Source organism: Neobacillus sedimentimangrovi, from assembly GCF_010614825.1.
GTDB lineage: Bacteria > Bacillota > Bacilli > Bacillales > Cytobacillaceae > Neobacillus > Neobacillus thermocopriae.
Genome location: NZ_JAAFZF010000004.1, coordinates 1 through 57,671, shown reverse-complemented (window position 1 = coordinate 57,671; position 57,671 = coordinate 1). Strand labels below are relative to the sequence as shown.

Below are 57,671 nucleotides of genomic sequence, written 5' to 3'. Positions count from 1 at the left end.
ATATTGATATGTACATTATTGTCAGCTATGGAACGAAAATTTCCGAAATTGCCCACAACGTGCAATCGAAAGTAAAATACACCCTTGATAAAACAGTCGGACTTGCCGTTGACTCGGTTAATATTTACGTTCAGGGAGTTCGTGTAACGACCCCGTAGTGAGGAGGAAAGTTTGTGTCAATTACTGCTTTAGATGGAAAACGTTTTGCCGAGATGGTCATCCAAGGTGCCAATCATTTGGCAGCAAATGCAAAGATGGTTGATGCGCTAAACGTTTTTCCAGTGCCGGATGGTGATACTGGAACAAATATGAACTTATCCATGACTTCCGGGGCAAAAGAAGTAAAAAAGAATGTTCAAGAACATATAGGAAAAGTGGGGGTTTCCCTTTCTAAAGGCTTGTTAATGGGAGCGCGCGGAAATTCCGGTGTCATCCTATCACAATTGTTCCGTGGATTTTCAAAATCTATTGAAAGTAAAGGGAAAGTAGATGCCAAAGAATTTGCGGCTGCACTTGAAGCGGGAGTAGAAACAGCTTATAAAGCCGTTATGAAACCTGTAGAGGGAACAATCTTAACAGTTGCAAAAGACGCTGCAAAAAGAGGTGTTCAAGTAGCAAACCAAACAAATGATATTGTTTTGGTTATGGAAGAAGTATTAAAGGAAGCAAAAGCTTCATTAAAAAGGACACCAGATTTACTCCCTGTTTTAAAGGAAGTCGGAGTTGTTGATAGTGGAGGCCAAGGACTTGTTTGTGTTTACGAAGGTTTTCTTGCTGAGCTAAAAGGCGAAAAACTTCCGGATTCACCAGATTCTCTCCCTTTGATGGATGAATTAGTAAGTGCGGAGCATCATAAAAGTGCACAAAGTCATATGAATACAGAGGATATTGTCTTTGGTTATTGCACGGAATTTATGGTGAAGTTCGAAGAAGATAAAATTAAAAAGTATCCGTTTAATGAAAAAGAATTTCGTAATGACTTAAGTCAATTTGGAGACTCTTTATTGGTTATTTCGGATGATGATGTTGTAAAGGTACATATTCATTCAGAACAACCTGGAGAGGTTTTGACCTACGGACAACGCTACGGTAGCTTAATTAATATTAAAATTGAAAATATGCGTCAGCAGCATACCAATATTGTGGGTGAAACCAAAACGCCTTTAGTGACAGATCATCCTAGAACATCAAGTGAGAAACAGGAATATGGGATTGTGACTGTTTCAATGGGTTCAGGGATAGCTGAATTATTTAAAAGTATCGGCGCCCATGAAGTCATTGAAGGTGGACAAACGATGAATCCAAGTACCGAGGACATTGTCAATGCGATAAAAAAAGTAAATGCGAAGAAAGTGTTTATTTTACCAAATAATAAAAATATCATTATGGCTGCTGAGCAGGCTGCAGAAGTGTCCGAAGATGAAGTTTATGTAATACCGTCAAAATCAGTACCACAAGGACTTTCTGCCCTACTTGCATTCAATCCTTCCACTGATGTTCAGTCAAATGAAGAAGCCATGAGGGATGCATTAAGTCATGTAAAAACAGGACAAGTTACCTTTGCAGTTCGTGATACACAAATTGATGGACTTGAAATTGAAAAAGATGATTTCATGGGTATTGCAGAAGGAAAAATTGTTGTAAAAAACAAAGATAAAGGAAAAGCAGCCGAAGAACTTCTTACGAAATTATTGGATGAAGGATCTGAAATCCTGACAATTCTATATGGCGAGGATGTTTCTTGGGAAGAAGTTACCAAATTAACTGAATTTGTTGAAGAAAACTATGCCGGTGTTGAAATTGAAGTCCATAATGGAAATCAACCAATATATTCTTATATCTTTTCAATTGAATAGGGAACGGCTAAAATAGAAGGGGAGTCTTCGGACGTCCCTTCTTTTTTCGTGTTCCTTTTTCACCTATGAAGGCGCAACACAATGGAGCCTATCAAGACGTGTTCGACTTGGTAGGAAGGCGTATGCTGATGAGCTGGGTGTATGCGCTTTTATGGGACAATGGAACATACAAAATAGTATACTGTAAGTAAACAATAGAAATCCGGCAAAGGGAGAGATTGCTTTGAAATATAGAAGTGTATTCGATATTATCGGTCCTGTCATGATCGGCCCATCTAGTTCACATACTGCAGGGGCTGCAAGAATTGGCCGTGTAGCAAGAAGTTTATTTGGAAGAGAGCCAAAATGGGCCAATATCTCGTTTTATGGTTCTTTTGCTCAAACTTATAAAGGACATGGGACAGATGTTGCGATTGTAGGGGGACTACTCGATTTTGATACGGATGACGAAAGAATCATCCATGCAATTGATATAGCGAAAGAACGTGGAATTAAGATCCGTTTTATTGAAGAGGATGCGGTTCCAGACCATCCGAATACAGCAAGAATAATTATTGGAGATCATAATGGAGAACTTGAATTAGTAGGTATTTCGATTGGCGGAGGCAAAATTGAAATAACCGAACTTAATGGATTTGAATTAAAGCTATCAGGTAATCATCCTGCTATTCTCGTTGTTCATAATGACCGCTTTGGTGCTATTGCTAGTGTCGCTAATACTCTTGCCAAATATGAAATTAATATCGGTCATATGGAGGTTTCACGTAAGGAGAAAGGGAAAATGGCTCTTATGACCATCGAAGTAGACCAGAATATTGATGATAATATTATTAAGGAACTAGAAGAACTACCGAATATACTAAAGGTAACAAAGATAGTTGATTAAACATCAAAGAAAAAGGAGATTGACAACATGTTTCGCAATGTAGCTGAACTAGTGGAGCTGGCAAACAGCCAAAATAAAAAAATCTCGGAAATCATGATCGAGCAGGAAGTTTCTGTTACAGGCCGGTCAAGGGAAGAAATCATAAATCAGATGGATCGAAACTTAAAAGTGATGGAAGATGCGGTTGAACGGGGGATCAAAGGAGTAACTTCCCATTCAGGTCTTACAGGCGGAGATGCTGTTCTTTTGCAAAAGTATATTGAAAAAGGTAATTTTTTATCGGGTGAAACTATTCTTGATGCAGTAAGTAAAGCGGTTGCAACTAATGAAGTAAATGCAGCCATGGGAACTATCTGTGCAACACCAACTGCAGGGTCCGCTGGTGTCGTGCCTGGGACCTTATTTGCTGTAAAGAATAAGCTTAATCCTACTAGGGATCAAATGATTTCGTTCTTATTTACTGCCGGTGCATTTGGATTTGTAGTGGCCAATAATGCTTCAATCTCAGGGGCTGCTGGAGGTTGTCAAGCAGAGGTAGGATCAGCGGCTGGTATGGCGGCAGCAGCAATTGTTGAAATGGCTGGAGGTACGCCAGAGCAATGTGCTGAAGCGATGGCTATTACGTTAAAAAATATGCTTGGTCTAGTCTGCGACCCTGTTGCAGGGTTGGTTGAAGTGCCTTGTGTAAAAAGGAATGCAATGGGAGCTGCTAATGCCATGGTTGCAGCAGATATGGCCTTGGCAGGAATAAAAAGTCGTATACCATGTGATGAAGTCATTGATGCCATGTTTAAAATAGGACAATCAATGCCAACTGCATTAAAAGAAACAGCGCAAGGAGGACTAGCGGCCACACCGACTGGTCGGGAACTCGAAGCGAAGATCTTTGGGATGCCGCTAAACGAAAAGTGAATTTAGAATTAAGCCAACCAGTAACGATATTGAAAGGTATTGGGAAAGAAACAGCTGAGTTATTATCGGAGATGAAAATCTTTACGATCGGGGATTTATTGGAGTATTTCCCCTATCGTTATGAGGATTACAGTCTACGTGATTTAACCGAGGTTAAACATGAAGAAAAAGTAACAGTGGAGGGGAAGGTTCACAGTGAGCCTTCTCTTGCCTATTATGGAAGAAAAAAATCAAAGCTGACTATTCGTTTATTAGTTGGAAATTATTTGATTAAAGTAGTTTTTTTTAACCAGCCCTATTTAAAAAATAAAATACACATGAATAATACAATTACCGTAACAGGAAAATGGGATGCACATAGGCAAACAATCACGGCAAGTGAATGTCAGATTGGTCCCAACACGAAACAAGATGTTTTTGAGCCGGTATATTCAATAAGAGGTAAATTAACGAGTAGAGGTATGAGGAAATTTATTCAATTAGCGATACAACAATATAGTCAATTTATTGAAGAATCACTGCCCGCCTCTCTACTACAAAAATATCGATTATTGAATAGAGCTGATGCCATAAAATTGATGCATTTTCCAAAAAGTCAAGAAGAGGTAAAACAGGCCAGAAGGCGTTTTGTTTATGAGGAATTTCTTTTGTTCCAATTAAAAATGCAAGCATTAAGGAAGTTTGAAAGGGAACATTCACCTGGTATTGTCCAAAACTATGACTTGAAAAAATTAAAAAACTTTATCAATCAACTTCCCTTCCCATTGACAAATGCACAAAAACGAGTGGTTAATGAAGTGTTAACCGACTTAAAATCCCTATACAGAATGAACCGTTTACTTCAAGGAGATGTTGGATCAGGGAAGACGGTTGTTGCAGCCATCGCATTATATGCAAGTGTAACAGCTGGATACCAAGGTGCATTAATGGTACCTACTGAAATTTTGGCTGAACAGCATGCTAAATCACTAAAATCTCTCTTAGAACCATTTGGAGTCAGATGTGAGTTGCTCACAAGCTCTGTTAAAGGCAAGCGACGAAAAGAAATCCTTCATGAATTGGAAGAAGGATTTATTCAAATCATTATTGGTACCCATGCATTAATTCAAGAAGAGGTTTCTTTCAAAAAGTTAGGTCTATGTATTACTGATGAACAGCATCGCTTCGGAGTAGAGCAACGGAGAATATTACGGGAAAAAGGAGAAAATCCTGACGTATTATTTATGACTGCTACACCGATACCGCGCACATTGGCGATTACCGTTTTTGGAGAAATGGATGTTTCAATTATCGACGAAATGCCTGCTGGTAGAAAAAGGGTTGAAACATACTGGGCCAAGCCGGAAATGTTGGAAAGGGTTTTGGCATTTGTTGAAAAAGAATTGCAAAAGGGTCATCAAGCTTATATCATCTGTCCGCTGATTGAGGAATCAGAAAAACTGGATGTTCAAAATGCTATTGATGTACATACATCTTTAACCCATTATTTTGCTAACCGATTTCAAGTTGGTCTATTACATGGAAGATTAAACCCAGAGGAAAAAGAGTCAGTAATGAAGGCATTTAGTGAAAACAAAATTCAAGTGCTCGTATCAACTACTGTGGTTGAAGTGGGAGTAAACGTTCCAAATGCAACAGTCATGGTTATTTATGATGCAGAGAGATTTGGTTTATCTCAGCTTCACCAACTGCGTGGACGTGTAGGCCGGGGAAGTGAACAGTCATATTGTATTTTGCTCGCCAGTCCTAAATCAGAAACAGGTCAAGAAAGAATGAGAATTATGACAGAAACCAATGATGGTTTTGTTTTAAGTGAAAAGGATTTGGAATTAAGAGGACCTGGTGACTTTTTTGGTAAAAAACAAAGCGGAATTCCAGAATTTAAGGTTGCCGACATGGTGCATGATTATCGTGCCTTAGAAACGGCAAGAAGTGATGCGGCCAAACTGATCCAATCTGAAGCATTCTGGACATCTCCTGAGTATGCCAATTTAAGAAAACAACTTGAACAATCTGGTGTTCTTGAAGGCGAGAAACTAGATTAATGAAAAAAGCAGATTTGCAAGATAAAAACTTATCCTTGCAATCTGCTTTTTTAAATTATATACTACTACTAGTACCTAGTCATAAGTTTCGGATGGTGTGTGAGAAAAATGAGAAGAAGCAAAAAGGAACGCCAGCAATTATTGACTGCAACTATAAATGATAACCCCTTTATAACGGATGAAGAGCTGGCTGAAAAATTTCAGGTGAGTGTTCAAACCATTCGATTAGACCGATTAGAATTATCGATACCTGAATTGCGGGAACGGATAAAAAACGTTGCGGAAAAAAGATTTGAAGATGAAGTCCGCTCTTTACCTCTTGAAGAGGTTATTGGAGAAATCATTGATATGGAATTAGATAAAAGTGCGATTTCTATTTTTGAGGTAAAGAAAGAGCATGTTTTTAAACGGAATGGCATCGCTCGTGGACATTATGTTTTTGCACAAGCCAATTCCTTGGCTGTTGCTGTTATAAATGATGAGCTAGCATTAACGACAAAAGCAAATATTCAATTTAAACGATCTGTTAAATTGAATGAACGAGTTATTGCAAAAGCTAAGGTTATGAAAATTGATGAAAGTACCGGTAGAACATTAGTGCAGGTTTCGAGTTTTGTAAATAATGAACTTGTATTTACCGGAGAATTTGATATGTACCGTTCGAAATTTCGGTTAAAGGATGAGACTAATGAAGCTTGCGATTGATGCAATGGGCGGAGATCATGCTCCAAAGGAAATTGTTTTAGGCGCGTTGAAAGCGGTAGAGGAATTTCCTGATTTATATATAACCCTTGTTGGTGACGAAACGAAAATCAAAGAAACATTTGCAGGTCACGACAGAATTTCAATCATACATACAACAGAAGTAATTTTAGGAACGGATGAACCAGTGAGGGCTGTCCGTCGTAAAAAAAATGCTTCAATGGTACTTGCAGCACAGCAGGTTACAGATGGTCTGGCAGATGCATGTCTATCTGCAGGAAATACAGGTGCTCTAATGGCGGCTGGACTTTTTGTAGTAGGTAGAATTGAGGGAATCGACCGGCCAGCACTCGCCCCAACATTACCTACTATTGGTGGGGAAGGTTTTATACTGATGGATGTTGGTGCCAATGCTGATGCCAAGCCAGAGCATTTGTTGCAATATGCGATCATGGGCTCCATATATAGTGAAAAAGTTAGAGGCATTAAGGAACCACGTGTTGGTCTTTTAAATATTGGTACTGAAGAAAAGAAAGGAAATGAGTTGACAAAACAAGCATTTGACCTTTTAAAAAATGCTCCAATAAATTTTGTTGGCAATGTGGAAGCACGTGATTTACTTGATGGTGTAGCAGATGTTGTGGTAACCGATGGATTTACTGGCAATATGGTATTAAAATCGATTGAAGGTACTGCAATATCTATGTTTAAAATGCTTAAGTCAACATTAATGAGTAATTTTACAAGTAAGCTTGCAACTGCAGTGCTTAAGCCAAATTTAATGCGATTAAAAAATAAGCTGGATTATTCAGAGTATGGGGGAGCAGGATTGTTTGGGTTAAAAGCTCCGGTTATTAAAGCACACGGATCATCAAATGCCCAGGCCATTTATAGTGCAATCCGGCAAACCAGGGATATGGTTGCGAATGACGTGATAAGTCTGATTAAAGAAACCATTGAAAAATCCACTTCTGAACGATTAATCCAATAAGGAGGAAATCACAATGGGTAAATTAGCTTTTGTATTTCCCGGACAAGGATCACAATCTGTTGGTATGGGCAAAGACCTTGCAGATCAGTATCCGGAAGTAATGAGCTATTTTCAAAAGGCAGATGAAAAGTTAGAATATCCGTTAAGTAATTTGATTTTTAACGGTCCGAAGGAAGAGCTAACACAAACATTTAACACACAACCTGCATTATTAACAACTAGCATTGCCATTTTGAGCTATTTTCAAAAGTCAGGTATTCAACCCGATTATGTTGCTGGTCATAGCCTAGGAGAATATACAGCACTAGTTGCAGCAGGTGTTCTTTCCTTTGAGGATGGGGTCTATGCTGTTCGAAAAAGAGGAGAATTTATGGAAAATGCAGTTCCTAATGGTCAAGGGTCAATGGCAGCCGTACTAGGACTTGACAGAGAGCCTCTTTTCCGCATAACGAATGAGGTTACAGAATCTGGGTTTCCGGTTTCTCTTGCCAATTTAAATTGTCCTGGACAGATTGTTATTTCTGGATCAAAAAAGGGTGTTGAATTAGCAGGATTGAAAGCGAAAGAGGCTGGTGCGAAAAGAGTGTTGCCATTGGAGGTAAGTGGACCATTCCATTCCCCTTTAATGAAGCCGGCAGCTGATAAGCTTCTTCAAGTGTTGGACGGAATAGAACTGAAGGATGCAAAGGTTCCAGTAGTGATAAATGTTACTGCTGAGCCAGTTTCTTCTGCTACAGAAATAAAAGAAAAACTAATCGAGCAGTTATATTCTCCTGTATTATGGGAAGACTCTGTCAAAACAATGATTTCTCTTGGTGTAGATACATTTATTGAAATTGGTCCTGGAAAAGTCCTTTCTGGCCTAATTAAAAAGATTGATAAAACGGTAAAAGTATTTTCCGTATCAGACCAGGAAAGCTCTCTTGCAGTAATGGAAGCACTTAAGGAGGATAAACAATGAATTTAGCAGGGAAAATTGCCCTTGTTACGGGGGCATCTCGTGGAATCGGAAGAGAAATTGCCCTTGAATTGGCTAGACAAGGTGCAAATGTAGCTGTCAATTTTTCAGGTAGTGAGGCTAAAGCAGGCGAAGTTGTTGATGAAATAAAATCTCTTGGACAAGATGCTTTTGCCATCAAATGTAATGTTGCAAATTCTGAAGAAGTTGCTGAAATGGTAAAAGCTGTAATAGATCGTTTTGGCCGTTTGGATATTCTTGTTAATAATGCTGGGATTACTAGGGATAATTTATTAATGAGAATGAAAGAGGAAGAATGGAACGATGTTATTAATATTAACTTAAAAGGAGTCTTCCTCGTAACTAAGGCTGTTACACGTCAAATGATGAAGCAGCGTTCCGGTAGGATTATTAATATTTCCTCTATTGTAGGAGTAAGTGGTAATGTGGGACAGGCTAACTATGTGGCAGCTAAAGCTGGGGTAATTGGCTTGACAAAAACAACGGCAAAAGAATTGGCATCACGAAACATTACAGTAAATGCCATTGCACCTGGTTTTATTACTACCGATATGACAGATAAATTGCCTGAAGATGTAAGAAGTGAAATGTTAAAGCAAATTCCATTGGCCCGCCTTGGAGAGCCGAAAGATATTGCCAAAGCTGCTGCATTTCTAGCTTCTGATGATGCAGCTTATATCACAGGGCAAACCATTCATATTGATGGCGGAATGGTTATGTAACAGGACATGTAGGAAAATTTTTAGTATGTAGGTGTAATTTTCGACAAAATCCTCTATAATAGCTTGAGGGGAGGTGAGCAAGCATGGCAGCAGATACTTTAGCACGTGTTACTAAAATTATTGTTGATCGCTTAGGTGTAGATGAGTCTCAAGTTACACTTGAAGCTTCATTTAAAGAGGATCTTGGTGCTGATTCCCTAGACGTAGTAGAGCTAGTTATGGAATTAGAAGATGAATTTGAAATGGAAATTTCCGACGAGGATGCAGAGAAAATCACTACTGTTGGTGATGCTGTGAATTACATAGAAAGCCAGAAGTAATCTTGTTGGAATTCTAAAAAAGCTCCGTTTTCAAACGGAGCTTTATTTTGTATGATAGAACTTGGCAAGTTTTTGGCCAGGTTTCTTTGCGTTTTAATATCAATAAACGTAAACTAGCATTATGAGTTGTATAATTTAGTTACAAGGTGGAGAATACAATGCGCAGAAATGGAAAGGAAAAGGATTTTTATAATAGCGCAAACGAAAAATTTAAAGAATTTCAAAATTCCATTGGAATTAAGTTTAATAATGAAAAATTATTAAGACAAGCATTTACCCATTCATCCTATGTGAATGAGCATCGTAGAAAGCCTTTTGAAGACAATGAAAGGCTCGAATTTTTGGGAGACGCTGTTCTCGAATTGACTATTTCACAATTTCTTTTTAAAAAATATCCTACTATGACAGAAGGAGAGTTAACCAAGTTAAGAGCTGCTGTTGTTTGTGAGCCTTCACTTGTCACATTTGCTGGTGAGCTCGGCTTTGGAAAACTAATCTTGCTCGGTAAAGGAGAAGAGATGACAGGTGGAAGGGAACGCCCAGCCCTCTTGGCTGATGTGTTTGAAGCGTTCATCGGGGCTCTTTATTTAGACAAAGGAATTGAAATAGTCATCCAATTTTTAGAAAAATATGTTTTTCCAAAAATAGATGCCGGTGCTTTTTCTCATGTGATGGATTTTAAAAGCCAATTGCAGGAACTCATTCAACGGGATGGAACTGGAGTCATCGAATATCGGATTCTTCAAGAAAGGGGTCCGGCACATAATAAAGAGTTTGTTTCTAGGGTTACTTTGAATGGGGAAGAACTTGGTATTGGAACTGGTAAATCGAAGAAAGAAGCAGAGCAACATGCTGCTCAAATGGCGTTGGAAGTGCTGAAATCAAAAACATCTTAGTATAACAAATGTTTAGGAGGAGAAATCCCGGGCATTAACAGGGAGGATAAAGGAATGTATTTAAAACGGTTGGACATCATTGGATTTAAATCTTTTGCAGACCGTATTGGAGTAGACTTTGTTCCTGGTATTACCGCTGTTGTTGGTCCAAATGGCAGTGGGAAGAGTAATATTACCGATGCCATCCGCTGGGTTTTAGGGGAGCAATCTGCTAAATCTCTTCGTGGCAGTAAAATGGAGGATATTATTTTTGCCGGTAGTGATACGAGGAAGGCCCTAAATTTCGCTGAAGTAACCTTAACACTTGATAACCAGGATCAAGGGCTGGGGATTGATTATAATGAAGTGAGTGTAACAAGGAGAGTATCCCGTTCAGGAGAAAGTGAGTTTTATATTAATAATCAACCATGCAGGCTAAAAGATATTATTGATTTATTTATGGATTCTGGCCTTGGACGGGAAGCCTTTTCTATTATCAGCCAAGGAAAAGTGGAAGAAATATTAAACAGCAAAGCGGATGAACGCCGTACGATCTTTGAAGAAGCAGCCGGGGTATTAAAATATAAAAATCGTAAGAAAAAAGCAGAATTTAAACTTGTAGAAACGCAAGACAACTTAAATCGTGTAAATGATATTCTGCATGAATTAGAGAGTCAGGTTGAACCGTTAAAAATTCAAGCATCTATTGCAAGGGAATATATTGAGAAGAAAGAAGAACTAGAAAAGTATGAAGTTGCATTAACTGTCCATGAAATAGAAGAACTGCATAAACAATGGGAAACTCTCTCAAAACAGGTTGAGGAGCGTCAACAAGAGGAATTAAAGCTTTCCTCAGAAGTACAGCTGAAGGAAGCAAAAATAGTAGAGACGAGAGATCAAATTGCTGCGTTAGATGAATCCATAACTGATCTTCAAAATGTTCTTCTTAATGTAAGTGAGGAGTTAGAAAAACTGGAAGGACGAAGAGAAGTTTTAAAAGAACGGAAGAAAAACGCGGCTCAAAATAATGATCAATTGAAACTATCCATTAATGAAATGAACGAAAGATTAATACAGCTCCATAAAAATCATGATCAGCATGAGGAAGCTGTTAAACAACTTGAAGGACAAGTAAAAACCCTTCAAGCAAAGCTGGCGGAAAAGCAGGAAAAATTGCAGCTGTACGCAGAAAATTTAGATGAGACCATTGAAAGATTAAAAAGTGAATATATTGATTTGTTGAATGAACAAGCGGGAGCAAAGAATGAATTAAAAAATATTGATGAACAGCTTATGCATTTGGAAAGAAAAAGTGCTCGGCTTGATTCGGAAAATGAAAAGTTTATTCAGGAACGTGAAGCAATACAAAAAAACAAGCTAAACGTAATCAATGACTTAAAAGAAATTCAGCAAAAGCTAGAGGAACAGGTTGTCACATACCGCGAACAGCAAAGAAAATTAGAAGTGATTAAAGCCAAATATCAAAAGCAGGAGAAAACGCTATATCAAGCTTATCAACTATTACAGCAAGCAAAGTCTAAAAAAGAAATGCTTGAGGAAATGGAAGAAGATTATTCAGGATTTTTTCAAGGGGTTAAAGAAGTACTGAAAGTTCGTGGGAAAAAGCTTCAAGGAATTGAAGGAGCTGTTGCTGAACTTGTCACTGTTCCAAAAGAATATGAAGTTGCTCTTGAAACTGCTTTTGGCGGTGCCTTGCAACATATTGTTGTCGATACAGAACAAAATGCCCGAACGGCAATCCAATACTTAAAACAAAACGGTTATGGACGAGCCACATTCTTACCGTTAAGTGTTATTAAGGGCAGGTCCCTTTCTTCAGCTCAAATTGCTTTAATCCAAAACCACCCTTCTTTTATTGGAACAGCTGTAAGTCTTATTCAATTTGATAAGAAATATTCAGAGGTAATGAATAACCTATTAGGTAGTGTCGTTATTGCTAAAGATCTTAAAGGAGCTAATGAACTTGCAAAAATTCTCCAATACAGAGTTCGCTTAGTAACATTAGATGGAGATATCGTTAATCCTGGAGGATCCATGACGGGTGGTTCTGTAAAACAGAAAACTTCTTCCCTTTTAACAAGAAAGGGAGAGTTGGAGGACTTAAAAGCTAAGCTTGTTATTATGGAAGAAAAAACAAAAGGTTTAGAAGAAACAGTTAAGTCTTTAAAGGAAGAAGTTCGGAAAACAGAGGCACAGCTCGAGGAAATACGTGAACATGGAAATGAGCTAAGATTAACCGAACAGTCTATTAAAGGAAATCTTCGTGAAGCTGAGCTTGAAGAGAAAAGTATTAATGACCGCCTGGCCATTTACGATATGGAAAAATCACAAATGGCAGAGGAACAACGTTCTCTTGTGAAAAGAAAATCACAAATAGAAGAAATGATGGAAGCTTTTCAAGAAAAAATTACTGAACTTGACAGTCAAATATTGTCGTTGACGGAGCAAAAGAACAAGGATGCGACCTCCAAGGAGGCTCTCGCTTCAGAAATCAATGATTTAAAGGTAGAGTTTGCCTCTAAAAATGAACAGTATCTAAATGCAAAAGAACGTTTTACACAAACCGTTAATGATATACGTGAACATAAAGAAAAGCTTAAGATTCTTGAAGAGGATCTAAAACTACTCCAATTAGAAATGACAACAAGCTCTACCGGCGAAGAGCAGCTAGAAGCAGCAGCCAGGGAAAAGCAAAAGGATAAAGAATCTACTTTACAATTAATTGCCTCTAGAAGACAGGAGCGTATGGAACTTCAACATTCGCTTGAGGATCTCGAGCTGGAGACAAAGGAACTAAAAAGACTTCATAAAGGATTAACGGTTGTTTTAAAAGACGAGGAAGTGAAATTGAATCGTTTAGATGTGGATCTTGAAAATAGGCTCACTCACTTAAGAGAAGAGTACTTATTATCTTTTGAAGGAGCAAAAGAACAGTATCCGTTAACGGTCTCACCAGAGGAAGCCAGAAAAAAAGTTAAACTGATTAAACTCGCCATAGATGAGCTTGGACATGTAAATCTTGGGGCAATTGAAGAATATGACCGGGTCTCTGAACGTTATGAATTCTTAAAGGAACAGAGACAGGATTTGCAAGAAGCAAAGGACACTCTTTTTCAAGTCATTGAAGAGATGGATGAAGAAATGAAAAAACGCTTCAAGCATACGTTTAATGGAATTAAGGAACATTTTGAACCCGTATTTCAAGCTCTTTTTGGGGGCGGAAGAGCAGATTTAATTTTGACAGAGCCGGATGATTTATTAAATACCGGTGTAGAAATTGTGGCACAACCTCCTGGTAAAAAACTTCAAAATCTAGGTTTGTTATCAGGTGGAGAAAGAGCATTAACAGCAATTGCTTTATTATTTTCTATTCTAAAAGTTAGACCAGTACCATTTTGTATTCTTGATGAAGTAGAAGCAGCCTTGGATGAAGCCAATGTTCATCGCTTTAGCCAGTATTTAAAGCGATATAGTAAAGAAACCCAATTTATTGTTATTACCCATCGAAAAGGGACGATGGAAGGGGCTGATGTCCTTTATGGTGTTACCATGCAGGAATCAGGTGTTTCTAAACTGGTATCAGTTCGTTTAGAAGATACAAAGGAACTAGTTGAATCTTAGAAAAAGGAATGTGAAAAAGATGAGTTTTTTTAAGAAATTAAAAGAAAAAATTACAAAATCCACAGATACGGTGACAGAAAAATTTAAGGAAGGTCTATCAAAAACAAGGAATAGTTTTACTGAGAAAGTGAATGACCTTATTGCTAGATATCGCAAAGTGGACGAAGAGTTTTTTGAAGAATTAGAAGAAGTGTTAATCCAAGCAGATGTTGGCTTTGAAACAGTAATGCAATTAATTGATGAGCTTAAAATGGAGGTAAAGCGCCGAAATATTCAGGACCCAGTGGAAGTTCAAAGTGTTATTTCTGAAAAGCTAGTGGACATTTATAATGCGGGGGAAGAAGTATCCTCTAAATTAAATATACAACAGGATGGGTTGACGGTTATCCTCTTTGTCGGTGTAAACGGAGTTGGTAAAACAACTACTATTGGGAAATTGGCCCATAAGTTTAAATCGGAAGGAAAGAAAGTATTATTAGCAGCTGGTGATACATTCCGGGCAGGAGCCATTGAGCAGCTGGAAGTTTGGGGGAACCGCGTCGGAGTGGAGACTATTAAACAAACGGAAGGATCCGATCCGGCAGCCGTTATGTACGATGCGATCCAGGCCGCTAAATCCCGAAAAGTTGATATTTTATTATGTGACACTGCAGGTAGGTTACAAAATAAAGTTAACTTAATGAAAGAACTTGAAAAGGTAAAGCGAGTAATTGAACGGGAAGTTCCTGGTGCTCCACATGAAGTATTGTTAGTATTAGATGCTACAACTGGGCAAAATGCCCTTGTTCAGGCGAAAACTTTCAAAGAAGCAACGAATGTTAGTGGTATTGTTCTTTCAAAATTAGATGGAACTGCGAAAGGAGGAATTGTTTTAGCAATTCGTAACGAATTAAAGATCCCTGTTAAATTCGTCGGTCTTGGTGAGAAAATGGATGACCTTCAAGAATTTGATGCGGAGAAATATGTATACGGCTTATTTGCTGACCAAGTAGAAAAGACTGAAACAGAATAACGAGTGTAAAGTTTTTTTCTTGACAGTATAAGTGGGACTGTGTAAACTACATTGTAAAGGCTTTTCACTTAACAAGTAGGGAGGGTTCCTTGGCATGCTTGAAAAGACAACAAGAATGAATTATTTATACGATTTTTATCATTCCTTGTTAACCCCAAAGCAGCAAAACTATATGTCTCTCTATTATTTGGATGATTACTCGCTTGGGGAAATTGCCGAAGAGTATGATGTTAGCCGTCAAGCCGTTTATGATAATATTAAACGGACAGAGGCAATGCTTGAGGAATATGAGGCAAAACTACTACTTTTTCAAAAATTCCAAGAACGCTCCATACTTATTCGTCAATTGAAAGAGTTACTAAATGAGGAAAACCCTTCAAAGCAGGCACTCCAAGATGTGGTTGCTGAGCTTGAGAAATTAAACTAGGAGGCGGCATAAATGGCATTTGAAGGATTAGCCGACCGACTGCAGAATACGATCCAGAAAATCCGTGGAAAAGGAAAAGTATCGGAATCAGATGTAAAAGAAATGATGCGTGAAGTGCGCCTGGCTCTCCTTGAGGCTGACGTTAACTTCAAGGTCGTAAAGGATTTTGTAAAAAAAGTTAGTGAACGTGCCGTAGGTCAGGAAGTATTAAAAAGCCTGACGCCCGGGCAACAAATCATAAAAATTGTTAATGAAGAATTAACAGAGCTGATGGGGGGAGAGCAAAGTAAAATTGCGGTTTCTAACCGACCTCCAACCGTCATTATGATGGTCGGCCTTCAAGGGGCAGGTAAAACAACAACTACTGGGAAATTGGCTAACTTGCTTCGAAAGAAGTATAATAGGAAACCATTGCTTGTTGCTGCAGATATTTACCGCCCGGCCGCTATTAAGCAGCTTGAGACTCTAGGAAAACAATTAAATATGCCCGTTTTCTCACTTGGAGACCAGGTAAGTCCTGTAGAAATTGCAAGGCAGGCAATTGCTAAAGCGAAAGAAGATCATCATGATTACGTGCTGATTGATACTGCAGGGCGACTTCATGTCGATGAAGCTTTAATGAATGAATTAAAAGACATTAAAGAATTGACAAAGCCAGATGAAATTTTCTTAGTTGTTGATGCAATGACTGGTCAAGATGCTGTGAATGTGGCACAAAGTTTTAATGAACAGCTGGATATTACCGGAGTTATTCTAACTAAACTTGATGGTGATACAAGAGGCGGGGCCGCATTATCCATTCGTGCTGTAACCCAGACACCAATTAAATTTGTTGGTATGGGAGAGAAAATGGATGCTTTAGAGCCTTTCTATCCAGAACGCATGGCATCAAGAATTTTGGGTATGGGTGATGTGCTCACATTAATTGAAAAGGCCCAAGCGAATATTGATGAGGAGAAAGCGAAAGAGCTGGAACAAAAGATGAGAACAGCATCATTTACGCTTGACGACTTTCTTGAACAGCTTGGCCAAGTTCGCAAACTCGGCCCACTCGATGAATTATTAAAAATGATGCCAGGGGCTAATAAGATTAAAGGTTTAAATAATCTTCAAATTGATGAAAAGCAGATTGCTCACGTAGAAGCTATTATTCGTTCGATGACAAAGGAAGAAAAACTACATCCGGAAATCATGAATTCCAGCCGCAAGCGCCGTATTGCAAAAGGAAGCGGACGTACGGTAGCAGAAGTGAATCGTCTTTTAAAGCAGTTTGAAGATATGAAGAAGATGATGAAGCAGATGACTGGTATGCAGCAAAAAGCTAAGAAAAAAGGCGGATTTAAATTCCCATTTAAACCGTTTTAATTTGTAATAAATGGAAATACTACTATGTAAAGAAAAAACACTTTACAAATAAAAAAACAATTGGTATTATACTATCTTGTGTGAAACTATTCGGAGGTGCTTTTTTAAATGGCAGTTAAAATTCGTTTAAAACGTATGGGAGCAAAGAAATCTCCTTTCTATCGTATTGTAGTAGCAGATTCTCGTTCACCACGTGATGGACGTTTCATTGAAACAGTTGGAACTTACAATCCAGTGGCAGAACCTGCTCAAGTTCAAATCAACGAAGAATTAGCTCTTAAATGGTTACAAAACGGTGCAAAACCATCTGATACTGTTCGTAACCTGTTCTCAAAACAAGGCATTATGGAAAAATTCCACAATGCAAAATTAAACAAATAATCGAAGGTTCCTATGAAAGAACTGATCGAAACAATTGTTAAGCCCCTTGTTGATTTTCCTGATGATGTCCTTGTTCAAACAAAAGAGGACGATTCAAAAATAACGTATCATCTGTCTGTCAATAAAGCAGATATAGGAAAGGTAATCGGCAAGCAAGGGCGTGTTGCAAAGGCCATTAGGACTGTTGTATATGCAGCAGGATCATCACAACAAAAGAAAATTTTCTTAGAAATTGGTGAATAGCTTTTTGCATCTAAAGAAAGGGAGGGTAAACAAACCTCCCTTTTTTGGTATTCAAAGCTTCATGCTTGAAGGAGGCATTAATTATGCAAATAATCCAAACTGTTGTGGTGAAACAAATCCTAACAGAAAAAAGTAAACAACAGCTATTTGAAAAATACAATTCTAAAAAGCTGCAGTTACAAAAAGAGTGTGATCAGTTACAGTTCGAATTAAAGCGTTTGGAAAAAACGAAAAATTTTTCACAGGTTTCCCTCAAAAATCAATTTGAAAAAGAAATTCAATTTCGTAAGGAAAAAATCAAGCTTCTTGAGTTTCAAATCGAACAACTACATATCCTACCTTTAGGAAGTGAATTAAAAGAGCGGGAAGTTCAAGCTCTTGTTGAGATTAATGTAGGTGATACATGGGACTTAAGCTTGGGACAACCCACGATCATCATTAAAGACGGCATAGTAGAAGAAATACGTTAGAGGGTGAGAATTAGTATGGCAAAATGGTTTAATGTCGGTAAAATTGTCAATACACATGGCATAAAGGGAGAAGTAAGAGTAATTTCGAGAACTGACTTTCCCGAAGAGCGTTACAAAGTGGGGAATAAATTATATTTGTTTTTACCAAATGAAGCTCAGCCTAAAGAATTAACCGTCAAAAGCCATCGTACTCATAAAAATTTTGATCTGATTGTTTTCGAGGGTTACGAAAACATTAACTTAGTGGAGAAATTCCGCGATGGGATTTTAAAGGTTCCTGAATCCCAGTTGAAGGATCTCGAAGAAGATGAATTTTATTTTCATGAAATAATCGGCTGTCTCGTTAAAACGACTCAGGGTGAAGTAATTGGAAAAATAACAGAAATTCTTACACCAGGTGCGAACGATGTGTGGGTGGTAAAAGGGGAGAATGGAAAAGAAATATTAATCCCATATATCCACGATGTAGTGAAGGAAGTCGATGTACAAGAAAAAATGGTTCTAATTGAGCCGATGGAAGGGCTTCTATCATGATGCAGATTGATATTCTTACACTATTTCCTGAAATGTTTACTGGTGTACTAGGAACTTCGATATTAAACAAGGCAGCCGAGAAATCAGCCGTTCAGTACAATGTAGTCAATTTTAGAGATTTTGCAGATAATAAGCATGCAACTGTGGATGATTATCCTTATGGGGGCGGAGCAGGGATGGTTTTAAAGCCGCAGCCAATTTTTGATGCGGTTGCCTTTCTTAAAAAAAAGGCAGAAAGTAAAAAGCCAAGGGTGATCCTTCTTTGTCCTCAAGGAGAAAGGTATGATCAGCGAAAAGCAGAAGAATTAGCCAAAGAGGAGCATCTTATTTTTATTTGTGGACATTATGAGGGATATGATGAGCGTATTCGTGAAAATATCATTACCGATGAAATCTCAATTGGCGATTACGTTTTGACTGGCGGTGAATTAGGAGCTATGGTGGTAATAGACAGTGTTGTGCGTCTATTGCCAGAGGTTTTAGGTAATCAAGAATCACACTTGAAGGATTCATTTAGCACAGGGCTTTTAGAGCATCCTCATTATACTAGACCTGCCGATTTTCGAGGTTTAAAGGTTCCTGAAGTTCTTTTATCTGGAAATCATAAATTAATAGAGGAATGGCGCAACAAAGAGGCATTAAGACGGACATTTTTAAGAAGACCGGATTTATTAGAAAAAATCGATCTTACTCCGGAGCAACAAAAATGGCTTGCTGAAATAAAAAAAGAATATGAGTAGTATTGCAGACTATAAACAATTATGCTATTATATTTCTTGTGACTTAAGCCGATGTACGTTGGTTTCAGTCTTAAAACGATGTTCCGCTGCATTGAAGTTTATTGGTATGTAAGAGCATCTGTTGGAAGGAGTTGAAAACGATGCATAAATTAATCGAAGATATCACAAAAGAACAACTTCGTACTGACCTTCCTGAGTTCCGTCCTGGTGACACTGTACGTGTACACGTAAAGGTTATCGAGGGTACTCGCGAGCGTATTCAGCTATTTGAAGGTGTAGTAATTAAGCGTCGTGGTGGTGGAATCAGCGAAACTTTTACAGTTCGTAAAGTTTCTTACGGGGTAGGCGTTGAGCGTACATTCCCATTACACACACCAAAAATTGCGAAGCTAGAAGTAGTTCGTCGCGGTAAAGTTCGCCGTGCTAAGCTTTACTACTTACGTAACCTTCGCGGTAAGAAAGCTCGTATTAAAGAAATCCGATAATAACAAAAAAAGAGCTTGCATTGCAAGCTCTTTTTTCATACATACATAAATGATAACCAAATTTATTGCTAAAACTTAAATAATGTATTAAAGTTTTATTAAAAAATTTTTCCCCTCGTGTTAAATGTAGTTAAGTTTTTGTAAAATAGTCTTTATAATAAGATTTTTAAGGCGAGAATGGTGGGGACTGAGATGGCAAAAAAGAAAAATGAATTATGGGAATGGACAAAAGCACTATTAATCGCTGTGGTACTGGCAGCCGTTATTAGGTATTTTCTATTTGCGCCAATTGTAGTGGACGGCTTATCGATGATGCCGACATTGAAAGATCAAGACCGAATGATTGTGAATAAGCTGAGCTATAAAATAGGTGAACCGAAGCGTTTTGATATTGTTGTTTTCCATGCACCAGAGCAAAAGGATTATATAAAAAGAGTAATTGGTTTGCCGGGTGACACGATTGAGTATAAAAATGATACTTTATATGTAAATGGAAAACCCTATGAAGAACCGTATTTAGATGAATATAAAAAACAGGTAGAGGACGGTCCGCTGACAGAACCTTTTACATTAGAAGAAAAAATTGGCCGGAAAACAGTACCGGAAGGTGAATTATTTGTAATGGGGGATAATCGGCGATTTAGTAAGGACTCTAGACATATTGGAACGATACCGATGAGTAAAGTGATCGGGAAGACAAGCATTATTTACTGGCCGATTCATGATGCCCGAATTATTTCTAATAAATAACACTACTTCAACTTCTGACTAGAACACTAAAGTTTTAAAGGGAGGTTCCTCCTATGACGATACAATGGTTCCCGGGGCATATGGCCAAAGCTCGTAGGGAAGTCACAGAAAAATTAAAATTAGTGGATATTATTTTTGAACTGGTCGATGCCAGAATTCCATATTCATCGAGAAATCCAATGATCGATGAAATCATTCAACATAAACCAAGATTAGTTTTATTGAACAAGGCGGATATGGCAGATCCAGAAGTTACCAAAGAATGGATTGCTTATTTTTCGGAAAAAGGAATTAAAGCTCAGGCGATTAACTCTCAAGCTGGACAAGGAATGAGAGAAATCACTCAGGCTTCTCAAGAAATCCTGAAGGAAAAATTTGATCGTTTAAGAGCTAAAGGAGTAAAACCAAGGGCTATTCGAGCGATGATTGTTGGAATACCAAATGCAGGAAAATCGACACTTATTAATCGTTTAGCCAAAAAAAATATCGCTAAAACTGGTAATACACCTGGTGTTACAAAAGCACAACAGTGGATTAAAGTCGGAAAAGAGATGGAGCTACTAGACACACCAGGTATTTTATGGCCGAAGTTTGAGGATCAAGAGGTCGGTATGAAATTAGCGATCACAGGTGCCATAAAGGATACAATATTAAATCTGCAAGATGTGACAGTATATGCTTTAAGATTTTTAGAGCGAGTTTATCCAGAGCGATTAAAGGAACGATACAAATTTTCTGAAATCCCTGAGGATATTGTAGAAATGTTCGACCATATAGGAAAACTAAGAGGCTGTTTAATGGGCGGAGGTATGGTTGATTATGATAAAGTAGCGGAACTGGTTATTAGGGAAATCCGTTCCGAAAAGTTTGGCCCCCTTTCTTTTGAAAGACCGAGGGACATTCAGTCAGGGAATGTAGATGAAGAATAGTAAAGCTCTCCACTACGGGGAGCTTTATTTTAGTAGAATTTCATCAGGGGGGTAAGATTGTGAGCAATCTTTCAATAGCAGAAATCGAAACAAAAATTCGTACAATAATAGACGATCATGATCCTTTTATTCTCGAACTAGAAAAGGATGAGCGAAAAGGCGTACAAACACTTCTTGCAAAATGGAAAAAAAAGCGGGACAAAGAGAGAGTTCTTAAAGCAAAGTTTTTTGAAATGACTGAATTTGAACGAAAATACCGTGAACAAGGATTTAAATATATTGCAGGGGTGGATGAGGTCGGAAGGGGACCCATTGCCGGTCCTGTTGTGGCTGCGGCGGTCATTTTACCGGATGACTTTTTCTTACCAGGTATTGATGACTCCAAAAAACTTTCCGAAAAAAAACGCTTGGAATTTGATGCAATCATTAGAAAAGAGGCAATTGCTGTTAGTATTTCGATGGTTCATGCACAAGAGATAGATGAAATCAATATTTATGAGGCAGCTAAGAAAGCAATGTTATCATCCATTGCTTCATTAAAGCAAAAACCGGATGTATTGCTGATTGATGCTATGAAGCTTGAAACCCCTTATATTTCTGAATCTATTATAAAAGGGGATGCTAGAAGTATTTCTATTGCAGCTGCTTCCATCATTGCTAAAACAGCTAGAGATCAACTGATGAAAGAATATGGAGCAACAATGCCAAACTATGGTTTTGAAAAACACATGGGTTACGGAACAAAGGAACACCTTCAAGCATTAAAACAGTATGGAATCACGCCTATTCATCGGAAAAGTTTTGCACCTGTAAAGGACTTGGTACAAACATCAGTTTTAAAATAGGTTCATTACATAAAGTGAATTGTAAAAACAGGCAAATTGCCTGTTTTTTGTATCGAAATAAGAATCTAGATTAAGTGCTTTAGCAATTAGATTCTATTGCTTTCCTTCCAGCCAAAATCTACTCTATGGCCTATAGCTTTTGTATTACCGATAACGTGATTGGAACGATCATAGGTAAACTTTTGTTAGAGACCATACATTGAAAGCCATGGCGTATGCGATTTTTAAAAATATTTTAATAAAATTTTTACTTTAAATTCATTAGTAGGAAAGGGTTCATTTTCTACGGTTAGTTGAAAATAATGAATATGAAGATAATTTTTGTTTTAATGGTGGACAAGGTATGCCTCATTATATAAAATGAAAACGGAGTCAATTTTTTGAAGAGTAAGATTTAGGAGGATGGGAAATGAATATCCATGAGTATCAGGGGAAAGAAATCCTCAGAAAATATGGGGTTACTGTTCCAAATGGCAAAGTAGCATTCACGGTTGAAGAGGCGGTTGAAGCTGCTAAAGAACTTGGTACACAAGTATGTGTAGTAAAAGCACAAATTCATGCAGGTGGTAGAGGAAAAGCCGGTGGTGTTAAGGTTGCAAAAAACCTTGATGAAGTACGTACATATGCTAGCGAAATTCTGGGGAAAACGTTGGTTACACACCAAACAGGCCCTGAAGGAAAGGAAGTTAAGCGCCTCCTAATCGAAGAAGGCTGTGATATTAAGAAAGAATACTATATTGGTTTAGTATTAGATCGTGCTACTTCTCGCGTTGTATTAATGGGCTCCGAAGAAGGCGGTACAGAAATTGAAGAGGTTGCCGCAAAGACGCCTGAAAAAATATTCAAAGAAGAAATTGATCCAGTACTTGGTTTAATGCCATATCAAGCACGTCGTTTGGCATTTAATATCAATATTCCAAAAGAACTTGTGAATCAAGCAGTGAAATTCATGATGGGCTTATATAACGCCTACATCGATAAGGATTGTTCCATCGCTGAAATTAACCCATTAGTGGTTACTGGTGATGGTAAGGTAATGGCACTGGATGCGAAATTAAATTTTGATTCCAATGCTCTCTACCGTCAAAAGGATGTTTTGGAATATCGTGATTTAGACGAGGAAGATCCAAAAGAGATTGAAGCTTCAAAATACGATTTAAGCTATATTGCTTTAGATGGCAATATCGGTTGCATGGTTAATGGTGCAGGTCTCGCAATGGCAACAATGGATATTGTTAAGCATTATGGCGGAGAGCCAGCTAACTTCCTAGATGTCGGCGGCGGTGCAACAGCTGAAAAGGTAACTGAAGCATTTAAAATTATCCTTTCTGATCCAAATGTTAAAGGTATTTTTGTTAATATTTTCGGCGGAATCATGAAGTGTGACGTAATTGCAGAAGGTGTTGTAACAGCAGCGAAGCAAGTTGGATTAAATATTCCTCTAGTGGTTCGCTTAGAGGGAACAAATGTTGATTTAGGTAAGAAAATCCTTGCTGAGTCAGGTTTAAATATTATTGCTGCTGAATCAATGGCTGATGGCGCACAAAAAATCGTCGAGCTAGTTAAATAGGATCATAGGATCATATGAAAGGGGAATTATCGTGAGCGTTTTTATTAATAAAGATACAAAGGTTATTGTTCAAGGTATTACAGGCGGTACAGCTCGTTTTCATACTAAGCAAATGCTGGAATATGGAACAAAAATCGTCGGCGGTACTTCACCTGGAAAAGGTGGAATGGAAGTAGAAGGTGTTCCTGTCTTTAATACGGTGAAAGAGGCTGTCGAAGCAACAGGTGCTAATGCATCCGTTATATATGTTCCTGCTCCATTTGCAGCTGATTCCATTATTGAGGCAGTAGATGCGGAGTTAGATCTTGTTATTTGTATTACAGAGCATATACCAGTATTAGATATGGTGAAAGTAAAACGCTATATGGAAGGCAAGAAGACTCGTCTTGTAGGTCCTAACTGCCCAGGTGTTATTACTCCAGATGAATGTAAAATTGGTATTATGCCTGGTTATATTCATACAAAAGGTCATGTTGGCGTGGTTTCCCGCTCTGGAACCCTAACCTATGAAGCAGTACATCAATTATCACAAGCAGGTATCGGCCAATCTACAGCTGTTGGTATTGGTGGCGACCCTGTTAACGGTACAAACTTTATTGATGTATTAAAAGCCTTTAACGAAGACCCTGAAACCTATGCGGTTATTATGATCGGGGAAATCGGTGGTACAGCTGAAGAGGAAGCAGCTCAATGGATTAAAGCTAACATGACAAAACCTGTTGTCGGCTTTATTGGCGGACGTACAGCACCTCCAGGAAAACGTATGGGGCACGCAGGTGCGATTATTTCCGGAGGAAAGGGAACTGCAGATGAAAAAATCCGCGTCATGAACGAATGCGGAATTAAAGTTGCAGAAACTCCGTCTGTTATGGGAGAAACCTTAATTAATGTTCTTAAAGAACATGGTTTATACGAAAAGTGTAAAACACATTAATACGTTCTGCACATCAAGTCTCTTACGGATAGTCCCTCATAAGATGAGGGGCTATTTTGCTTATTACTAAATACAGGAGGAATTATATTTAATGGATGATTTTAGAGAAAAATTTATAACATTACTGCATTATCCTAATATGACATGGAACAATGTTTATAAAATCCTAAAAGAGGACCCAAAACTTGAAGGTTTCTATCGTGAATATATTCATAAGAATCATCAGGAATCATTATTTTCCCCCACACAAAAACTTTCCATTCCACCTTCTTATACAACCTTCTATCCCGAAATCATTTATGATCAAATCCGCCAGTACAAAACAAATGATATAACTGTCATTACCATCTTCGATAAACAATACCCTCCATATTTGAAAGAAATTTATCTGCCACCATGGGCACTATTTGCCAAAGGAGATCTTTCCATTTTGGAACAGGAACCTAAGCTGGCTGTCGTCGGATCGCGTCAGGCTACACAATATGGTAAAAATGCTATTCGTATGATCTTTCCGGAGTTAATTGAAAAGGGGGTTGTCATTGTAAGTGGTTTGGCAAAAGGAATTGACGCATTTGCTCATGAATGTGCGATGAACTATGGAGGAAGGACGATTGCGGTTATTGCTGGAGGATTCTATCATATTTACCCAAAGGATAATATGAATCTTGCATTAAACATGATGAAAACGCAATTAGTTCTTTCTGAATATCCGCCAGATACAAAACCACAAAGGTGGCAATTTCCGGCTAGAAATCGTATAATAAGCGGACTATCACGTGGCACACTAATCATTGAAGCTAAACGGAAAAGCGGATCATTGATCACGGCTAATTACGCAGTGAATGAAGGAAGAGAAGTCTTTTCACTTCCAGGAAGTATTTTTAATCCCTATTCCACCGGTGCAAATGAGTTAATTCAACAAGGTGCGAAATTAATTACAAAAGCTTCAGATATTTTAGAGGAATTAATTTAATGATTACTTTTTATAAAAAATAGAACTTTTGCAGGTTTTTTTGAATAAATGAAGAAAAAAATAGCATAAAAGCTTGAAATTAATTCTAATATGTATTACATTTTCCATCAGATGTTTGAAAAAGGGAAATGGAAATTGAGTAATTAATAATGTTATTAATATATCGAAAATTTGGGGTATGGGAGTTTTGTAAAGTATTATATGAACCAAAGTTGTCATAACTAGTATTTGGAAAACTTCTTAAATAGTAGGCAACTTAGAAACAGGCTTTTGCCGGATTCGAGTCGCTCTCACAGTTTCCCTCTAAGGAGGATTTAAGGAATGTCAGATTTTCTTGTAATCGTAGAATCGCCAGCAAAAGCGAAGACGATTGAAAGATATTTAGGAAGAAAATATAAAGTGAAAGCTTCAATGGGACATGTTATAGACTTACCTCGTAGCCAAACGGGAGTAGATGTTGAAAATGGATTTCAGCCAAAATACATTACGATTCGTGGTAAGGGACCAATTTTAAAAGAGTTAAAAACGGCTGCAAAAAAAGCGAAGAAAGTATTTCTGGCAGCCGACCCTGACCGCGAGGGAGAAGCTATTGCTTGGCATTTGGCACAAAGTTTGGGTGTTGATACAAATTCTGATTGCCGCGTTGTTTTTAATGAAATCACGAAGGATGCAATTAAAGAATCCTTTAAACACCCACGTCCAATTAATATGGATTTAGTAGATGCACAGCAAGCCAGAAGAATATTAGATCGACTTGTAGGCTATAACATAAGTCCAATCCTTTGGAAAAAGGTGAAAAAAGGATTAAGTGCAGGCAGGGTACAATCTGTTGCCGTTCGATTAATCATTGATCGGGAAAATGAAATTAAAGCGTTTACCCCGGAAGAATATTGGACAATCGAGGCAGACTTTATTAAGGGAAAAGAGTCATTTAAAGCTGTTTTTCATACGTTAGCGGGAAAAGAGAAAACGGAGCTGAAGACAGAACAAGATGTTCAAAAAGTATTACAAGAGATAAATGATAATAAGTTTAAGGTTATTTCTGTTACGAAAAAAGAACGGAAAAGAAATCCTGCTCCACCATTTACTACGTCTTCTTTACAGCAGGAGGCAGCCAGAAAATTAAATTTCCGTGCTAAAAAAACAATGATGCTTGCCCAACAATTATATGAAGGGATAGAACTCGGAAAGGAAGGGACAGTTGGTCTCATTACTTACATGAGAACAGATTCAACTAGAATTTCCGAAGTTGCGCAAAACGAAGCGGCAGATTACATTCGTTCAGTATTTGGAGAAAATTATTTAAAAACGGAACAAAGGAAAGAGAAAAAGCAGACTAATGCACAAGATGCTCATGAAGCCATTCGTCCAACTAGGGCATTTAGAGATCCTAATAGTTTAAAGGAATTTTTATCACGAGACCAATTAAGGTTATATAAATTAATTTGGGAACGGTTCCTAGCCAGCCAAATGGCTCAAGCGGTAATGGACACTATGAGCGTAGATTTACAAAATGGAAGTGCCATCTTCCGTGCAACAGGATCAAAGATCAAATTTCATGGCTTTATGAAGTTATATGTGGAAGGAACAGATGATCAAGTTGAGGAAGTAGGCAAAATGCTTCCTGAACTTAATGAAGGTGACGAAGTTTTCAAGAAGGATATTGAGCCTAAGCAGCATTTTACACAGCCGCCTCCAAGATATACAGAAGCAAGGTTGGTAAAAACCCTTGAAGAGCTTGGCATCGGTCGTCCATCCACCTACGCTCCTACTTTGGATACGATTCAAAAGCGTGGATATGTTAGCCTTGAAAATAAACGCTTTGTTCCAACAGAGCTCGGGGAAATCGTCCATGAATTAATGTTGGAGTTCTTCCCGGAAATCGTTGATGTAGAATTTACCGCTAAAATGGAAGAAGGGCTGGATCATATTGAAGAAGGCCAGATCCGATGGGTGGAATTAGTTGATGAGTTTTACAAAGAATTTAAAGTACACTTAGAAAAAGCCGAGAAAGAAATGCAGGAAGTAGAAATTAAAGATGAACCTGCAGGGGAAGATTGTGAAATCTGTGGCAGTCCGATGGTGTTTAAAATGGGCCGGTATGGAAAATTTATGGCCTGCAGTAATTTCCCTGATTGCCGTAATACTAAACCAATTGTCAAAGATATCGGTGTAACTTGTCCTAATTGTAAAGAAGGGACCATTGTTGAAAGGAAAAGTAAGAAAAAAAGAGTATTTTACGGTTGCAGTCGCTTTCCTGAGTGTGAATTTTTATCTTGGGATAAGCCGTTGCCAAGATCATGTCCAAAATGTGACGGTCTTCTTGTAGAAAAGAAATTAAAGAAGGGCGTCCAAGTTCAGTGTGTTGCTTGTGATTATAAAGAAGAACCACAAAGTTAGGGAGTGGGCATTGCCTACTCTTTTTATTTCGTTAATGTATAAAACTTTTTTCTTTTTCAAACGTATAGTACAATGCAAGATGGACTTCATTGAGGGAAAGTTATATGTAAAAATATTTATCATTTGATGTTGGAAGTAATTCAGGAGGTTCAATATGACTGAACGAACAATAACAGTTGTTGGTGCCGGTTTGGCAGGTAGTGAAGCAGCTTGGCAAATAGCTAAACGGGGATTAAAAGTCCATCTATATGAAATGAGACCAGTTAAGCAAACTCCCGCTCATCACACAGATAAATTTGCTGAGTTAGTATGCAGTAATTCCTTACGGGCAAACACATTGACAAATGCAGTTGGTGTGTTAAAAGAGGAAATGAGAAAACTTGATTCAGTAATCATTCATGCAGCGGATTCCTGCTCAGTTCCAGCAGGTGGAGCTCTAGCTGTCGATCGACATGAGTTTGCGGCCAAGGTAACAGATATGGTTAAAAACCATGAAAATGTTACCGTATTTCATGAGGAAATAACTGAAATTCCAGAAGGCCCCACTATTATCGCGACAGGTCCATTAACAAGCCCTGGGCTATCAGCAAAGCTGAAAGAGTTAACGGGTGAAGAGTATTTATATTTTTATGATGCAGCCGCCCCAATTATTGAAAAAGATAGTATTAATATGGACAAGGTTTATTTAAAATCCCGCTATGATAAAGGCGAAGCGGCATATTTAAACTGTCCTATGACGGAAGAGGAATTTAACCGATTTTATGACGCCCTCTTAGCAGCGGAAACGGTCCCTATAAAAGAATTTGAAAAAGAAATCTTCTTTGAGGGATGTATGCCGATTGAAGTCATGGCTGCCAGAGGAAAAAAGACCATGCTTTTTGGTCCTTTGAAACCGGTTGGTTTAGAAGACCCTAAAACGGGAAAACGACCATTTGCAGTTGTGCAGCTGCGTCAGGATGATGCCGCAGGAACGCTTTATAATATTGTTGGGTTCCAAACACACTTGAAATGGGGTTCACAAAAAGAAGTAATTCGTCTAATACCTGGTCTGGAAAATGCGGAAATCGTCCGTTATGGAGTGATGCATCGAAACACCTTTATTAATTCTCCTAAGGTATTAGAGCCTACTTATCAATTCAAGAAGCGTACAGACTTATTTTTCGCGGGGCAAATGACTGGGGTCGAAGGTTATGTTGAGTCAGCTGCAAGCGGATTAATTGCGGGTATTAATGCCTCAAGACTTGTTCAAGGGTTGGAGCCGCTTATATTCCCTGCTGAAACAGCAATTGGAAGTATGGCACGGTATATAACGAGCGCTAATCCTGACAATTTTCAACCAATGAACGCAAACTTCGGGCTGTTTCCTGAACTACCTGTAAAAATAAAAGGGAAACAGGAAAGAAATTTACAACATGCCAATCGAGCATTGGAAACAATTCAGAACTTTGTGAAGGTTTTGTAAAATTTATTGCAAGGGCTACTGAATTATGATAAGATTTAGTAGCCCTTGCGAATGTTATAATGGAAAATGTTAAGTTTTTTTAAAATCTCTTAAATAAGTATTTACAAACAGGATTTATTTGATCAAAATACAATTTGGTGTGCATGAATACTGTTTGTTCATACTTGAACAAATCATGAATGTCTTCAAAATGTTTAGGGACTAACAACTGAGGACATAAATGGTAATAATTATCATATTATTTTGAACGACTGTTTTTTTACATATTCTACTGCATCGTGAAGGAGAAAACTCCAACATTGAAGGAGGATAATCTGATGGAACAATTTCATGCAACAACGATTTTTGCGATCCACCATAATGGGGAATGCGCCATGTCCGGTGATGGTCAAGTTACTTTTGGAAATGCAGTTGTGATGAAACACACTGCAAAAAAAGTAAGAAAGATATTTAATGGGAAGGTATTGGCTGGTTTTGCAGGATCTGTTGCTGATGCTTTTACCCTTTTTGAATTATTTGAAGGGAAACTTGAGGAATTTAACGGAAATCTTCAAAGAGCAGCGGTAGAGCTAGCAAAAGAATGGCGAAGCGATAAAGTTCTTAGAAAATTAGAAGCTATGCTTATAGTGATGAATCGTGAACACTTGCTGTTAGTGTCAGGTACCGGTGAAGTCATTGAGCCTGACGATGGAATTCTTGCGATTGGATCCGGAGGGAATTACGCCTTGGCAGCGGGACGTTCACTTAAGAAATATGCTGGGGAACATTTATCGGCCAAAGAAATTGCAAAGGCATCATTAGAAATAGCAGCAGAGATTTGTGTTTATACCAATCACAATATTATTGTGGAAGAACTTTAAGGGGAAAGGAGATTGTAAGAATAATGAGCAGAACGACCAATTTAACTCCCCGTCAAATTGTTGAAAAGCTTGATCAATATATTATTGGACAAAAGGATGCAAAAAAAGCAGTTGCTGTTGCCCTCAGGAACCGTTATAGAAGAGGCTTGTTAAATGAAAAATTAAGGGATGAAATTAACCCGAAAAATATCTTGATGATTGGTCCGACAGGGGTAGGTAAAACAGAAATTGCGAGAAGGATTGCAAAACTCGTTGGTGCTCCTTTCGTTAAAGTGGAAGCGACAAAATTTACAGAGGTAGGATATGTTGGCCGGGATGTAGAATCGATGGTTCGAGACCTGGCAGAGACAGCGGTTCGCTTAGTAAAAGAAGAGCGTATGCAAAGTGTCAAAGAACGGGCAGAAGAAAATGCGAACAATAGGTTGGTAGAACTTTTAGTACCATCAGCAAAAAAATCAGCAAATTATAAAAACCCTCTGGAAATGTTGTTTGGTGGTGGAAATTCTTCTGCAGAACAGGATACCCAACAAGAGGATTACACCATCCAAGAAAAAAGAAAGATTGTAAAAGAAAAGCTGGCTTTAGGTCAATTAGAAGATGAAATCGTAACTGTGGAAGTAGAAGAACAAACTCCTTCCATGTTTGATTTGCTTCAAGGTTCAGGTATTGAACAAATGGGAATGAATATGCAGGACGCTCTTAGCAGCTTAATGCCTAAAAAGCGGAAAAAAAGAAAACTTACAGTACGGGATGCAAGAAAAGTGTTGACAAATGAAGAAGCAGCCAAGCTAATTGATATGGATGAAGTAACTTCAGAAGCGATTTACCGTGCTGAACAAACTGGAATTATTTTTATTGATGAAATTGATAAAATAGCAAGCCGTAATTCCGGCGGATCTTCCGCAGATGTTTCAAGGGAAGGTGTCCAGAGAGATATTTTACCTGTAGTTGAGGGTTCGACTGTTGTAACAAAGTATGGCCCTATTAAGACAGACCATGTGTTATTTATTGCTGCCGGGGCATTCCATATGGCAAAACCGTCAGATTTAATTCCAGAATTGCAAGGGCGCTTCCCAATCAGAGTTGAGCTTTCAAAGCTTACAGTTGAGGACTTCTTCAGGATACTAATTGAACCGGATAATGCATTAATTAAGCAATATCAAGCATTATTGGAAACAGAAGGTATACAAATTGAATTTTCTGACGATGCTATTCGTAGAATAGCTGAAGTAGCATATGAGGTGAATCAAAATACGGACAATATCGGTGCTAGACGGCTTCATACCATTCTAGAGAAGCTTTTAGAGGATCTATCTTTTGAAGCACCAGATATTACTTTAGAAAAAATTACGATCACACCTCAATATGTTGATGAGAAACTTGGGGCAATTTCTAAAAATAAAGACTTAAGTCAATATATTTTATAGAAATTTATACATTGTACCTATCATGTTGCAATATATCAAATGAAACAAAAATTTAATAATGGTTGTAGTTAATTAGGAGGAAGAAAAAATGGACTTACTTTCAAAAACTAGAAGAATTAATGCTTTACTTCAAAAATCAGCAGGAAAGCCAGTAAACTTTAGGGAAATGGCTGATACTTTAAGTGAGATCATTGAGTCTAATATTTATATTGTCAGCCGCCGTGGAAAACTATTAGGATTCTCTATTTATCAGCAGATTGAAAATGAAAGAATGAAAAAAATGTTTGAGGAACGTCGTTTCCCTGAAGAATATACAAAAAGTTTATTCAATATTACCGAAACCTCTTCAAATCTTGATATTGAAAGTCAATATACGGCTTTCCCTGTTGAGAACAGAGATTTATTCCGTGAAGGACTTACAACAATTGTCCCAATTATCGGAGGCGGTGAGCGTTTAGGTACACTTATTCTTGCTCGTCTGCATGAGAAATTCCATGATGATGACCTTCTTCTTGCTGAATATGGGGCAACGGTTGTTGGTATGGAAATTTTACGTGAAAAATCTGAAGAAATTGAAGAAGAAGCTAGAAGCAAAGCGGTTGTACAAATGGCAATCAGCTCTTTATCATACAGTGAGCTTGAGGCGATTGAACACATTTTTGAGGAACTTAATGGTAATGAAGGTCTATTAGTAGCTTCAAAGATCGCTGACCGTGTAGGAATTACTCGTTCAGTTATTGTCAATGCATTAAGAAAGCTTGAAAGTGCAGGAGTAATTGAGTCTCGTTCACTAGGTATGAAAGGAACTTATATTAAAGTTCTAAATGATAAGTTCCTAGTTGAGTTAGAAAAGCTTAAATCTCACTAAGAAAAATAAGATTCCCAGTGTAGACTGGGAATTTTTTTGTGCTAATCCTTGATTGTTTATATTGTCTATGCTATATTATTTCATGGTGTTATTACACACGCTTGTTGATTTAAGTAGATGGTGCTGTTTATACAGTTTCTGCTTAAAAATGAGGCAAGCGGAGGAAATCAAAACCATTAGGAGGAAAAATCATGTCAGTTATTTCAATGAAGCAATTGCTTGAAGCTGGTGTACATTTTGGACACCAAACTCGCCGTTGGAACCCTAAGATGAAAAAATACATCTTTACGGAGCGTAACGGTATTTACATCATCGATCTTCAAAAAACTGTTAAGAAAGTTGAAGAAGCATACAACTGGGTAAAAGAACTTGCTGCTAACGGAGGAACAATTCTTTTCGTTGGTACAAAGAAACAAGCTCAAGATTCTGTGAAAGAAGAAGCAGAACGTTCTGGTATGTTCTATGTAAACCAACGTTGGTTAGGTGGTACTTTAACAAACTTTGAAACCATTCAAAAACGTATCGGCCGTTTAAAAGAAATTGAAAAAATGGCTGAAGACGGTACTTTCGAAGTATTACCTAAGAAAGAAGTTGTTCAATTAAAGAAAGAACAAGAACGCCTTGAAAAATTCTTAGGCGGTATTAAAGAAATGAAGCAACTTCCAGATGCATTATTTATTATCGATCCTCGTAAAGAGCGTATCGCAGTTGCTGAAGCGAAGAAATTAAATATTCCTATCGTTGGAATTGTTGATACAAACTGTGATCCAGATGAAATCGATGTTGTAATCCCTGCTAATGACGATGCAATTCGTGCAGTTAAACTATTAACTAGTAAAATGGCAGATGCGATCCTTGAAGCAAAACAAGGTGAAGAGGTAGCAGTAGAAGCTTAATAAAGCAAACTGGTTATTGGTAATAAGCACTAGTTGTATCGGCCAAAAGGTTGATTTTTAACCTTTTGGAAGAATAGGCTTATGACCTTGAGCCAATGGTTTCTGCAACTAGACATATCTAATAGTTTGATCTGTTAAAAAGGTGATAAGAGGGAGACCCTTTATCACCTTTTTTTAAAGAACTAGAGTTTATCTTGGCACTTGTTGGTAAAGCTAAATATACATAGGTAAATTAAGGAGGAAATAAAGATTATGGCAATTACTGCTCAAATGGTCAAAGAACTTCGTGAAAAAACTGGCGCTGGTATGATGGATTGTAAAAAGGCGCTTACTGAAACAAACGGCGACATGGATAAAGCAATCGATTACCTTCGTGAAAAAGGTATTGCAAAAGCTGCAAAAAAAGCAGACCGTATTGCTGCAGAAGGTTTGACTTCTATTTTAACAGAAGGAAACGATGCGGTAATCCTTGAAGTAAACTCTGAAACTGACTTCGTTGCAAAAAATGAAGCTTTCCAAACTCTTGTTAAAGAGCTTGCTGAGCATCTTCTAAAAAACAAACCTGCTACTGTTGAAGAGGCATTAAGCCAAACTATGGAAAATGGTTCAACTGTAGAAGCACATATTAATGCTGCTATTGCAAAAATTGGAGAAAAACTTACTCTTCGCCGCTTTACAGTAGTTTCAAAAACAGATAACGATGCTTTTGGTGCATATATTCACATGGGCGGACGTATTTCCGTATTAACTGTTCTTGAAGGTACAACTGATGCAGATGCTGCAAAAGATGTATCCATGCATATCGCAGCATTAAATCCAAAATACGTGTCTCGTGACCAAGTATCAAAAGAAGAAGTAGAACATGAGCGTCAAGTATTAACTCAACAAGCATTAAATGAAGGTAAGCCAGAAAACATTGTTGCTAAAATGGTTGAAGGCCGCCTAGGAAAATACTTTGAAGAAGTTTGTGTTCTTGACCAGGCGTTTGTTAAAAATCCAGATCAAAAGGTTCGCCAATTCGTGGAATCAAAAGGTGCAACAATTCGTGAATTCATTCGTTATGAAGTAGGCGAAGGCATCGAAAAACGCGAAGATAACTTCGCTGAAGAAGTTATGAACCAAGTGAATAAAAAATAGTCAACGATTCTCGGACTACTCGAATATTCAAGATTGCATTAATTCATTTATAATAGGGGACACAATGTGTTCCCTATTTTTAAAGGTAAAGATTATGATAATACATACGATCTGGAGGTTTATATGAGCAATCCTAAATATAAACGCGTGGTATTAAAATTGAGCGGGGAGGCCCTTGCTGGTGAAGAGGGCTTTGGTATTAAACCTTCTATTATAAAATCGATTGCCACACAAGTAAAAGAAATAGCAGATCTTGGTGTTGAGGTTGCAGTTGTAGTTGGTGGCGGTAATATTTGGCGTGGAAAAATTGGCAGTGAAATGGGCATGGATCGTGCGACTGCTGATTATATGGGCATGCTGGCTACGGTCATGAATTCACTCGCTCTCCAAGACAGCCTTGAGCATCTCGGGGTTGAATCAAGGGTACAAACTTCTATTGAAATGAGGCAGGTTGCAGAGCCTTATATTAGACGCCGTGCAATAAGACATTTGGAGAAGAAAAGAGTCGTCATTTTTGCCGCTGGGACAGGAAACCCTTACTTTTCGACAGACACTACTGCTGCTTTAAGAGCTGCAGAAATTGATGCGGAAGTTATTTTAATGGCGAAAAACAATGTGGATGGTGTTTATTCTGCAGATCCTCGGGTTGATGCGAATGCCCAAAAATATGATGATCTTTCATTTTTAGATGTTTTAAAAGAGGGTCTACAGGTTATGGATTCAACTGCCTCCTCTTTATGCATGGATAATGATATTCCGCTAATTGTTTTCTCTATTATGGAACAGGGCAATATTAAAAAGGCAGTTATGGGTGAAAAAATTGGAACTATTGTTAGGGGGAAAAAATAATGCCGAAACAAGTCATTAGCTCAGCTAAAGAACGTATGACAAAAGCAATTCAAGCTTATACTCGTGAACTTGCTGGAATTCGTGCAGGTAGAGCCAATGCGTCTCTTCTAGATAGAGTGACAGTGGATTATTATGGAGCACCAACACCAGTGAACCAATTAGCTGGAATCACCACACCAGAACCACGTCTCCTTGTGATCCAGCCATATGATAAATCAATTATCAGTGACATTGAAAAGGCAATTTTAAAATCCGATTTAGGATTAAACCCAACAAGTGACGGATCTGTTATCAGAATTACAATCCCGCAATTAACAGAAGAACGTCGTAAAGAACTAGTTAAAGTGACAAAAAAAGAATCAGAAGATGCAAAAGTTGCGATCAGAAATATTCGCCGTGATGCCAATGACGAGTTGAAAAAACTTGAAAAAAATGGTGAAATTACAGAAGACGCATTACGTGGATATTCTGATGATATTCAGAAATTGACAGATGAACATATTCAGAAGATCGATCAACTAACAAAAGAGAAAGAAAAGGAAATTATGGAAATTTAATTTGTGATGAGACCCTCTTTTCAGGGGGTTTTTTTCACTATCTAGGCAGTTCATATTATAGCTAGGAATAAAGAATTTTGAACATTATTCTTAATTGATTATAATTTACATAAGTATAAAAAGAGATATCTTCTTGCATTTTTGATATGATAAAAGCATGAATTAATATATTACATATCCATTCGCATAATCAATTTATTATCGGAGGAATTGAAAACTATTTTGGAGGAGCAATGTTATGTTAAATAAAATAAAGATTTGGAAGAACCAAAATAACTCTTCCACACTCCGAGATAAAATAGAAGAAATAAAAAAACTTCCCGTCCCTGAACATGTAGCCATTATTATGGACGGAAATGGACGCTGGGCTAAAAAAAGAGCCCTTCCAAGGGTTGCCGGGCACCATGAAGGAATGAAGGTTGTTCGGAAAACAACGATGCTGGCCAATGAATTGGGAATCAAAACATTAACACTATATGCTTTTTCAACAGAAAACTGGAAACGGCCAAAAAATGAAATAGATTTTATCATGAAGCTTCCGGAAGAATTTTTAGATACCTTTCTTCCAGAACTAGTGGAGAATAACGTTCAAGTGAAAATGATGGGCTATAAAGATCAGTTGCCTGTCCATACATTAAATGCCATTGAAAAGGCAATCAATGAAACGAAAGACAATACTGGTCTTGTTCTAAATTTTGCTTTGAATTATGGGAGCCGTGCTGAAATTATTGATGCGGTAAAGGAAGTCTTAATTGATTATAAATCAGGAATACTAGATGAAAAAGATTTGGATGAAGAAACGTTTTCTTCTTATCTAATGACATCCGATTTTTCAGATCCAGATCTCTTAATCCGGACAAGTGGTGAAATTCGCTTGAGCAATTTTATGCTTTGGCAATTGGCCTATTCGGAATTCTGGTTTACAGACGTTTTATGGCCGGATTTTAGGGAAGAGCATTTGCTTGATGCAATTGAATCTTTTCAAAAACGCCAGCGTCGGTTTGGAGGCATTTAAATAGCAATAAAAGGTGTTGAACAATTAGATGAAGCAAAGAATTTTAACAGGAATCATCGCAGCAGCTCTCTTTTTACCCATCGTATACTTTGGCGGACTGCCATTCGTGATTTTAACGTATTTACTCGCGAGTATTGGACTTTATGAACTATTTAAGATGAAAAAACTTACTATATTTTCACCTAATGGGTTCTTATCCCTTTTATTTTTATGGGTATTGCTATTTCCACCGCAATACGAAAATTATTTTAATGAATTTTATTATTCTAAAACAGAGCTAGGGATTGCATGTATCCTCCTATTATTAGCTTATACAGTAATAACAAAAAATCGATTTACATTTGAAGAGGCTGCTTTTTCTCTGCTCTCGGCCATTTATGTTGGAATAGGATTTTATTTCTTCATGGAAGCTCGTGAAGCAGGTCTTGTTTATATTTTGTATTCATTATTTCTGATCTGGGCAACAGACTCTGGAGCCTATTTTGTTGGAAAGGCAATGGGCAAGAAAAAACTTTGGCCAGAAATTAGTCCCAATAAAACCGTAGAGGGATCAATCGGCGGGATTGTTTGCGCCGTTTTAGTTGCAATCATTTTTAGCTTGCTGACAGATATCAATGCAACAACCATCTCATTAATTGGGATAACGATTGTACTATCAATTTTTGGACAAATTGGGGACCTTGTCCAGTCCGCCTATAAACGTCATTTTGGTGTAAAGGATTCGGGAAACATCTTACCAGGACATGGAGGAATTTTGGACCGATTTGACAGTTTATTATTTGTTTTGCCATTACTGCATTTTTTCCATCTTTGGTAAGTTTGTGTGTGAATATTAGGAGTTGACAGTTTTGAAAAGAATCAGTTTACTTGGGGCATCTGGTTCAATAGGAACCCAGACGATTGACATCATCCGAGAGCATCCCTCAGAGTTTCAATTAACAGCTTTTTCTGTTGGTAAAAATATTCCATATGCACGAAAAATAATCAACGAATTTCAACCTGAACTTGTATGTGTACAAAATCAACAGGATTACTATTCATTAAAATCAGAATTTCCTCATATAAAATGTACATATGGCGAGGAAGGACTAATTGAAACTGCTGTATATGATAAGTCAGATATTCTTGTAAATGCCGTGATCGGAAGTGTAGGACTAAATCCTACTTTACAAGCGATTGAGTGCGGAAAAACGATTGCAATTGCCAACAAAGAAACACTAGTAACCGCAGGGCATTTAATTATCGAAGCTGCCAAAAGAAATCAGGTCACACTTTTACCTGTTGATAGTGAACACTCTGCTATTTTTCAAGCTCTCCAAGGAGAAAAGGAGAAGAATATAGAAAAAATAATATTAACAGCCTCTGGAGGAAGTTTCCGTGATAAATCAAGAAATGAATTAGAAAATGTTACGGTTGAAGAGGCACTTAACCATCCAAACTGGTCAATGGGGGCAAAAATTACCATCGATTCTGCAACTATGATGAATAAAGGGTTAGAAGTGATAGAGGCACATTGGTTGTTCCAAATGCCTTTTGAAAAAATTGAGGTTTTACTTCATAAAGAGAGTATTATTCACTCGATGGTAGAATTTCATGACTCAAGCATTATTGCTCAGCTTGGAACTCCGGATATGAGGGTTCCGATCCAATATGCGCTTACCTATCCAGACAGGATCCCTCTTCCGTCAGCTAATAGATTAAATTTAGCCAGTGTGGGAAAACTTCATTTTCAAGAAATGGATTTTGAAAGGTTTCGTTGTTTGCAATTTGCCTATACAGCTGGTAAAATTGGCGGCACAATGCCAACTGTCTTAAATGCCGCAAACGAAGCGGCAGTTGCAGCATTCTTGGAAGGAAAAATTCGCTTCTTGCAAATTGAAGATTTGATTGAGAAGGCATTAACTGCTCACCATGTAATTGAAAATCCAAGCCTGCAGCAAATTCAAGAGGTAGATAGGGAAACAAGGCAGTATGTATTGTCACTTCTATAAAAAAGGTGGTTTTATTTTTGACGACAGTTATAGCCTTTATTGTCATTTTTGGCGCACTAGTCTTCTTTCATGAATTAGGACATTTTATTTTTGCCAAGAGAGCAGGTATCCTTTGCCGAGAATTCGCCATTGGTATGGGACCAAAAGTGTTCTCCTACAAAAAGGGAGAAACCGTCTATAATATTCGTCTATTACCAATCGGCGGCTATGTTCGCATGGCAGGCGAAGATCCGGAAATGATTGAAATAAAACCAGGATACCGTATTGGATTATTATTTAATAAGGAAGAAATAGTCACCAAAATTATTCTAAACAATAAAGAAAAATATCCCGATTGCCGAATCGTCGAAGTAGAATACGCAGATATTGAAAAAGATTTGATCATTAAAGGTTACCCGGATGATGATCAAGAAAATTTACAAACTTTTTCTATCGATCCTAAGGCAGTTATTGTTGAAAATGGAGTAGAATCACAAATTGCTCCACTTGATAGACAATTTGCTACTAAAACATTAGGTCAACGATTTATGGCGATTTTTGCCGGGCCAATGATGAACTTTGTACTTGCCTTCGTAGTCTTTGTTCTTATCGCTTTGTTACAGGGGGTACCAACGAACGAGCCGAAATTAGGTGAGATTACCCCCGATGGCGCAGCGAAAGCAGCAGGTCTTAAAGAAGGGGATATTGTTCAAAGTATCGATGGTTCCGAAATTTCCAGTTGGTCTGATGTTGTTGAAATCATCCGTAAAAATCCAAATAAAAAGCTTGAATTTTCCATCATTCGAAATGGGGAAGAGATGGAATTATTCGTAACACCAGATACAAAAACAGTTGATGGTCAAGAAATAGGAATTATCGGCGTATTCAGTCCTGTAGAAAAATCGCCTATACAAGCTGTCACAGCCGGCGCTAAAGAGACTTATTTTTGGACAACACAGATTTTTGTAATGATAGGGAAATTAGTAACAGGGCAATTCTCTATTGATGCTTTGTCTGGACCAGTGGGAATTTATTATTCTACTGATGAGGTAGCCAAGTCTGGAATCTTTTATTTAATGAAATGGGCTGGCATTTTAAGCATTAACTTGGGGATCATGAATTTATTACCAATTCCAGCACTTGATGGTGGCAGACTTATGTTTTTTGCAGTCGAAGCAGTAAGAGGAAAGCCGATAGACCGTCAAAAGGAAGGAATGGTTCATTTTATCGGATTTGCCCTTCTTATGCTTCTAATGTTAGTCGTAACATGGAACGATATTCAAAGATTTTTCCTAAAATAAGAAAAAAGGAACCTGATAGCGGTTCCTTTTTTTATATAAATATTTGCTCACTTTTTTCTGTCGAATATCCCCGAAAATTTAAGATTAATATGGTATAATATCTTTTTGATATAAAGAAGAATAGTTTTTACTTAATAGATGGGAGAGATGTCGGTTGAGCGAACATGCCTTAGGCAAAAAAGAGCGATTCCTACTCTTGCTCCAGCAGCTACAACTAACAGAAGATGCTGTGGTATCGCACTTTCAAAATGCACAAATAGATCGATTAGTCGTAGAAAAAAAAGCGAGAAAATGGCATTTTCATTTTTTACTTGAAAACATTCTTCCCTTTCATGTATATACCCGTTTTACCACCCAACTTCAAAGGGCGTTTTCCAATATTGCGACAGTTTCCTATGATATAAAGGTAATTAATCAACAAGCATCCGAGGAATTAGTAAGGGAATATTGGAGTCATTGTATTCAACAGCTTGATGGGATCTCTCCACCACTTTTAAAGCTTTTAAATGAGCAGATGCCAGAGGTAAAAGGAAATAAATTAACTGTTTTTGTAAGAAATGAAGCGGAAGGTCTGGCTTTAAAACGTAAATATGGTTCTATAATTGGAGATACCTACCAGAAATTCGGTTTTCCTTCTTATTCATTTGATATTGCTTTGAAAAAGGAAGAGAAAAACGAAGAGTATGAACAGTTTTTATTAGCGAAGCAAAAAGAAGATCAAGAACGGGCTTTAATGGCAATGGTAGAAATGCAAAAACAAGAAGAAGAAAATGAAGCTTCAACTTCTGATCTCCCTGAAGGTCCGCTATCCATTGGATTGACGATTAAGGATGACAGTGATCTTCGCAGTTTAATTGATATTGTTGATGAAGAAAGAAGAGTTACTGTTGAAGGATACATTTTTGATACAGAAATTCGCGAGCTTAGGAGCGGACGTTCCCTTTTAACCTTTAAAATTACCGATTACACAAGTTCTATTATGGTCAAAATGTTTTCACGGGATAAAGAGGATGCAGCTCTTTTTCAACGTGTTAAGAAGGGGATGTGGGTCCGTGTTAGAGGAAGTATTCAAAATGATACCTTCGTACGCGACCTTGTGATGATTGGTAATGATATTAACGAAATCAAACCAATCGAGCGCAAAGATACAGCACCTGAGGGTGAAAAACGTGTCGAACTTCATTTGCATACCCCAATGAGTCAAATGGACGCTGTTACCCCTGTAGGGACACTTATTGCCCAAGCAAAAAAGTGGGGGCATAAAGCCATTGCTATAACGGATCATGCGGTTGTCCAATCTTTTCCGGAAGCATATAGTGCGGGTAAAAAAAATGATATGAAAATTCTCTATGGGGTTGAAGCAAATTTAGTAGATGACGGCGTACCAATAACCTTTAATGATGCCCACCGATTACTAGCTGAAGACACTTATGTTGTATTTGACGTGGAAACAACAGGACTTTCGGCAGTGTATGATACCATCATTGAACTGGCTGCTGTTAAGGTAAAAGGTGGAGAAATCATTGACCGATTCGAATCGTTTGCTAATCCTCACCACCGGTTATCTGCTACAACGATCAATTTAACCGGGATTACAGATGATATGGTGCAAAATGCACCAGAAGTAGAGGAAGTACTCCGTAAATTCCATGAATGGATGGGAGATTCCATTTTGGTTGCCCACAATGCATCTTTTGATATGGGGTTCCTTAATGTAGGCTTTAAGAAGATAGGATTGGATAAAGCGAGTAACCCTGTAATCGATACACTTGAACTTGCACGTTTTCTGTACCCGGAATTAAAAAATCACCGCTTAAATACATTGGCGAAAAAGTTTGATGTCGAATTAACCCAACATCACCGTGCCATCTATGATGCGGAAGCAACCGGCTATTTATTGGTGAAAATGTTAAAGGATGCTGCGGAAAAAGGAATTACTTATCATGATGAATTTAATGATCATATGGGGAAAGGAAATGCATATCAGAGGGCCCGTCCATTCCACTGTACTTTGCTGGCACAAAATGAGGTAGGGTTAAAAAATTTATTTAAATTAGTTTCCATCTCTCATGTTGATTATTTTTATCGTGTTCCGAGAATTCCAAGGTCTGTTTTACAAAAATATCGGGAAGGCATTTTGGTTGGTTCTGGATGTGATAAAGGAGAAGTATTTGAAGGCATGATGCAAAAGTCTCCAGATGAAGTAGAGTCCATTGCATCCTTCTATGACTATATTGAGGTCATGCCAAAACCCGTCTATGCCCCATTGCTAGAAATGGAGCTAGTACGTGATGAAAAGGCATTAGAGCAAATTATAAAAAATATTGTTGCCCTCGGGGATAAACTTGGGATTCCAGTAGTGGCAACAGGTAATGTTCATTATTTAAATGAAAATGATAAAATATACCGGAAAATTTTAATTAGCTCGCAAGGCGGGGCCAATCCTCTGAATCGGCACGAATTGCCAGATGTCCATTTTAGAACGACCAATGAAATGCTGGAAGCTTTTTCGTTCTTGGGAGAAGAAAAAGCAAAAGAAATTGTTGTCACGAATACCAATAAAATTGCTGATATGATCGAACCGATTAAACCAATTAAGGACGATTTGTATACTCCGAGAATTGAGGGTGCCGAGGAAGAAATACGGGAAATGAGTTATGCCATGGCCCGAAAAATTTACGGTGACCCGCTTCCGGAAATTGTTGAAGCCCGCTTGGAGAAGGAATTAAAAAGTATCATTGGTCATGGATTTGCAGTTATCTATTTAATTTCACATAAACTAGTAAAAAAATCATTAGATGATGGTTATCTTGTAGGATCACGTGGATCAGTTGGATCATCCTTTGTAGCTACTATGACTGAAATTACAGAGGTTAATCCTTTGCCACCACATTATGTATGTCCGTCATGCAAGCATTCGGAGTTTTTTGATGACGGATCTGTTGGGTCAGGGTTTGATTTGCCTGATAAAGATTGCCCAAAATGTGGAACAAAGTATAAGAAGGATGGCCATGATATTCCGTTTGAAACGTTCCTTGGCTTCAAAGGAGACAAGGTTCCGGATATCGATTTAAACTTTTCTGGTGAATACCAGCCACGGGCCCATAACTATACCAAAGTTCTGTTCGGTGAGGACAATGTTTTCCGTGCAGGAACCATCGGCACCGTTGCCGATAAAACAGCATTTGGCTATGTAAAAGCCTATCAACAGGATCACAACCTACAATTTCGTAATGCTGAAATTGAACGGCTTGCTTCTGGCTGTACTGGTGTTAAAAGAACAACTGGTCAGCATCCTGGTGGAATCATCGTTATCCCTGATTATATGGATGTATACGATTTTACCCCTATTCAGTATCCTGCTGATGATAAAACATCTGAATGGAGAACAACTCATTTTGATTTCCATTCCATTCACGATAACGTCCTTAAGCTGGACATACTTGGGCACGATGATCCGACAGTTATTAGAATGCTTCAGGACTTGAGTGGAATTGATCCTAAAACAATACCAGTGGATGATCCTGAAGTAATGAAAATCTTTAGTGGTACTGAATCACTTGGTGTAACACCTGAACAGATTATGTGTAAAACCGGAACACTTGGCATTCCTGAATTTGGTACCCGCTTTGTGCGTCAGATGTTGGAAGATACAAAGCCGACAACTTTTTCAGAGTTGGTTCAGATCTCAGGTTTGTCACACGGAACAGATGTATGGTTAGGAAATGCACAGGAATTAATCCAGAATAATATTTGTACATTAAGTGAAGTAATCGGCTGTCGGGACGATATCATGGTTTATCTCATTTACCAAGGACTCGAGCCATCTTTTGCCTTTAAAATTATGGAATCTGTCCGAAAAGGTAAAGGGTTAACAGAGGAAATGGAAGCAGAAATGAGGAAGCATGATGTGCCGGAATGGTATATCGACTCATGTAAAAAAATTAAATATATGTTCCCGAAGGCGCACGCTGCAGCATACGTATTAATGGCTGTTCGGATTGCTTACTTTAAAGTGCATATGCCACTTTATTATTATGCAGCCTATTTCACCGTTCGGGCAGAAGATTTTGATATAGAAACAATGTCACGTGGTTCGGAAGCCATACGTGCAAAGATTGAAGAAATTAATGCAAAGGGCCTTGAAGCTTCCAATAAAGAGAAAAACTTATTAACCGTATTGGAAATTGCCCTTGAAATGACTGAACGAGGATTCAGTTTCCAAAACTATGATTTATATAAATCAGCTGCGTCTGAATTTATTATCGAAGGGAATTCATTAATTCCACCGTTCGATTCGATTCCTGGTCTCGGAACAAATGCAGCAATAAATATTGTGAAAGCAAGAGAGGAAGGAGAATTTCTCTCTAAGGAAGACCTGCAACAGCGGGGGAAAGTTTCGAAAACCATTATGGAGTACTTGGAAAAACAGGGCTGCTTAAAATCTCTTCCTGAACAAAATCAGCTTTCTTTGTTCTAGTTTGCATATCGATGCTGGTTATGTTATAGTTTTATTGGAAATACTAAGACATACTCTCATGTTCAAGAGTGGGGATTTTTCCCACTCTTTCGTGTTGTTTAAAGTGGATTTCATTGTATTTACAATCTTTTTCGGCTGCTACATAGGAATAGGTGAAAAAGGAGGTATAGCATGAGCAAGATTACAGAGGTAGTCGAAGAACTAGCTGCGCCCATTATTCAGGAGCTTGGCTTGGAATTGGTAGATATTGAGTATGTGAAAGAAGGAAAAAGCTGGTTTCTTCGCGTATATATCGATAAAGACGATGGTGTGGATATTGAGGATTGCGGAATTGTTAGTGAACGGCTTAGTGAAAAGCTGGATGAAACAGACCCAATTCCTCATAATTATTTTTTGGAGGTATCCTCACCCGGTGCGGAACGTCCTTTAAAAAAGCCAAAGGATTATGAAAAAGCGATTGGAAAAAATGTCTTTATTAAAACATATGAGCCTATTGATGGTGAAAAAAGCTTCGAAGGAACGTTGCTGGAATTCGATGGCCAGACCGTGAAAATCGAAGTGAAAATCAAAACAAGAAAAAAAGTAATTGAAATTCCCTATGAAAAAGTAGCTAATGCTCGATTAGCTGTCTCTTTTTCATAAGAATGCAAAATAAAACAAGATTAGGGGGATACACCAAAATGAGCAGCGAATTATTAGATGCTCTTATTGTGCTGGAAAGAGAAAAAGGTATTTCCAGAGATGTTTTAATTGAAGCCATTGAAGCAGCCCTTATTTCAGCTTATCGCCGTAACTTTAACCAGGCCCAAAATGTGAGGATTGATTTTAATCTGGAAACTGGGTCTATAAGGGTTTTTGCACGTAAAGAAGTAGTGGAGGAAGTATTTGATCCTCGTCTGGAAATTTCTATTGAAGATGCTAGAAATATTAATCCGAACTATCAAGTTGAAGATATTGTAGAGTTGGAAGTTACTCCAAAGGACTTCGGAAGAATTGCTGCGCAAACTGCTAAACAGGTAGTTACTCAGCGTGTAAGAGAAGCCGAAAGAGGAATTATTTATTCTGAATTCATTGATCGGGAAGAGGATATCATGACTGGCATTGTCCAAAGGCTGGATTCTAAATTTATTTATGTCAGTCTTGGAAAAATTGAGGCATTGCTTCCTGTGAATGAACAGATGCCAAATGAACGATATAAACCGCATGACCGAATTAAGGTATATATTACAAAAGTGGAAAAAACAACGAAAGGGCCACAAGTCTTTGTCTCACGTACTCACCCGGGCTTATTAAAGCGATTATTTGAAATTGAAGTGCCAGAAATTTATGATGGTACAGTAGAAATCAAATCTGTCGCTCGTGAAGCAGGTGACCGTTCAAAAATTTCGGTTCATTCTGATAATCCTGAAGTGGATCCGGTTGGGGCTTGTGTCGGTCCAAAAGGGGCTAGGGTTCAAGCGGTTGTTAATGAACTTAAAGGGGAAAAAATTGATATTGTAAAATGGTCTGATGATCCAGTTGTTTTTGTTGCGAACGCCCTAAGTCCATCCAAAGTTCTGGACGTAATGGTGAATGAAGAAGAAAAAGCAACCACAGTCGTTGTACCAGATTATCAACTTTCCTTGGCAATCGGAAAGCGTGGACAAAACGCACGCCTTGCAGCAAAATTAACTGGCTGGAAAATCGATATTAAATCAGAGACGGAAGCCCGTGAATTAGGTATTTATCCACGTGAAGAGGTAATTAAACTTTTTGATGATCAGGTTGATACTGATTTCGATTTTAATGATGATGAAATCGAATAAAGGAGAGGGGAATGACTGTGAACAAAAAAAGAAAAGTTCCTATGCGTAAATGTGTAGCAACCGGTGAAATGAAGCCGAAAAAAGAACTCGTTCGCATCGTTCGCTCCAAAGAAGGCGATGTATCCATCGATCTAACCGGTAAAAAATCCGGGAGAGGTGCATACCTTTCAAAAGATAAAGGGGCTGTCCTTTTGGCTAAGAAAAAAAATATTTTATCAAACCATTTAGAGGTTCCTATTAGTGATTCAATTTATGATGAGCTCCTAGAGCTGATCGAGAAGGAGAACATAACATCCAAATGAAAGAAAATCGATGGATGTCATTACTAGGACTTGCCAATCGAGCACGTCAAATCACCTCAGGTGAGGAGTTAACCGTTAAGCAGATCCAAAGGGGAAATGCAAAGCTCGTTTTATTATCCGCAGATGCATCTCGTAATACGACAAAAAAAATTACAGATAAATGTAATTCGTATGAAGTACCATTAAAAGTGGTAGAAAATCGTTATCTTCTTGGTCAAGCAATTGGCAAAGATGCCCGCGTTGTTGTAGCTGTTTTGGATGATGGATTTGCCAAAAAATTGGTAACGTTGCTCGATTAAATTTTGCGGGGGTGAAATTATGAGTAAAATGCGTGTTTATGAGTATGCAAAAAAACATAATCTTTCAAGTAAAGAAATTATTACTAAATTAAAAGAAATGAATATTGAGGTTTCTAATCATATGGCTACGCTTGAAGCAGCAGATATTAAGAAACTAGATGCAGCTTATACGAAAAAGGAAAGCGGCCAACAACAAAAAGCTGGAAATACGTCCAATCAAAAACGGCCTAATGGACGTCAAATCCAACAAAATCATGCTAAAAAACCAGATGTTCAACCAAAAACTACACCTAAAGCTTTTGAGGATGATGACGACCATTTGGTTATTCCAAACAAAGTAAAAGTTGCAGGTGCGCCTAAAAATAAAGAGGGTAAAAAGCACGAACAAGAATACCAATCAAAAGAAAATAAAGCTTTCCAAAAGGGCAAAAATAAATCAAAAAATCAACATCAAAATCGTAACAATCAGAATAAGAAGAATAAAAATCAGCAAAATCATGGACAGCAGCAAAATGCACCGCAAAAGAAAAAGGAAAAAGAACTTCCTGCAAAAATTACATTTAGTGAGTCACTAACGGTTGCTGAATTAGCTAAGAAGCTCCACCGTGAGCCTTCTGAAATTATTAAAAAGCTATTCTTGCTCGGTGTTATGGCAACTATTAACCAAGATTTAGATAAAGATGCAATCGAATTAATTGCTAGTGAGTATGGTGTAGAAGTAGAAGAAGAAATTAAAGTAGACACAACGGATCTAGAGGTTTATTTCACAGAAGATGCACCAGAAGATCTTGAGGAACGCCCTGCCGTTGTAACGATTATGGGACACGTAGACCACGGTAAAACCACTTTACTTGATTCGATCAGGAATACAAAAGTAACCGAAGGAGAAGCTGGTGGTATTACTCAACATATTGGTGCGTATCAGGTTGTGGAGAATGGTAAGAAAATTACCTTCCTTGATACACCTGGCCACGCAGCATTTACAACCATGCGTGCTCGTGGTGCTCAAATTACAGATATTACCGTACTGGTTGTTGCAGCGGATGATGGTGTAATGCCTCAAACAGTAGAAGCTATTAATCATGCAAAAGCTGCAGAGGTGCCGATCATTGTTGCTGTGAATAAAATAGATAAACCCACAGCAAATCCTGAGCGTGTTATGCAAGAGTTGACAGAACATGGGTTAGTAGCTGAAGCGTGGGGTGGAGATACCATCTTTGTTCCTATTTCCGCAAAAAGAGGCGATGGAATCGACAACCTTTTAGAAATGATTTTACTTGTTAGTGAAGTCGAGGAATTAAAAGCAAATCCAAATCGCCGCGCTTTAGGTACAGTTATCGAAGCTAAACTTGATAAAGGACGTGGCTCTGTCGCTACTTTATTAGTACAAAATGGTACATTGAGAGTCGGTGATCCAATTGTAGTCGGAAATACATTTGGACGTGTACGTGCAATGGTTAATGATAAGGGTCGCCGTGTTAAAGAAGCAGGTCCTTCAACTCCGGTTGAAATTACCGGCTTAAACGAAGTACCACAGGCAGGAGATCGATTTGTTGTCTTCGAAGATGAAAAAACAGCCCGTCAAATCGGGGAAGCTCGTGCGCAACAAGCACTTGCTGCACAGCGCGGTGAAAAATCTCGCGTAAGCTTAGACAATTTATTTGAACAATTAAAGCAGGGAGAAATGAAGGATTTGAATGTCATCTTAAAGGCTGACGTTCAAGGTTCTGCAGAGGCATTAGCCGCTTCCTTGCAAAAAATCGATGTTGAAGGTGTCAATATTAAAATTATTCACAGTGGTACAGGTGCTATTACTGAATCTGATATTACCCTTGCTGCTGCCTCTAATGCTATTGTGATTGGATTTAATGTACGTCCAGATGCCAATGCAAAACGTGCTGCAGAAGCCGAGAAAGTAGATATTCGTCTTCACCGGATCATTTATAAAGTTATTGAAGAAATGGAAGCAGCCATGAAAGGATTGCTTGATCCTGAATATGAAGAGAAGGTTATCGGCCAAGCAGAAGTTCGTCAAACCTTTAAAGTTTCAAAGGTTGGTACGATCGCAGGCTCTTATGTAACAGATGGTAAAATAACTCGAGACAGCGGAGTTCGTGTCATTCGCGATGGCGTTGTCATCTTCGAGGGTGAAATTGACGCATTAAAACGATTCAAAGATGATGCTAAAGAAGTTTCACAAGGGTATGAGTGCGGTATTACCATTAAAAACTTCAATGATATTAAAGAAGGAGATATCATCGAAGCATATGTAATGGAAGAAGTGGAACGTAAATGATCATCGGCTCTGCCGAAGTGGAATGTATCATCTACAATGCCCATTCCTTAAAAGAGAAACGAGCTGTTTTGCAAAGAATACTTAGCCGGTTGAAGCAGAAATATAATGTCTCTGTAGCTGAGGTTGACTATCAAGATATCTGGCAACGTACAAAAATTGCCATTGTGAGTGTTACTCAGTCGAAAACTTCAACCGAACAAGAACTGCAAAAGGCTTTAAAGATGATTGACTCGTTTCCAGAAATAGAAAGAACAATCACCGAAATCGAATGGCTTTAAATAAGAGGTGAATAGGATGAGCCACAGACCGAATCGTGTTGGAGAACAAATGAAAAAGGAATTAAGTGACATTATCGGACGAAAAATAAAAGATCCGCGTATTGGATTTGTTACAGTTACGGATGTCCAAGTCACAGGTGATCTTCAACAAGCAAAAGTATTTATCTCCGTTTTAGGTGATGATGAGCAAAAGGAAAATACGTTAAAAGGACTTGCTAAAGCAAGAGGATTTATAAGGTCCGAAATAGGACATCGAATCCGTCTGCGCAAAACACCTGAGATTATCTTTGAATTCGATGAATCCATTAATTACGGAAATCGAATTGAAACACTTCTTCATCAACTTCGTTCTGAAGAAAAACCAATGGAGAAAAATGAAGAAGATTAATATGAAACTTTCATCAGCAGGGACATTGTCCACCGGCTGATGATCAGTTGAACGAATTCTGCTTTAATGGGCAGTCACCCCTTCTACCTTTTTCATTAAAGTTATAGGAGGGGAATTACTACCCGTTTATGCGTGATAAGTGGATAGACATTTGTCTATCCTTTTTTCATAAAATGATAAGATCGGAGAGATTGAATGGAAGGGATCATACCATTATATAAACCAGCAGGAATGACTTCTCATGATTGTGTTTATAAACTCCGAAAGATTTTAAAAACGAAAAAAGTAGGACATACGGGAACGCTTGATCCCGATGTAACAGGGGTGCTTCCTATTTGTATCGGGAAAGCAACAAAAATTGCTGAATATATCACTGATGCTGGAAAGGCATATGAAGGAGAAGTGACCATCGGTTTTTCTACAACAACCGAAGACGCTTCAGGTGAAGTGGTTGAACGAAAAGCAGTCGAACGAACGATTTCTCGTGAGGAAATTGAACAAGTCCTTCAATCATTGCAAGGGGAAATACAGCAGACCCCTCCTATGTATTCAGCAGTAAAAGTTGGCGGTGTACGCCTTTATGAATACGCAAGGAAAGGAATAGAAGTGGAAAGGCCAACCCGCCAAATTACCATCTATTCTATTGAACTCCTTGACGAGAGAAAAGAATTTTCAGGGGAAACCATAACATTTCGCTTTAAGGTCCAATGCAGTAAAGGGACTTATATTCGGACTTTGGCTGTCATGATTGGTGAAAGATTGGGATATCCTGCCCATATGTCATGGTTGAAAAGAACGCAATCTGCTTCCTATAGATTGGAGGATTGCCTGACCTTTGAAGAAATTGAAAATAAAATGGAAGAGGGAAGGCTAGATGAAATCTTAAAGCCTTTAGAATCGGCGCTTTCTCATTTGCCGAAAATGCGGATAAATGATAAAGTAGCAGAGAAAGTAAAAAATGGTGCATTATTAAAAGAACCTCCATATTTAAAATCAATTAACGGACCCATTATTGCTGAAACGGCAGATGGCTTGGCTTTAGCGATTTATGAGAAACATCCGAACAAGCCAGGACTTCTAAAGCCAGTAAAGGTATTAAGAAATGAATAGAGAACCTTGACAGTTATAGAATAATAGGTTGCGGTATAGAAAAGGTGAGAGTCAATTTGGAAGTAAAGAAGCTAAGTTTTCCACCAGACATAAATAAGGAAGTATTACCTCCATTAGCGATGGCACTAGGATATTTTGATGGCGTCCATCGTGGACATCAGCAGGTGATTCTTAAGGCAAAAAATCAGGCAAAAATTGCAGGCCTACATAGTGCGGTTATGACATTTGATCCTCATCCTTCTGTCGTATTATCTAAAACAGAAAAACATGTTCGATATATTACCCCACTAAATGAAAAAATTAAATTAATTGAGAAATTGGGGATTGACTACTTATTTATCGTTGAATTTTCAGCTGAATTTGCTAACCTTCTTCCTCAGGAATTTGTTGATCAATATATTATTGGGCTTAATGTAAAACATGTAATTGCCGGGTTTGATTTTACTTATGGCAGAATGGGTAAGGGAACAATGGAAACATTGCCTTTCCACTCAAGGGAACAATTTACCTTTACTGTCGTTCCAAAATATTGCGAAGGAAATGAAAAGGTTAGTTCCACGAGAATTCGAAACCTCTTAAAAGAAGGAAAAGTGGACCAGCTTCCTTCATTACTAGGGAGATTTTATACAACGAGAGGAAAGGTAGTTCACGGAGATAAACGCGGGAGGACAATAGGATTTCCGACTGCTAATATTAACATTGAAAATGATTATATCATTCCACCTACTGGTGTATATGCAGTGAGAATGATGGTTAATAATGAATGGTATACAGGTGTTTGTAATATTGGATACAAGCCAACCTTTAATAAGGAAGCTTTCATGCAATCTGTTGAGGTGCATTTGTTTGATTTTGATCAAGATATTTATGGAAAAGAGGTATTGGTTGAATGGCACCTTTACCTGCGACAAGAGCAGAAATTTTCTGGGATTGAAGAACTAGTCACCCAGATTGAGAAAGATAAGCAAAAAGCACTTCAATATTTTGCCGAAGTTCGACAAACATCCTAGAAGTCTTTGATCCAAAAAGAATTTCCTGTAATATTTTGATGGTTATAGCTTGCATTTTGCAGAGAAACATTGTATTCTTAAATACGTATTAAATGAACCATTGCTTGGCAAGTCGATTCACCGACGCTTGCTCAGTAATAGGGGATTGAATTATTAGGAGGTGAATATGGATGGCAATCACACAAGAACGCAAAAATCAAATCATTAATGAGTTCAAAACTCATGAGAACGACACAGGCTCACCAGAAGTTCAAATCGCTGTCCTTACAGAACAAATTAACAATTTGAACGAGCACTTAAGAACTCACAAAAAAGATCACCATTCACGCCGCGGTCTTTTAAAAATGGTTGGTAAACGTCGTAATCTTTTGACATACCTTCGTAACAAAGATGTTCAACGTTACCGCGAGCTAATTAATAAGCTTGGTCTACGTCGTTAGTATTACAGAAGCGGGAATTTTCCCGCTTTTTTGTTAGCTTTTTTAAGAAGAATGAATCATTCGCTTTAATACATATTTTTATCTCACAGCTTTTGGAGCATACTATTATTAATTTTAATAACAAATTAAGCTTATTAGGCTTTTATCATAATGTATTTTCTTTTTAGAAAGATGATCTTTGCGAAGTAACTCGCATCATCCTCCTAAGTGATTTAGATAGAGAGGGGCAAAAAATATGGAACAACAGAAATATGAGTATTCCATAGATTGGGCTGGCCGGAAGTTAACTGTTGAAATTGGGCAATTAGCAAAACAGGCTAACGGTGCTGTCTTGGTACGCTATGGTGATACTGCCGTATTAAGTACGGCTACAGCTTCAAAGGAACCAAAAAATTTAGATTTTTTCCCATTAACTGTGAATTATGAGGAACGTTTATATGCAGTTGGGAAAATACCTGGTGGTTTCATTAAACGGGAAGGGCGACCTAGTGAGAAGGCGATTTTGGCTAGCCGTTTGATTGACCGTCCAATTCGTCCATTATTTGCTGAAGGATTTCGAAATGAAGTTCAGATCGTTAGCATCGTGATGAGTGTGGATCAGGATTGTTCAACGGAAATGGCGGCTATGTTTGGATCTTCCTTAGCACTTTGTGTATCGGATATTCCGTTTGAAGGACCAATTGCAGGGGTCGTAGTTGGCCGGGTAGACAATGAATTTGTCATTAATCCAACGGTAGAACAGTTAGAGAAAAGTGATATTCACTTAACGGTTGCTGGTACAAAAGATGCAATCAATATGGTTGAAGCAGGCGCTGATGAAGTTCCTGAAGAGGTTATGCTTGAAGCAATTATGTTCGGTCATGAAGAAATCAAGCGTTTAATAGAATTTCAGGAAAAAATTGTCGCAGAAATCGGCAAAGAAAAAATGGAAGTGACCTTATATGAAATCGATAAGGAGCTTGAAGAAGAAGTAAAGGGAGCCTGTGAAGCGGATCTAATAAAAGCGATCCAAGTTCAAGAGAAACATGCTCGCGAAGATGCTATTAATGAAGTGAAAAATCGAGTGTTGGCTCAATACGAAGAACAAGAAGCTGATGAGGAAGTACTAAAACAAGTTAAACAGATTTTGGATAAAATTGTTAAAGCGGAAGTTCGTCGCTTAATCACCGTAGAGAAAATACGTCCTGATGGCCGCAAGATTGATGAGATTCGTCCATTGTCTTCACAGGTAGGTATTCTGCCTCGTACCCATGGATCAGGTTTATTTACCCGTGGTCAAACACAGGCATTAAGCATTTGTACTCTAGGTGCCATGGGAGATGTTCAAATTCTTGATGGCCTTGGAATTGAAGAAGAAAAACGCTTTATGCACCATTATAATTTTCCTTCCTTTAGTGTAGGAGAAACGGGCCCGATCCGCGGACCAGGCCGTCGTGAAATTGGTCATGGAGCACTTGGTGAGCGCGCATTAGAACCAGTTATTCCATCTGAAAAGGAATTTCCATACACGATCCGTCTTGTATCTGAAGTTCTGGAATCGAATGGTTCCACTTCACAAGCGAGTATTTGTGCAAGTACACTAGCCATGATGGATGCAGGTGTACCAATTAAAGCTCCAGTTGCAGGTATCGCAATGGGTCTTGTCAAATCTGGTGAGCACTATACCGTTTTAACGGACATTCAAGGTATGGAAGACCATCTTGGTGACATGGACTTTAAAGTTGCCGGAACCGCGAAAGGTGTTACGGCTCTTCAAATGGATATTAAAATTGATGGTCTATCTCGTGAAATTTTAGAAGAGGCTTTACAGCAAGCGAAAGTAGGAAGAATGCAGATTTTGGAATCCATGACTGCGACTATTTCTGAGCCTAGAGCAGAGCTTTCCAAGTTTGCTCCAAAAATCTTAACCATGACGATTAATCCAGAAAAAATACGTGATGTCATTGGACCTAGTGGAAAACAAATTAATAAGATCATCGAAGAAACAGGCGTTAAGATTGATATTGAGCAAGATGGAACGATCTTTATTGCTTCTAGTGATCCAGCAATGAACGAAAAAGCGAAGAAAATCATCGAAGATATTGTTCGAGAAGTGGTTGTTGGACAAATCTATCTTGGGAAAGTTAAGCGCATTGAGAAATTTGGTGCCTTTGTAGAAATTTTTGCAGGAAAAGATGGGCTTGTACACATTTCTGAGCTTGCTGAAGAGCGGGTAGGAAAAGTGGAGGATGTAGTTCAGATCGGTGACGAGATTTTAGTCAAAGTAACCGAAATTGACAAACAAGGCCGTGTAAATCTTTCCCGTAAAGCCGTTCTAAAAGAACAGAAAGAAAAGGCTGGAGAGAAACAATAATTTTGAGAACATCGTTTAAAATAATAGTCAGGGGCCATCATGTCCCTGACTATTTCATTATGAGCATCGTTCTACCTCGTCCATTCTATACATAATTTGTATAGAAGAGGGGGAAAGGTAGAATGAAGAGGGTAAGTATTATTATAATAATCTGTATTATGGCATGGTTATTTGTAAGCAATCCATTGGTAAACAAATATGTTTCCACACTGAAGTTCACCGCACTGCCTGCTATTAATGAGTCAGATAAACTTTATCAGATGATTGAAAAAAAGGCAGATACATATGAAATTAAGCCTATAGATGCAAAAATTGATCCAGTTTGGAAGGCCATCCCTGGTTATAACGGCTTAAAGGTTGATATAGAAGCCTCTTATAAAAATATGAAGAAAAAAGGCGATTTTGATGAAAAGAAATTAGTCTTTACCCAATGGAAGCCTAATGTCCATTTGGAGGACCTGCCTCCTGCTCCGATTTATAGGGGAAATCAGGAAAAACCAATGGTCTCTTTTATTATTAATGTTGCTTGGGGGAATGAATATCTGACAGATATGCTAGCAACGTTAAAGAAGCATCATGTTTCGGCTAGTTTTTTTCTTGAAGGAAATTGGGTGAAGAAGAACCCGGATCTAGCTAAAATGATTGTTGATGCTGGACATGAAGTGGGCAACCATTCCTATTCCCATCCGGATATGGCGAAATTGACAGCTGCCCAGGCAAGACAACAAATGATTAAAACTAACGAAATTATCGAGGCAGTTACCGAGAAAAAAGTAAAATGGTTTGCACCGCCTAGTGGTAGTTATCGAGAAGAAACAGTTAAAGTGGCACATGAATTAAACATGAAGACCGTCATGTGGACAGTTGATACAGTAGATTGGAAAAAACCATCCCCAGATGTTCTTATAAACCGTGTAATCTCAAAAATTGATAAAGGTTCCATGGTACTCATGCATCCTACCGATGCCACGGCAAAATCTTTAGATCGATTAATCACATCCATTAAACAAAAGAATTTATCGATTGGTACGGTTTCAGAATTAATGAACGAAGAAAGAATCATGAAATAAGATGGAAGTAACATCTCACATTTGGAGAAAATCGTTATAGTAGGTATAATTAACTAATGGATAGTAGCATCTGCTGTTTATAGACAGGAGGAAATCGATGATAAACAAATACACATGCCAAAATGGAGTAAGAATCGTATTAGAACAAATTCCTACCGTACGATCAGTGGCGATCGGTATCTGGATAGGAACAGGTTCAAGGAATGAAAATCAACAAACGAACGGAATTTCCCATTTCCTTGAACACATGTTCTTTAAAGGTACCAAAACTAGAACTGCAAAGGAAATCGCAGAATCCTTTGATAGTATTGGTGGCCAAGTAAATGCTTTTACCTCAAAGGAATATACTTGCTATTATGCCAAGGTCCTTGACACTCATTCCAAAATGGCTTTGGATGTATTAGCAGATATGTTCTTTAATTCAACCTTTGTAGAAGAGGAATTAATAAAAGAAAGAAATGTTGTCCTAGAAGAAATAAAAATGTACGAGGATACACCGGATGATATTGTCCATGATTTGCTAGGAAGAGCTGTGTACGAAGATCATCCTCTCGGTTATCCTATCCTAGGTACGGAAGAAACATTAAACACTTTTACGGGTGAATCCTTAAAGAACTATATTCATGAAAGATATACACCTGAAAATGTGGTTGTTTCTATTGCTGGAAATGTACCTGAAAGTTTTATTAAAGAGGTAGAGAATTATTTCGGTTACTATCAAGGAGGAAGTAAGGAAGCCAAGGAAAGTACCCCTGTTTTTCATTCGAATCGGATTTCCCGCAAGAAAGAAACAGAGCAGGCGCATCTTTGCATTGGATTCGAAGGTTTAAAAGTTGGCCATGAAGATATATACAGTCTTATTACATTAAATAATATTTTAGGCGGCAGCATGAGTTCGAGGTTATTTCAAGAGGTTCGTGAACAAAGGGGCTTGGCCTATTCAGTATTCTCCTATCACTCTGCTTATTTAGATAGCGGTATGGTAACAATATATGGTGGAACGGGTGCCAAACAGCTGGATATTTTGTTTGATACGATTCAAGAAACACTAGAAAAACTAAAACAAACGGGAATTACTGAAAAAGAATTAACCAATAGTAAAGAGCAGCTAAAAGGTAGCTTAATGTTAAGCCTTGAAAGCACGAACAGCCGTATGAGCCGCAATGGGAAAAACGAATTATTATTAAAGCGCCACCGATCACTTGATGAAATTATTGAACAAATTGACTCGGTAACAAAAGAAAGCGTGGATGAAATGGCGAGAAAAGTCTTTACAGACAAATTTTCTGTCTCCTTAATCAGCCCGGATGGTGAGTTACCGAAAAAATTAACATAAAAAAGAGGATGTCCTAAAAGGGTAGTGACCCCTTAAAGTTAGAGTTTTTCATTATGCAATTAATTGGCTGGTATGAATTCGATATTCAACTGGACTCATACCAGCCAGTTTTTGTTTTATTCGCACATTGTTATAATAATCGATATATTTTTCGATTTTCTTTTTCAATTCTTC

General features: G+C 38.0%; 55 protein-coding genes (1 of these 55 running past the window's edge). 54 read left to right on the top strand and 1 reads right to left on the bottom strand.

Annotation, left to right across the window (positions count from 1 at the left end; translation table 11 throughout):
• The 54 genes from GZA11_RS03160 to GZA11_RS02895 form a co-directional block, all read left to right on the top strand.
• A protein-coding gene (locus GZA11_RS03160; RefSeq protein WP_038541030.1) for an Asp23/Gls24 family envelope stress response protein crosses the window boundary here: on the top strand, window positions 1-158 show its 3' portion. 205 nt of this gene lie to the left of the window's left edge; 158 of the gene's 363 nt are visible here — the last part of the coding sequence; its start codon lies off the left edge, out of view; it ends in the stop codon at window positions 156-158.
• Window positions 159-173: 15 nt separating this feature from the next.
• On the top strand, window positions 174-1,856 hold the full coding sequence (locus GZA11_RS03155) for a DAK2 domain-containing protein (protein ID WP_163182844.1): 1,683 nt from the start codon (window positions 174-176) through the stop codon (window positions 1,854-1,856).
• A gap of 223 nt (window positions 1,857-2,079) precedes the next feature.
• Window positions 2,080-2,742, top strand: a complete 663-nt coding sequence (gene sdaAB / locus GZA11_RS03150; protein WP_038541036.1) for an L-serine ammonia-lyase, iron-sulfur-dependent subunit beta — start codon at window positions 2,080-2,082, stop codon at window positions 2,740-2,742.
• Between the two features lie 27 nt (window positions 2,743-2,769).
• The gene (sdaAA, locus tag GZA11_RS03145) at window positions 2,770-3,654 is read left to right on the top strand and encodes an L-serine ammonia-lyase, iron-sulfur-dependent, subunit alpha (protein ID WP_038541039.1); all 885 of its coding nucleotides are present in this window, start codon (window positions 2,770-2,772) and stop codon (window positions 3,652-3,654) included.
• Window positions 3,651-5,699: an ATP-dependent DNA helicase RecG gene (gene recG / locus GZA11_RS03140; protein WP_038541042.1), complete on the top strand. Its 2,049-nt coding sequence runs from the start codon at window positions 3,651-3,653 to the stop codon at window positions 5,697-5,699. Before sdaAA ends, recG begins: the two co-directional genes overlap by 4 nt.
• A gap of 108 nt (window positions 5,700-5,807) precedes the next feature.
• Window positions 5,808-6,404: a transcription factor FapR gene (fapR, locus tag GZA11_RS03135; RefSeq protein ID WP_038541044.1), complete on the top strand. Its 597-nt coding sequence runs from the start codon at window positions 5,808-5,810 to the stop codon at window positions 6,402-6,404.
• Window positions 6,388-7,392, top strand: coding sequence for a phosphate acyltransferase PlsX (gene plsX, locus GZA11_RS03130; RefSeq protein WP_163182842.1), 1,005 nt, complete (start codon window positions 6,388-6,390; stop codon window positions 7,390-7,392). Before fapR ends, plsX begins: the two co-directional genes overlap by 17 nt.
• Before the next feature lie 13 nt (window positions 7,393-7,405).
• Window positions 7,406-8,353, top strand: a complete 948-nt coding sequence (fabD, locus tag GZA11_RS03125) for an ACP S-malonyltransferase (RefSeq protein WP_038541050.1) — start codon at window positions 7,406-7,408, stop codon at window positions 8,351-8,353.
• Window positions 8,350-9,093 (top strand): 3-oxoacyl-[acyl-carrier-protein] reductase, encoded by a 744-nt coding sequence (gene fabG, locus GZA11_RS03120; protein ID WP_163182840.1) that lies wholly within the window; start codon window positions 8,350-8,352, stop codon window positions 9,091-9,093. The genes fabD and fabG overlap by 4 nt, the downstream gene beginning before the upstream one ends.
• 83 nt (window positions 9,094-9,176) lie before the next feature.
• Complete coding sequence (gene acpP / locus GZA11_RS03115) at window positions 9,177-9,413, top strand: acyl carrier protein (protein WP_038541056.1); 237 nt, start codon at window positions 9,177-9,179, stop codon at window positions 9,411-9,413.
• Between the two features lie 158 nt (window positions 9,414-9,571).
• The gene (rnc, locus tag GZA11_RS03110; protein ID WP_163182838.1) at window positions 9,572-10,309 is read left to right on the top strand and encodes a ribonuclease III; all 738 of its coding nucleotides are present in this window, start codon (window positions 9,572-9,574) and stop codon (window positions 10,307-10,309) included.
• A gap of 54 nt (window positions 10,310-10,363) precedes the next feature.
• Entirely contained in the window at window positions 10,364-13,930 is a 3,567-nt protein-coding gene (smc, locus tag GZA11_RS03105; RefSeq protein ID WP_038541062.1) for a chromosome segregation protein SMC, read from the top strand.
• 19 nt (window positions 13,931-13,949) lie between these two features.
• Window positions 13,950-14,942, top strand: coding sequence for a signal recognition particle-docking protein FtsY (ftsY, locus tag GZA11_RS03100; RefSeq protein WP_038541065.1), 993 nt, complete (start codon window positions 13,950-13,952; stop codon window positions 14,940-14,942).
• Window positions 14,943-15,036: 94 nt separating this feature from the next.
• On the top strand, window positions 15,037-15,369 hold the full coding sequence (locus tag GZA11_RS03095; RefSeq protein WP_038541068.1) for a putative DNA-binding protein: 333 nt from the start codon (window positions 15,037-15,039) through the stop codon (window positions 15,367-15,369).
• A gap of 12 nt (window positions 15,370-15,381) precedes the next feature.
• A complete protein-coding gene (gene ffh, locus GZA11_RS03090) occupies window positions 15,382-16,734 on the top strand; it encodes a signal recognition particle protein (RefSeq protein ID WP_163182836.1) in 1,353 nt (450 codons plus the stop codon).
• Between the two features lie 108 nt (window positions 16,735-16,842).
• Window positions 16,843-17,115: a 30S ribosomal protein S16 gene (gene rpsP / locus GZA11_RS03085; RefSeq protein WP_038541074.1), complete on the top strand. Its 273-nt coding sequence runs from the start codon at window positions 16,843-16,845 to the stop codon at window positions 17,113-17,115.
• Window positions 17,116-17,127: 12 nt separating this feature from the next.
• The gene (locus tag GZA11_RS03080) at window positions 17,128-17,358 is read left to right on the top strand and encodes a KH domain-containing protein (RefSeq protein ID WP_038541077.1); all 231 of its coding nucleotides are present in this window, start codon (window positions 17,128-17,130) and stop codon (window positions 17,356-17,358) included.
• Between the two features lie 83 nt (window positions 17,359-17,441).
• Complete coding sequence (locus tag GZA11_RS03075) at window positions 17,442-17,828, top strand: YlqD family protein (RefSeq protein WP_038541080.1); 387 nt, start codon at window positions 17,442-17,444, stop codon at window positions 17,826-17,828.
• A 15-nt stretch (window positions 17,829-17,843) separates the two neighbouring features.
• Window positions 17,844-18,362, top strand: a complete 519-nt coding sequence (gene rimM, locus GZA11_RS03070; protein ID WP_163182834.1) for a ribosome maturation factor RimM — start codon at window positions 17,844-17,846, stop codon at window positions 18,360-18,362.
• The gene (gene trmD / locus GZA11_RS03065; RefSeq protein ID WP_163182832.1) at window positions 18,359-19,102 is read left to right on the top strand and encodes a tRNA (guanosine(37)-N1)-methyltransferase TrmD; all 744 of its coding nucleotides are present in this window, start codon (window positions 18,359-18,361) and stop codon (window positions 19,100-19,102) included. The genes rimM and trmD overlap by 4 nt, the downstream gene beginning before the upstream one ends.
• A 140-nt stretch (window positions 19,103-19,242) precedes the next feature.
• Window positions 19,243-19,587 (top strand): 50S ribosomal protein L19, encoded by a 345-nt coding sequence (rplS, locus tag GZA11_RS03060; protein ID WP_038541088.1) that lies wholly within the window; start codon window positions 19,243-19,245, stop codon window positions 19,585-19,587.
• A 192-nt stretch (window positions 19,588-19,779) separates the two neighbouring features.
• Window positions 19,780-20,337 carry a signal peptidase I gene (gene lepB, locus GZA11_RS03055; RefSeq protein ID WP_038541090.1) on the top strand — a complete coding sequence of 186 codons (558 nt, stop codon included), beginning with the start codon at window positions 19,780-19,782 and terminating at the stop codon, window positions 20,335-20,337.
• Between the two features lie 53 nt (window positions 20,338-20,390).
• A complete protein-coding gene (ylqF, locus tag GZA11_RS03050) occupies window positions 20,391-21,266 on the top strand; it encodes a ribosome biogenesis GTPase YlqF (RefSeq protein WP_038541092.1) in 876 nt (291 codons plus the stop codon).
• A gap of 59 nt (window positions 21,267-21,325) precedes the next feature.
• A complete protein-coding gene (locus tag GZA11_RS03045; protein WP_163182830.1) occupies window positions 21,326-22,111 on the top strand; it encodes a ribonuclease HII in 786 nt (261 codons plus the stop codon).
• 409 nt (window positions 22,112-22,520) lie between these two features.
• The gene (gene sucC / locus GZA11_RS03040) at window positions 22,521-23,681 is read left to right on the top strand and encodes an ADP-forming succinate--CoA ligase subunit beta (RefSeq protein ID WP_038541097.1); all 1,161 of its coding nucleotides are present in this window, start codon (window positions 22,521-22,523) and stop codon (window positions 23,679-23,681) included.
• A gap of 31 nt (window positions 23,682-23,712) precedes the next feature.
• The gene (gene sucD, locus GZA11_RS03035) at window positions 23,713-24,615 is read left to right on the top strand and encodes a succinate--CoA ligase subunit alpha (protein ID WP_038541100.1); all 903 of its coding nucleotides are present in this window, start codon (window positions 23,713-23,715) and stop codon (window positions 24,613-24,615) included.
• 91 nt (window positions 24,616-24,706) lie between these two features.
• A complete protein-coding gene (dprA, locus tag GZA11_RS03030; RefSeq protein WP_163182828.1) occupies window positions 24,707-25,588 on the top strand; it encodes a DNA-processing protein DprA in 882 nt (293 codons plus the stop codon).
• Between the two features lie 321 nt (window positions 25,589-25,909).
• Window positions 25,910-27,988 (top strand): type I DNA topoisomerase, encoded by a 2,079-nt coding sequence (topA, locus tag GZA11_RS03025; RefSeq protein ID WP_038541104.1) that lies wholly within the window; start codon window positions 25,910-25,912, stop codon window positions 27,986-27,988.
• Between the two features lie 154 nt (window positions 27,989-28,142).
• Complete coding sequence (trmFO, locus tag GZA11_RS03020) at window positions 28,143-29,450, top strand: FADH(2)-oxidizing methylenetetrahydrofolate--tRNA-(uracil(54)-C(5))-methyltransferase TrmFO (protein WP_038541107.1); 1,308 nt, start codon at window positions 28,143-28,145, stop codon at window positions 29,448-29,450.
• A 317-nt stretch (window positions 29,451-29,767) separates the two neighbouring features.
• A complete protein-coding gene (gene hslV, locus GZA11_RS03015) occupies window positions 29,768-30,310 on the top strand; it encodes an ATP-dependent protease subunit HslV (RefSeq protein WP_038541110.1) in 543 nt (180 codons plus the stop codon).
• Window positions 30,311-30,333: 23 nt separating this feature from the next.
• On the top strand, window positions 30,334-31,737 hold the full coding sequence (hslU, locus tag GZA11_RS03010; RefSeq protein WP_038541113.1) for an HslU--HslV peptidase ATPase subunit: 1,404 nt from the start codon (window positions 30,334-30,336) through the stop codon (window positions 31,735-31,737).
• 88 nt (window positions 31,738-31,825) lie between these two features.
• Window positions 31,826-32,605 carry a GTP-sensing pleiotropic transcriptional regulator CodY gene (codY, locus tag GZA11_RS03005; protein ID WP_038541116.1) on the top strand — a complete coding sequence of 260 codons (780 nt, stop codon included), beginning with the start codon at window positions 31,826-31,828 and terminating at the stop codon, window positions 32,603-32,605.
• 191 nt (window positions 32,606-32,796) lie between these two features.
• The gene (gene rpsB / locus GZA11_RS03000) at window positions 32,797-33,501 is read left to right on the top strand and encodes a 30S ribosomal protein S2 (RefSeq protein WP_038541119.1); all 705 of its coding nucleotides are present in this window, start codon (window positions 32,797-32,799) and stop codon (window positions 33,499-33,501) included.
• A gap of 252 nt (window positions 33,502-33,753) precedes the next feature.
• Window positions 33,754-34,638 (top strand): translation elongation factor Ts, encoded by an 885-nt coding sequence (gene tsf, locus GZA11_RS02995; protein WP_038541122.1) that lies wholly within the window; start codon window positions 33,754-33,756, stop codon window positions 34,636-34,638.
• Between the two features lie 123 nt (window positions 34,639-34,761).
• Entirely contained in the window at window positions 34,762-35,487 is a 726-nt protein-coding gene (pyrH, locus tag GZA11_RS02990) for a UMP kinase (protein WP_038542262.1), read from the top strand.
• Entirely contained in the window at window positions 35,487-36,044 is a 558-nt protein-coding gene (gene frr, locus GZA11_RS02985) for a ribosome recycling factor (RefSeq protein WP_038541125.1), read from the top strand. Before pyrH ends, frr begins: the two co-directional genes overlap by 1 nt.
• Window positions 36,045-36,282: 238 nt before the next feature.
• Complete coding sequence (locus GZA11_RS02980; RefSeq protein WP_038541128.1) at window positions 36,283-37,059, top strand: isoprenyl transferase; 777 nt, start codon at window positions 36,283-36,285, stop codon at window positions 37,057-37,059.
• A gap of 28 nt (window positions 37,060-37,087) precedes the next feature.
• Entirely contained in the window at window positions 37,088-37,876 is a 789-nt protein-coding gene (locus GZA11_RS02975) for a phosphatidate cytidylyltransferase (RefSeq protein ID WP_163182827.1), read from the top strand.
• A 31-nt stretch (window positions 37,877-37,907) separates the two neighbouring features.
• Window positions 37,908-39,050, top strand: a complete 1,143-nt coding sequence (gene dxr / locus GZA11_RS02970; RefSeq protein WP_163182825.1) for a 1-deoxy-D-xylulose-5-phosphate reductoisomerase — start codon at window positions 37,908-37,910, stop codon at window positions 39,048-39,050.
• Window positions 39,051-39,067: 17 nt separating this feature from the next.
• Window positions 39,068-40,330 (top strand): RIP metalloprotease RseP, encoded by a 1,263-nt coding sequence (rseP, locus tag GZA11_RS02965; RefSeq protein WP_038541138.1) that lies wholly within the window; start codon window positions 39,068-39,070, stop codon window positions 40,328-40,330.
• Window positions 40,331-40,484: 154 nt separating this feature from the next.
• The gene (locus tag GZA11_RS02960) at window positions 40,485-44,810 is read left to right on the top strand and encodes a PolC-type DNA polymerase III (protein ID WP_163182823.1); all 4,326 of its coding nucleotides are present in this window, start codon (window positions 40,485-40,487) and stop codon (window positions 44,808-44,810) included.
• A gap of 171 nt (window positions 44,811-44,981) precedes the next feature.
• Complete coding sequence (gene rimP, locus GZA11_RS02955; RefSeq protein ID WP_038541143.1) at window positions 44,982-45,452, top strand: ribosome maturation factor RimP; 471 nt, start codon at window positions 44,982-44,984, stop codon at window positions 45,450-45,452.
• A 38-nt stretch (window positions 45,453-45,490) separates the two neighbouring features.
• On the top strand, window positions 45,491-46,615 hold the full coding sequence (nusA, locus tag GZA11_RS02950) for a transcription termination factor NusA (RefSeq protein WP_163182821.1): 1,125 nt from the start codon (window positions 45,491-45,493) through the stop codon (window positions 46,613-46,615).
• 17 nt (window positions 46,616-46,632) lie between these two features.
• The gene (rnpM, locus tag GZA11_RS02945; protein ID WP_038542265.1) at window positions 46,633-46,917 is read left to right on the top strand and encodes an RNase P modulator RnpM; all 285 of its coding nucleotides are present in this window, start codon (window positions 46,633-46,635) and stop codon (window positions 46,915-46,917) included.
• On the top strand, window positions 46,914-47,216 hold the full coding sequence (locus GZA11_RS02940; protein WP_038541148.1) for a YlxQ family RNA-binding protein: 303 nt from the start codon (window positions 46,914-46,916) through the stop codon (window positions 47,214-47,216). The genes rnpM and GZA11_RS02940 overlap by 4 nt, the downstream gene beginning before the upstream one ends.
• A 19-nt stretch (window positions 47,217-47,235) precedes the next feature.
• A complete protein-coding gene (infB, locus tag GZA11_RS02935; protein WP_038541151.1) occupies window positions 47,236-49,512 on the top strand; it encodes a translation initiation factor IF-2 in 2,277 nt (758 codons plus the stop codon).
• A complete protein-coding gene (locus tag GZA11_RS02930; RefSeq protein ID WP_038541155.1) occupies window positions 49,509-49,790 on the top strand; it encodes a DUF503 domain-containing protein in 282 nt (93 codons plus the stop codon). Before infB ends, GZA11_RS02930 begins: the two co-directional genes overlap by 4 nt.
• A 16-nt stretch (window positions 49,791-49,806) precedes the next feature.
• Complete coding sequence (rbfA, locus tag GZA11_RS02925) at window positions 49,807-50,178, top strand: 30S ribosome-binding factor RbfA (RefSeq protein WP_038541158.1); 372 nt, start codon at window positions 49,807-49,809, stop codon at window positions 50,176-50,178.
• A 195-nt stretch (window positions 50,179-50,373) separates the two neighbouring features.
• Window positions 50,374-51,288, top strand: a complete 915-nt coding sequence (truB, locus tag GZA11_RS02920) for a tRNA pseudouridine(55) synthase TruB (RefSeq protein WP_038541163.1) — start codon at window positions 50,374-50,376, stop codon at window positions 51,286-51,288.
• Window positions 51,289-51,344: 56 nt separating this feature from the next.
• On the top strand, window positions 51,345-52,298 hold the full coding sequence (ribF, locus tag GZA11_RS02915; RefSeq protein ID WP_038541166.1) for a bifunctional riboflavin kinase/FAD synthetase: 954 nt from the start codon (window positions 51,345-51,347) through the stop codon (window positions 52,296-52,298).
• A gap of 170 nt (window positions 52,299-52,468) precedes the next feature.
• Window positions 52,469-52,738, top strand: a complete 270-nt coding sequence (gene rpsO / locus GZA11_RS02910) for a 30S ribosomal protein S15 (protein WP_038541169.1) — start codon at window positions 52,469-52,471, stop codon at window positions 52,736-52,738.
• Window positions 52,739-52,973: 235 nt separating this feature from the next.
• Complete coding sequence (pnp, locus tag GZA11_RS02905) at window positions 52,974-55,091, top strand: polyribonucleotide nucleotidyltransferase (RefSeq protein ID WP_038541172.1); 2,118 nt, start codon at window positions 52,974-52,976, stop codon at window positions 55,089-55,091.
• 122 nt (window positions 55,092-55,213) lie between these two features.
• Window positions 55,214-56,161 (top strand): polysaccharide deacetylase family protein, encoded by a 948-nt coding sequence (locus tag GZA11_RS02900; protein WP_038541176.1) that lies wholly within the window; start codon window positions 55,214-55,216, stop codon window positions 56,159-56,161.
• Window positions 56,162-56,258: 97 nt separating this feature from the next.
• The gene (locus GZA11_RS02895; protein WP_038541179.1) at window positions 56,259-57,497 is read left to right on the top strand and encodes a M16 family metallopeptidase; all 1,239 of its coding nucleotides are present in this window, start codon (window positions 56,259-56,261) and stop codon (window positions 57,495-57,497) included.
• A gap of 51 nt (window positions 57,498-57,548) precedes the next feature.
• On the opposite strand, the gene GZA11_RS02890 is transcribed toward GZA11_RS02895, so the two are convergent.
• Window positions 57,549-57,671 (bottom strand): IS3 family transposase (locus tag GZA11_RS02890; RefSeq protein ID WP_163182820.1); only part of this gene is annotated, 123 nt, incomplete at its 5' end.

What these genes read in the sequence shown, in the direction of transcription:
- sdaAA (WP_038541039.1), top strand. Translation starts at nt 2,770, where the DNA reads ATGTTTCGCAATGTAGCTGAACTAGTGGAGCTGGCAAACAGCCAAAAT.
- fapR (WP_038541044.1), top strand. Translation starts at nt 5,808, where the DNA reads ATGAGAAGAAGCAAAAAGGAACGCCAGCAATTATTGACTGCAACTATA.
- plsX (WP_163182842.1), top strand. Translation starts at nt 6,388, where the DNA reads ATGAAGCTTGCGATTGATGCAATGGGCGGAGATCATGCTCCAAAGGAA.
- fabD (WP_038541050.1), top strand. Translation starts at nt 7,406, where the DNA reads ATGGGTAAATTAGCTTTTGTATTTCCCGGACAAGGATCACAATCTGTT.
- fabG (WP_163182840.1), top strand. Translation starts at nt 8,350, where the DNA reads ATGAATTTAGCAGGGAAAATTGCCCTTGTTACGGGGGCATCTCGTGGA.
- acpP (WP_038541056.1), top strand. Translation starts at nt 9,177, where the DNA reads ATGGCAGCAGATACTTTAGCACGTGTTACTAAAATTATTGTTGATCGC.
- rnc (WP_163182838.1), top strand. Translation starts at nt 9,572, where the DNA reads ATGCGCAGAAATGGAAAGGAAAAGGATTTTTATAATAGCGCAAACGAA.
- smc (WP_038541062.1), top strand. Translation starts at nt 10,364, where the DNA reads ATGTATTTAAAACGGTTGGACATCATTGGATTTAAATCTTTTGCAGAC.
- ftsY (WP_038541065.1), top strand. Translation starts at nt 13,950, where the DNA reads ATGAGTTTTTTTAAGAAATTAAAAGAAAAAATTACAAAATCCACAGAT.
- GZA11_RS03095 (WP_038541068.1), top strand. Translation starts at nt 15,037, where the DNA reads ATGCTTGAAAAGACAACAAGAATGAATTATTTATACGATTTTTATCAT.
- ffh (WP_163182836.1), top strand. Translation starts at nt 15,382, where the DNA reads ATGGCATTTGAAGGATTAGCCGACCGACTGCAGAATACGATCCAGAAA.
- rpsP (WP_038541074.1), top strand. Translation starts at nt 16,843, where the DNA reads ATGGCAGTTAAAATTCGTTTAAAACGTATGGGAGCAAAGAAATCTCCT.
- GZA11_RS03080 (WP_038541077.1), top strand. Translation starts at nt 17,128, where the DNA reads ATGAAAGAACTGATCGAAACAATTGTTAAGCCCCTTGTTGATTTTCCT.
- GZA11_RS03075 (WP_038541080.1), top strand. Translation starts at nt 17,442, where the DNA reads ATGCAAATAATCCAAACTGTTGTGGTGAAACAAATCCTAACAGAAAAA.
- rimM (WP_163182834.1), top strand. Translation starts at nt 17,844, where the DNA reads ATGGCAAAATGGTTTAATGTCGGTAAAATTGTCAATACACATGGCATA.
- trmD (WP_163182832.1), top strand. Translation starts at nt 18,359, where the DNA reads ATGATGCAGATTGATATTCTTACACTATTTCCTGAAATGTTTACTGGT.
- rplS (WP_038541088.1), top strand. Translation starts at nt 19,243, where the DNA reads ATGCATAAATTAATCGAAGATATCACAAAAGAACAACTTCGTACTGAC.
- lepB (WP_038541090.1), top strand. Translation starts at nt 19,780, where the DNA reads ATGGCAAAAAAGAAAAATGAATTATGGGAATGGACAAAAGCACTATTA.
- ylqF (WP_038541092.1), top strand. Translation starts at nt 20,391, where the DNA reads ATGACGATACAATGGTTCCCGGGGCATATGGCCAAAGCTCGTAGGGAA.
- sucC (WP_038541097.1), top strand. Translation starts at nt 22,521, where the DNA reads ATGAATATCCATGAGTATCAGGGGAAAGAAATCCTCAGAAAATATGGG.
- dprA (WP_163182828.1), top strand. Translation starts at nt 24,707, where the DNA reads ATGGATGATTTTAGAGAAAAATTTATAACATTACTGCATTATCCTAAT.
- topA (WP_038541104.1), top strand. Translation starts at nt 25,910, where the DNA reads ATGTCAGATTTTCTTGTAATCGTAGAATCGCCAGCAAAAGCGAAGACG.
- trmFO (WP_038541107.1), top strand. Translation starts at nt 28,143, where the DNA reads ATGACTGAACGAACAATAACAGTTGTTGGTGCCGGTTTGGCAGGTAGT.
- hslV (WP_038541110.1), top strand. Translation starts at nt 29,768, where the DNA reads ATGGAACAATTTCATGCAACAACGATTTTTGCGATCCACCATAATGGG.
- hslU (WP_038541113.1), top strand. Translation starts at nt 30,334, where the DNA reads ATGAGCAGAACGACCAATTTAACTCCCCGTCAAATTGTTGAAAAGCTT.
- codY (WP_038541116.1), top strand. Translation starts at nt 31,826, where the DNA reads ATGGACTTACTTTCAAAAACTAGAAGAATTAATGCTTTACTTCAAAAA.
- rpsB (WP_038541119.1), top strand. Translation starts at nt 32,797, where the DNA reads ATGTCAGTTATTTCAATGAAGCAATTGCTTGAAGCTGGTGTACATTTT.
- tsf (WP_038541122.1), top strand. Translation starts at nt 33,754, where the DNA reads ATGGCAATTACTGCTCAAATGGTCAAAGAACTTCGTGAAAAAACTGGC.
- pyrH (WP_038542262.1), top strand. Translation starts at nt 34,762, where the DNA reads ATGAGCAATCCTAAATATAAACGCGTGGTATTAAAATTGAGCGGGGAG.
- frr (WP_038541125.1), top strand. Translation starts at nt 35,487, where the DNA reads ATGCCGAAACAAGTCATTAGCTCAGCTAAAGAACGTATGACAAAAGCA.
- GZA11_RS02980 (WP_038541128.1), top strand. Translation starts at nt 36,283, where the DNA reads ATGTTAAATAAAATAAAGATTTGGAAGAACCAAAATAACTCTTCCACA.
- GZA11_RS02975 (WP_163182827.1), top strand. Translation starts at nt 37,088, where the DNA reads ATGAAGCAAAGAATTTTAACAGGAATCATCGCAGCAGCTCTCTTTTTA.
- rimP (WP_038541143.1), top strand. Translation starts at nt 44,982, where the DNA reads ATGAGCAAGATTACAGAGGTAGTCGAAGAACTAGCTGCGCCCATTATT.
- nusA (WP_163182821.1), top strand. Translation starts at nt 45,491, where the DNA reads ATGAGCAGCGAATTATTAGATGCTCTTATTGTGCTGGAAAGAGAAAAA.
- GZA11_RS02940 (WP_038541148.1), top strand. Translation starts at nt 46,914, where the DNA reads ATGAAAGAAAATCGATGGATGTCATTACTAGGACTTGCCAATCGAGCA.
- infB (WP_038541151.1), top strand. Translation starts at nt 47,236, where the DNA reads ATGAGTAAAATGCGTGTTTATGAGTATGCAAAAAAACATAATCTTTCA.
- GZA11_RS02930 (WP_038541155.1), top strand. Translation starts at nt 49,509, where the DNA reads ATGATCATCGGCTCTGCCGAAGTGGAATGTATCATCTACAATGCCCAT.
- rbfA (WP_038541158.1), top strand. Translation starts at nt 49,807, where the DNA reads ATGAGCCACAGACCGAATCGTGTTGGAGAACAAATGAAAAAGGAATTA.
- truB (WP_038541163.1), top strand. Translation starts at nt 50,374, where the DNA reads ATGGAAGGGATCATACCATTATATAAACCAGCAGGAATGACTTCTCAT.
- rpsO (WP_038541169.1), top strand. Translation starts at nt 52,469, where the DNA reads ATGGCAATCACACAAGAACGCAAAAATCAAATCATTAATGAGTTCAAA.
- pnp (WP_038541172.1), top strand. Translation starts at nt 52,974, where the DNA reads ATGGAACAACAGAAATATGAGTATTCCATAGATTGGGCTGGCCGGAAG.
- GZA11_RS02900 (WP_038541176.1), top strand. Translation starts at nt 55,214, where the DNA reads ATGAAGAGGGTAAGTATTATTATAATAATCTGTATTATGGCATGGTTA.
- GZA11_RS02895 (WP_038541179.1), top strand. Translation starts at nt 56,259, where the DNA reads ATGATAAACAAATACACATGCCAAAATGGAGTAAGAATCGTATTAGAA.